Here is a 57,671-nt window from a genome sequence, read left to right as displayed (position 1 = left end):
GTTGCAGGTAACCGGTTTCGATTTGGGTGATTTGCCCGCTGTCGCGCAATGTCTGGATCGCTTGGTTGAGAACAGGTAAGAGGTGCGCATGTTCAGCGCGCAGGCGAATGTGCAAGGTGCCATGTGAGTGCAATTGGTTAAAGTGCAGCGCCACATTGTCCTGAGCAGACCAATATTGGGCAGGCAGATCACCCAGGATGGCGATATCGATCCGTCCTTTGTTTAGCGCTTGTATCAGAGCGCGCTCAGATTCAAAGTCAACTCGGACAAACTCATCGTCGTCATGGTAATAATAACCTCGTACTGTCCCCACCATTCGACCCGACAAATTGCTTAACGAGGGGGCGGGGGCGCGTGTCACCACATATTCACGAATGGGGAGCATGGCGTCAGAAAAGACAAACCGCGGATCAGTGAGCTGTGAGGCTTTCAACCAGGCTGGGCTGATCAGGTCAAAGTCTATTTTGCCTGATTCCAGGTAGCGGTTAGTGCGCTTTGCGGGTAAGACAATATTTTCGCCTTCAATTGCCGACTGTGTGAGGATCCGTGCCACTAAATCAGGCAGTATGCCAGGGTGCTGTGGGTTGTTGGTGAAGTAAGGGTAGAAGGTGCCAGAGCCACTGATACTGTATTTTAAGGTTACAGCTTCGCGCGCGGTGGGGGGGGGAGTGCCCTGGTCAACAGGCGCAGCGATGACGCCCTGGCTAGATAAAAGCCACGAAGTAAGTAAAAGCAGGATGCAAAAAGGCGAAATAAGTGTAAAACTCATAAGACCTATGATAGTAAAAGAGAGGCTGTCCCGGCAACTGCCTGATGCACAGTTTCATGATACCCCAAGTAGTGAGGAAATAGTTTGCTCAGGGGCGTGAGTTTTCATATGCTGGGACAATGGAAGCCTTTAAAGTACAAGAGTTAAGGATGTTAATGAGCGGTCATATTGCCAAGTCAAAAAAAGACGCGGTGCAATATATTGCACGCCAGGCCATTTTCAATCGTGAACAGAGCGTGGCTGCCTATGAATTGTTGTATCGGGACTCACATAATAATGCCTTTCCAATCGGGGTCAGTGATGGCCAGGCGACAGGACGGTTGTTTTTTAACTCTCTGCTTTTCATTGGTGTAGAACGGCTTGCCGCAGGTGTGCCTGCATTTATCAACTTGTCTGATGAAACTTTGCTTCAGGAGCTTCCTAAGTTACTTCGGCCTCAAGGGCTCGTGATTGAAATCGTTGAACGTTCAACCAATCTCGATGAGTTGGTGATGACAGTCACTAAACTGAAAAAGTTAGGATATCGCTTTGCGTTAGATGATTACGACGGTGACGAGCGCTGGGAAGTCTTATTGCCTCTGATGGATTACATCAAAATCGAAGTACTTGAGCCGGTGATTAAAACCACCATGATGCTGAAAAAGCTTAAGCGACGTTTTCCCACCACCAAAGTGATTGTTGAGCGTATTGAAACCCTAGAGCACTACAGCTTTATCAAAAGTGCCGGGGCTGATTACTTTCAGGGCTTCTTCTTTGCTGTGCCTGAAATGCTCAATCATGGTAATGTCGAGCCCTCTAAAATGGTGGTGCTTGATTTATTGCGTTGTACGGCCAAAAAATCCCTGTGCTTCAAAGAAATCCAACAGAGAATTGCCAAAGATCTCAGCCTGACAGCGCGGGTGCTAAAGCTGGCCAATGCCAAAGCCGGAGAAGATAAAATCGAGATCCGCTCAATTGCGCAGGCAGTTGTCTATTTGGGTGAGGATGCGATCCGTCAGTTCGTAAAGGTACTGGCCTTAAGTGAGCTAGGGGCAGATAAGCCCAGTGAACTGACTAAGCTAGGGCTGGCACGGGCGAAGTTTCTTGAACAATTCTTGCTGCCAGGCGGCGATGAAATGGCACAACAAGGCTATCTGATTGGCTTGATGTCAGTGCTCGATGCGGTGCTGGATGTTGAGTTGTCGGTTATTGTCGATGAGTTTTCACTGGATCCAGACCTCAGCAGTGCGTTATTGAGCTACAAAGGCTTGATAGGGGGAGCATTACGCCTGGCGATTGAAGTTGAGCGCAATAATATTCAGGAAGCTGAGCTGATCCTTAATGCGATCCGCCCGGCGTCCAGTCTTGAACTCCTCTTCTCACTGGCGCTGGACAGCCGGGTCTATGCCGATGAAATTTACGCTGTTGTAAAAGAAGACGTCGCCTGAGCCCGCAGAGCGGGCTTAGAGCTGGTTAGCCCACGGAGGGGAACATTAGCGTCATATTGAGGGTTTTCCAATAGGCTTGCTCTTGTTGAAGATCAGCCACAAACAGGGAATGTTGGGCGAGCCAGTCAGGCTCGAATGTAAGTAGTAAGCTGTCGTCCATCGCCTCGAGTGTGAATTTGGCAACCTGATCGATTTGTCGTTTTTGGTGCACCAGGATAGCCAGTCGCAGCAAGGTAAGCAGCCGGGCGAAATGGGTCAGATCGGCCTCGACCATGGCGGACAGTTCAGTGCGTTTAATTTTCTTACGATGAAAACGGATCAGGGTGCCCAGCAGCTGCTGTTGCTCCTGAGTAAAACCGGGTAGTTGTGCGTTGAGCACGATGTAAGCGCTGTGTTTGTGGATCCCCGAAGAGTTAATCGCTAAACCCACTTCGTGTAATCTGGCGGCCCAGCGCAGCACTTGCAGGTCGAATTCACTGAGTGCCCAGCTCTGGCGCACCATGTCGACCATCTGATTAAGTGTCTCGCAGATATGTTCAGCATGTTGCTTATCAACGGCATAATGGTCACCGACTGCACTGATGGTGCGGGTGCGAATATCAAACTCATCATTTTGCGCCATCTCCTGTAACAGACCTTCACGCAATGAGTTATCGCAATAGGTTAGCTCGTCAATATTGAGCTGTCTGAATGCCCCGATCAGAATCGACAAACCGCCGGCAATGCTGGCATAACGCTCCTCGGGTAACGCTTTAAGGTTGAGTGTATGAGGTGAGTCGGCCTCAATCAGGCGTTGTTTTATCTGCTCCAGCACAGCCAGGGTCAGGGTATCCTGCGCAAATAACTCCTGGGCAATGGCACACAAGGTTTTGATTGTGCCGGAGGTGCCAATACAGGTTTGCCAACCGGCTTTACGGTAGCTGGCAGAGATGGCCTCAATGTTTTGTTCAGCTTTAATTTCGGCTTTGGCAAAGCGTTTTGCTGTCATTTTCAGGTCTTGAAAGTACCCGTTACTGAGCGTGACGCAGCCGATATTACGACTGGTGAGTAATTTGTGATCCAGGTGTTTGCCAATGATAAGCTCAGTGCTGCCACCACCAATGTCAATGACCAGGCGGTTATCTTCACTATGAATGTGGTTCGCTACACCCTGATAGATAAGACGGGCCTCTTCCTGACCAGAAATGACGTTGATTTTAAAAGGAAATACTTTTTTTGCTCGGGCCAGAAAATCGCGAATATTGCGACAATTGCGCAGCGTATAGGTCGCGACAACCTGTACGCTGTGCTTATCAAAATCCTGTAAAGTGGCAGCAAATTGTTGCAGTACATGCAGCGCCCGCTCAATGGCTTCTTCGCTTAAGTTGAACTGTTCGTCCAGACCGGCGGCCAGAAACACACGTTGCTTTTCTTTGTGCAACAATTGCAGACGACCATCGACCTCCCGCGCGACGACTAAATGAAAACTGTTCGAGCCTAAATCAACGGCCGCGATGGAAGGGTATGTGGTCATAAAGCTGCCCTTATGTATTGGATTGATTACTTTCCCACTTTTTCAGATGGTCATAGATAGCTATCTGGGAGCGGATCTTCTTCTTATTACCGCGACGAACATAGAGATTCTTCTGTTCGCTGTCAATGATCCGAGCTTTGGCCCTGTCTTTGAATTGCAGCTCGAGAATATCGATGATCAGTTGCTTGAGTGATTCATCATAGATAGGCGCACCGACTTCAACCCGGTGATCCAGATTGCGGGTCATCCAGTCGGCAGAAGAAATGTAGACCTGCGGATCACCTGCATTTTCGAAGACCATCACCCTGGGATGCTCTAAAAAGCGGTCGACAATACTGATCACTTTGATGTTCTCACTAAAGCGGGGTAACCCGGGTACCAGGGCACACATGCCGCGAATGATCATGCGGACTTTTACGCCGGCCATTGACGCATTGTACAAGGCGTCGATGAGCTCTTTGTCTACCAGGTTATTCACCTTGACGGTGATCTTGGCTGTTTTACCTGCCTGAGCGTTTTTGCTTTCCTGATTAATCAAAGTCAGAATTTTCTCTCGCGCGTTGAGCGGAGAAATCATCAGGTGCTTAAAATTAAAGGGTCGGTAGCTGCTCTCGATAAACTTGAACACGTCGTCACACTCATCACAGATCTCCGGGTGTTTTGTGAATAAGCTGAAGTCGGTGTAAATTCGTGCTGTTTTTTCATGGAAGTTACCGGTTCCGATGTGGGCGTATTTAACTATCTGGCCCTTTTCTTTGCGGTGTACCACGCACAGTTTACTGTGTACTTTCAGTGCCGGGATCCCCACCATGACCTTGATGCCATAGTCGCTGAGCATTTTCGCCCATTCAATGTTGTTTTGTTCATCAAAGCGGGCTTTGAGCTCAACCATCACGGTGACTTTTTTTCCGTTTTTGGCTGCATTGATCAGCGAAGACATCAATCTTGAGCGAGACGCGACACGGTAAATATTGACCTTAATCTGAGTCACTTTGGGATCAAAGGCGGCCTGGCGCACATATTCAAGCATGTGATTGAAAGTGTGGTAGGGGTAATAAAGCAAAATATCTTGTTTTGAGATAGCCCGGAAGATGCTTTGGTGTGCGTTGAAGGCTTCACTTTGTAGCGGTGGCAGTGGTTTATTTTCCAGATAGCCACGGCCGACGTTAGGAAAGCCGATGAAATCGCGGAAGTTCCGGTACGGGCCGCCCGGGATCAGGGCGTCCTGACTGGTTACGCCAAGGCGCTTTTTCATCACTTTCAGTATTTCTTCTGGCATCGCTTCGTCATAGGTCAGGCGCACAGGCTCGGCATATAAGCGCTGTTTGAGACCCTTCGACATTTTATCCAGCAGACCTTCTTCAATTTCGTCGTCGAGGTTGTATTCGGCATCCCGGGTCAGTTTTATCTCATAGCCTTCAATGCTGTCAAAACTGAGAAAGTTCCTGAATACTTCGTGGAGGTAGAAGCGTACGACTTCATCAAGCATGACAATGGTTTTGTGGCGACGGGTTTTCTCCGGCGGTAACAGAATAAAGCGTTCCAGACGATCAGTGGGCAGCTCAAGCAGAGCATGATGTTGCTTATCACCGCGCATTTCGACAAACAAATAGGTCAGGGCGTCATTGATGTGATCTGAGTAATCTTTGTTCTCGCTAAGCAAAATAGGGCACATATGCTGTAGCACTTGATCCTGAAAATACTTAGCCAGCCATTGCTGGTGAAAATCCGACAGCTCAGCAGGCTTTTTGATATGAATGTTGTGCTCATTCAGGTCAATCAGGATCTGATCGTAAATGTGTGAGAACTTCTTGCCCAGTTCCAGTACTTTCTTGTTCATCTGGTTAAGTAGCGCTTCGTCTTCGTCAAAGTCCGCTTCGGGCAGGTTACTTAATAAGATACGACGTTTTACATCGGCAACACGGACACGGAAGAATTCATCTAAGTTATTGGAAAATATCCCCAAGAATCTGATCCGTTCAATAATTGGATTGCTTTTGTCTTTGGCTTCTTGAAGCACACGTTCGTTAAAAGAGAGCCAGCTCAGCTCCTTGGCAAAGTAGCTGATGGTAATGGGATCGTTAGATAATGCCTGCATCTTTCTGTCCATGGTAATTTAAAGCTGCGCGTAGAATATGTCGGTAGTGTGACACTTATATGACATGCGCTGTCATGTCACCAAATTATCAACAAAGTGTAGACTACTCTGTCTGGTTTGCTTTGTTTGATATCAAAGTGTCTGTACATTGAAAGAACATAGGTAGAATGACCGGTAAGGCACCGTAACGACCTTACCGGATAACGCTATTAAGGTTGTTCAACATCCACGATCAGATCGCTGGTGATCGCCTCAAGCGCTTCGACAACGTTGTCTTTTAGCATCCCTGCAGGCAGGCTGACGGTGGCAAATGCGCTAAATATCGGTACTCCCCAATTTGGTGCGCTTTGTTGTTTAGAATTAAGGTGGGTAATATTCGCCCCCTTATGACGGATCACCGCTGCCAGCTCCTGTACAATGCCAGGTCTGTCATTACCTGTGATCACCAGGTTGAGTGTTTCCGGCTCTATGCTGTCGGTTTGCTCGCCATTGGCAATCCGCACTTCCAGCTCCGGAATATCAAGTACGGCGTCTTGTAGCTCTTGCAAGTGCTCCTCTGCTACTTCAACCTGTACTATCCCTGCAAACTGTCCGGCGAAGTGGCTTAGGTTACTGGTTAGCCAGTTACCGTGATGGTTAAGAATGGTTGAGGAAACCCTTTCAACGAGACCTGGTTGGTCCTTGCCTATAAGTGTTAGTACTAACTGCTTCATATCACATGTCTCTTATTATTGGTGGCTCGGTATCTAAGCCCTGAATGAAAGCGAATAATCGCTCTATAAGCCTAGTAAATGAAACTTATTTGTCTACTTCCGATAATGGATACAATGTAAAAAATTGCAAAAATCACCGGTGTCACTGTAATCCAGACCTTACTTGGGGTGTTAAGTTCCTTTGACAGCACGCAATATCATTATTTCCCGGCTGTCGGTATGCGGTGTCTTTCTTTGTATGTGGGAGATTTTTTTCGAGGCAATATCGGTACTTTGGTGTAAAGTTGGGAACGGTTTGTCCGTGGTTTGAAGCGGTCAAGCTGAGAAAATACGCCAAGGACAGTACAGAATTACGGCCAGTCTGTAAAAGCGGGCAGACTTGGGTTGAGGTGTAACACAACTGTCATCTTGATGAAATATAATGCGCCGCAGTTTGATTATGAAAGGGTATTTTGATGACTTCCAATCCGCAAAAACCATCCTTTAAAACGGATAGAAGCCGTCTCTTAAAGGACCGCTTTGCCCAGTTTGGCATTACCTCAGGTGGGGTAATGGTATTGGTCGCTTTGCTATTGATATTCTTCTATTTGCTTTATGTTGTTCAGCCTATTTTCGAATCCGCTAAGGTCGAAAAACGGGTTGATATTGCATTGTCTGCCGAGAAGCGCTACTTCGCGCTGGGTGTAGAAGAGCAAACAGAGATTGCGTATCTGCTGGACAACACCGGTCAGGTTGATTTTTATCAGGTAAAGGGCGACAACACGGGCTCGCTGCTGAGCACTTTGCACACACAGCTTGATGGCCAGATCACCAGCTTTGCGAAAAGTGCACCATTTCTAGGTCAGTATGCATACGGCCTGGACAACGGTGAGGTGCAAATCCTTAAGCCCAATTTTGTGGTTACTTTCCCGGGTAATCAGCGTGTGATGAAGCCACGTCTGGGTTATCCGCTGGATGGCCAACAATTGTTGGTTGATGAGCAGCGTCAGGCGCTGAAAAAGTTTGCCTTCAGTCATTACGAAGACAAAACTGCCGTGGTTGCACTGACAGCCGACAAGCGCGTGATCTTCGCGTCGTTTGCGGCTGAAGAAAATATGTTCTCGGGTGAAATGGAATGGCAGGTAACGCGTACTGAATTACCTATTGAAGGTCGCATTGACGACCTGCTTATTTCGCCAGACACAACACGTACTTTTGTACGTTCTGCAAATCAGATTTATATCTTTGACACTCGCTTTGCGGACGATATCAAGCAATTCCAGTTATTGGCAGCTAACGAAGAAAATGCCAACCTGGTCAGCATGGCGTTGCTGGCAGGTGCCAACTCGCTGATGCTGGCAAACGACAATGGCGAAGTGTCGCAATGGTTTGAAGTGAACACGGACGATGGTCGTGAGTTTGCCAAAATTCGTGCTTTTGAAAGCGATAAGAGTAAGCACATGAGAGTACACAGTGAGTTCTATCGCCGTACTTTCTTTACCACCACAGAACAAGGTGAGCTGGGCGTTTACTACACCACCAGTGAAGCCGAGCTGTGGCGCGGTAAGGTGGCTGAGCAGGCCATTGATGCCTTCGCGATTTCACCGCGAGCCAATGCAGCGTTATTGCTGACGGGCAATCGGGTGAGCGTATTTGAGATCCACAATGAGCACCCGGAAGTGACCTGGTCGGCATTGTGGCAGGAAGTTTGGTACGAAGGTTACCCGGAGCCGGCGTATACCTGGCAGTCTACATCTGCCAGTGATGACTTTGAATCCAAATTCTCATTAGTACCAATTTCGTTCGGTACGATTAAGGCAGCGTTCTACGCTATGCTGTTTGCGGTTCCGATTGCCCTGTCTGCGGCGATTTATACTGCTTACTTTATGTCGAGTGAGTTGCGCCGTGTGGTAAAGCCAACGGTTGAAATCATGGAAGCACTGCCTACCGTTATTCTGGGTTTCCTGGCAGGTCTGTGGTTAGCACCGCTGATTGAAAGCCACTTACCAGCGATTGTTGCTCTATTGCTATTACTACCATTGGCCATTCTGGGTACGGCGCTGGGTTGGACTAAGCTGCCGAAAGCCATTCGCCACTTTGTGCCCGATGGCTGGCACTCAATCTTGCTGATCCCGGTCGTTTTGCTGGTTGGCTGGTTATCATTTGCCATGAGCGACGTGATTGAAGGATGGATGTTCGGTGGTAACGTACGTCAGTATCTGACCAACGAACTGGGCCTGACCTTTGACCAGCGTAACTCTCTGGTTGTAGGTATTGCGATGGGCTTTGCGGTTATCCCGACGATTTTCTCAATTGCTGAAGATGCGGTATTTAGCGTGCCTAAACACCTGTCTAATGGTTCACTCGCACTGGGTGCAACTCAATGGCAAACCCTGGTTCGTGTAGTCCTGCTGACAGCCAGCCCAGGCATCTTCTCGGCGGTGATGATGGGACTTGGTCGTGCCGTGGGTGAAACCATGATTGTACTGATGGCGACGGGTAATACACCGATTATGGATTGGAGTATCTTCCAGGGGATGCGTACTTTGGCGGCGAACATTGCGGTAGAAATGCCTGAATCGGAAGTTGGCAGTTCACACTATCGGATCCTGTTCCTGGCAGCCTTTGTATTGTTTATTTTTACTTTCGTATTTAACACGATGGCTGAATTTGTACGTCAGCAGCTGCGTGAAAAATATAGCTCAATGTAACTGGAGTGAGATGACATGGTAAGACAGTGGTTTAAGTCAGGATCTCCGTGGATCTGGATGACAGGTGGTGCGGTCAGCATCAGTTTGATCTCGGTACTGGGTCTGCTTGCAATGATTGCGTGGAAAGGTTTGAGCTTTTTCTGGCCTTCCGAAGTAGTGGAAATGCACCTGCAAGGCTCGGTTCAGAAACAAACCGTCATTGGTGAAATCTACGACAGAGAGTTAGTGCCTAAATCTCGACTGGAAGCAACTGGCCTGGATTTTTCTAATCACCCAGGAGAGTACATCGAGCGTTTATTGGTAAAAACGGGTAACCGTGAGTACGTTGAGTTGGATTTCCGTTGGATCTTGTCCACCGATATCCAAAGCCAGTCTAAGCCGGCGCAGATAGCAGTCTTTGAGCGTACTAAAAATGGTAACTTCTACGGCTACGTTGAGCGTGTTATTCGCGACGGTCAGGTTGTCACTGATAACCCGGTAGAAGCGCTGGAAGAGATGGTTGAACGTGCTGTTGATCTGAACGATGAAGCACTTGACCTGCAAAACGGCGAGATTGGTCACATTAACTATGAACTGGAGCGTTTACGTCTTAAAGAGCGTGCTTATCAGTTGGATAATGAACTGACGCCTGAAATCATCGCTGATCTGGAAGCACAACGTGCAGCCTTACGTGATGAATATAAAGTACTGGAAAAAACGTTATTTGAACTGCGTAACGGTGCAAAGCGTGACGAAGTGGTTGTCCGTGACATGCGTGGTGAGGAAGTGACACTACCTTTATATCAGGTATTAGACTTCTGGTTCCCGAATGACATGGGCTTCTTTGCAAAAGTAGGCCATTATATGTCGCAGATTGGTAAATTCATCAGCGATGACCCACGCGAAGCGAATACTGAAGGCGGGGTATTCCCGGCCATCTTTGGTACTGTGTTTATGGTTATGCTGATGGCGGTAATTGTGACCCCATTTGGTGTTGTTGCTGCGATTTACCTACACGAATATGCTGCGAAAAATGCTGTGACTAAAATGATCCGCATTGCGGTGATCAACCTGGCAGGTGTTCCGTCTATCGTATACGGTGTATTCGGTTTAGGTTTCTTCGTTTATATGCTGGGTGGCTCACTTGATGCTCTGTTTTACCCAGAAGCCGCACCGAGTCCGGTATTTGGTACGCCAGGCGTGATTTGGTCAGCACTGACACTGGCAATCCTGACGCTGCCTGTGGTGATTGTATCGACCGAAGAAGGCTTGTCCCGTATTCCAAGCACAGTGCGTCATGGTTCGCTGGCACTGGGCGCGACCAAAGCCGAGACCTTATGGCGTATTATTATTCCTATGGCCAGCCCGGCAATTATGACCGGTCTGATCCTGGCGGTTGCCCGAGCAGCCGGTGAGGTTGCACCGCTGATGCTGGTGGGTGTGGTGAAAATGGCACCGACCTTGCCGCTGGATGGTAACTTCCCGTATATTCACCTTGACCGGAAGTTTATGCACCTGGGTTTCCATATTTATGATGTGGGCTTCCAGAGCCCGAACGTAGAAGCGGCACGTCCTTTGGTTTATGCGACCGCCTTCTTACTGGTAACCGTGATCATTGCACTGAACATCACTGCAATTGGGATCCGTAACCACCTACGTGAAAAATTCAGAGCTTTAGAGCACTAATAGTAAAGTATTTAAATAGGTAAACATTTATGATTACAGTAGCGCCACAGGTAAATAATGCAGATACCAGCAAAAAGTTGGATCTGGAAAACTTGAGCCCGGAACTAACCGCGTTAGAGATCAAAAACCTTGACCTTTACTATGGTGACAAACAGGCTCTGAGCAATATCAACATGTTGATCCCACGCGGTCAGGTAACAGCGTTTATCGGCCCGTCGGGTTGTGGTAAATCGACGCTATTGCGTTGTATTAACCGCATGAATGACCTGGTCGACACGTGTCGTATTGAGGGAGAAATTAATCTCAACGGCACCAACATTTATGACAAAAGTGTTGATGTAGCGGCTCTGCGTCGTAATGTTGGTATGGTATTCCAGCGTCCAAACCCATTCCCTAAGTCTATTTACGAGAACGTGGTTTACGGTCTACGCTTACAGGGTGTAAAAGACAAACGTAAGCTAGATGAAGTGGTGGAGCGCTCACTGCGTGGTGCTGCTTTATGGGATGAAGTAAAAGATCGTTTGCACGACAGTGCATTTGGTTTGTCGGGTGGTCAGCAGCAGCGTCTGGTTATTGCACGCTCAATTGCGATTGAGCCAGAGGTATTATTGCTGGATGAGCCAACCTCGGCACTAGACCCTATCTCAACTTTGGTTATTGAAGAGCTGATCAACGACCTGAAAGAAAAGTACACCGTGGTGATCGTTACTCACAACATGCAGCAGGCAGCGCGGGTATCCGATCAAACAGCCTTTATGTACATGGGTGAACTGATCGAATATTCAGATACTAATACTCTGTTTACAACACCGACCAAGAAGAAAACCGAAGACTATATTACCGGTCGTTATGGTTAATTCATCGGGCTCAGCAAAGCGCTGAGTCAGCGCCTCCACAAGGAGGCGCCTATGCCGTGTTGAAACAAATTAGGAACTGACTATGGAACATAATATTAATAAGCATATCTCTGGCCGCTTTAACGAAGAGCTGGAGAACGTTCGTAACCATGTACTGAGTATGGGCGGACTGGTTGAACAACAGCTAAATTTGGCCCTCGATGCAGTGAGCCATTGTGATGAAAATAAGGCCCGCAAAGTCAGCGAAAACGACTATCAGGTGAATGCCATGGAAGTGAGCATTGACGAAGAATGTACTCGCATTATTGCTAAGCGTCAGCCGGCGGCCAGTGACTTACGATTGGTTGTTGCCATTGCAAAAACCATTGCTGATCTGGAGCGTATTGGTGATGAAGCAGAACGCATTGCGAAAGTAGCACTGGACTCTTTCACGAAAGATCAGCAGGACTTGCTGGTGAATGTTGAAAACATGGGTCGTTTGGTTTCTCAGATGCTACATGATGTGCTGGATGCATTTGCCAGAATGGATGCGCAGCGGGCATTTGAGGTACATAAAGAAGACGCTAAAGTTGACCGTGAATATGAAGCACTTACGCGTCAGATCATGACCTATATGATGGAAGACCCGCGTTCAATTCCAAAAATTATGGACCTGATCTGGTCAGTTCGCTCACTCGAGCGCATCGGTGATCGTTGTCAGAATATTGCAGAATATGTAATTTATTTCGTTAATGGCAAAGATATTCGCCATACTTCTCAGGAAGACATTGAAAAGTCACTGTAGTACTAAAAATAAGCAAGTACCAATAGTCGACACTGTGTTGTTTTTTATTTATAACTGTTTGTGAGCAAAAAGTGATCAATAGAAGGAATGAACTATGAAACTAGCTCTGAACAAAAAAAGTATGAAACAACTTGCGATGAAAAGTAAGTCACTCAATGACAAAATGACGCCCCAGATTGCAGGGGGAGTCGGGCCCATGCATACGGAGTTAACTTGCTATCAGGATTGTTTTGTAAAGGAAGTATGATCTGGTGCGGGCATGAACATGAGCGAGCTATATGCTCGCTTTGTTCGAGTTAATTCCGCCCAGGCTTGCTCATACGTTACAAAATTATCCTATCTCGTTAGGGGATTTATCTGACTATTTTTTCTATGTTTATTGTAGAGTTAAGCAAACAGAAGGTTGCTGTCTTCGCGTGACAACCTTACAGTTTGTTAAACGTGATTGTGCCGTTAATCAGAACTTCACACGAAAAAGCGTTCACAATTTGGCTTAATACTGTAAAATTGCGCCCTGCACATGCATATTAATATGATTTAAGGGTCAGTTATGCCTAGTAATGCATTTTTAGGAGTGTTCGCAAAGTCTCCTATTAAGCCGATTGAAGAGCACATAAAGATCGTCCATCAAGCCAGTGAAACCTTGATCCCGTTCTTTAATCATGCCTTCAAAGGGGAATGGACCGAGGCCGATGCGCTTCGTGTGCAGATCCGTAACCTGGAAAGAGAAGCAGATACATTAAAACGTGAAGTGCGCCTGCACTTGCCACGTGGTCTGTTTATGCCAGTAGAACGTACAGATTTACTGGAACTCATTACCCACCAAGACAAGATCGCCAACAAAGCCAAAGACATCGCTGGACGTGTAATTGGTCGTGAACTGGAGATCCCTGAATCAATTCAAGCCGATTTTTTGGCGTATCTGACACGCTGTGTTGATGCGACAAAACAAGCCTCAGAAGCCATTAACGAATTCGATGAACTACTGGAAACCGGTTTCCGTGGTCGCGAAGTTGCACTGGTCGAAAAAATGCTCGTTGAACTGGATGCCATCGAGGAAGATACCGATGAGATGCAGATCCGTATTCGTATGGGATTACGCAGCATTGAAAGTGAACTCAATCCAATTGATGTGATGTTCTTATACAAGATCATCGAGTGGGTTGGTGAGCTGGCAGACATTGCTGAGCGCGTAGGTTCACGACTGGAGCTGATGCTGGCGCGTTAAGCGTGCACCATCTGCCCTCACACAATTAGTTAAGAATTAAAGGTTTTACAATGGATATCATTGCATCCTATGGCACGCTATTGATTATTATAGCGGCCGCAGTTGGTTTCTTTATGGCCTATGGTATTGGTGCGAACGACGTAGCCAATGCAATGGGTACATCGGTTGGTTCTAAAGCACTGACCATCAAGCAGGCGATCATCATCGCGATGATTTTTGAATTTGCCGGTGCCTACCTGGCCGGTGGTGAGGTAACGTCAACGATCCGTAAGGGGATCATCGATTCAACCCCATTTATGGACGTACCTGAACTGATGGTACTGGGCATGATTTCGGCCCTGTTTGCCGCTGGTACCTGGTTATTATTGGCTTCAATGCTAGGCTGGCCGGTCTCGACCACGCACTCTATCATTGGTGCCATCATAGGTTTTGCGCTCGTCGCTGTGGGCAGCGAAGCCATTCAGTGGGGTAAAGTCGCAGGTATCGTGGGCAGCTGGATTGTCACCCCGGCCATTTCTGGCTTTATTGCGTACCTTATCTTTATGAGTGCGCAGAAGCTGATTTTCGATACAGATAAACCGCTTGAGAACGCGAAGCGCTTTGTGCCTGTGTATATGGGTCTGGCTGGTTTCGTGATGTCACTGGTGACGATTAAAAAAGGCCTGAAGCACATCGGTGTTGATCTGGGTGCTGTAGAAGGGTATGCGCTGGCTATCGGTATTGCAGTGATTGTTGGCTTGATTGGTAAAATGGCCATCAACCGTCTGAAAATCGACCCGAATGCGGATAAACAAATGCACTTCAACAACGTTGAAAAAGTGTTTGCTATCCTGATGGTATTAACGGCATGTTGTATGGCGTTTGCGCATGGTTCGAATGATGTTGCCAACGCGATTGGTCCTTTGGCTGCGGTGGTAAACATCGTGGAGCACAATGGTGAAATTGCCAAGAAGGCTGCATTGGCGTGGTGGATCTTGCCTCTGGGTGGTCTCGGCATCGTAGTCGGTCTGGCTGTATTGGGTAAAAAAGTAATTAAAACCATTGGTGAAGGCATCACGCACCTGACGCCAAGCCGAGGTTTCGCTGCTGAACTTGCTGCTGCGTCGACCGTAGTGATTGCATCGGGCACGGGCCTGCCAATCTCAACCACGCAAACGCTGGTTGGTGCGGTACTGGGTGTTGGTATGGCACGCGGTATTGCCGCGCTAAACATGGGTGTGATCAGAAACATTGTGGTTTCGTGGGTTATCACATTGCCAGTTGGCGCTGCCCTTGCTATTGTTATATTCTACATTCTGAGAAGCGCGTTCGGCGTTTAACAGAAAGGACAGACTTTTAGCTTGAAAAGATCTCAATGCCTTTGGTGTTGGGGTCTTTTTATTTGTGGGTATAAAAAGTGAATAACTTACCAAGCATTAAACAGTTACAGTATCTAATTGCCGTACATCAGCACCAGCATTTTGGTCGTGCTGCGGAAGCTTGTTTTATTGGCCAGTCAACCCTGAGCAGTGCCATTCAGAATCTGGAAGAAACCCTGGGATGCCAACTGATAGAGCGTGAAAACCGCAGCCTGATGTTTACGGATGTGGGCGAAGAGGTCGTTGAGCGTGCTAAGCGCATCATTGGTGACACCATCAGTGTGGTGGAATTGACCAAGAGCTTTAAACACCCGCTATCGGGCAAACTGGTTTTAGGGATTATTCCTACCATTGCTAGTTTTATTGCCGCGCCCTTATATCGCTTTTGTAAAGATGCTTTCCCTGAATTGCAACTGGTTTTGGTAGAGGATACCAGTGACCGCTTACTCGACAAGTTGGAGCAGGGGCATATCGATATGGGCATGCTGGCACTGCCCTACCGGACAGAGAAATTTCATACTCAAGTGATAGCCCGGGACCATTTCTCTTTGGTACGTCACCTGGACTACCAGGTACCTGAGCAGCTGGATGATTTTAATGTGTTGCCTGAGCAAAGTGTCTTTTTGCTGGAGCGGGAACACTGCATGACCGATCATGCGCTCAGTGCGTGTCACCTTAATCGTAGTGCGTGTATCAACCCGTTTGAAGCTGCCAATCTGCATACCTTGTTGAGTATGGTGGAATATCAAAATGGCGTGACCTTTTTGCCACAGATGGCACTCAACGCCGGGATCCTGGATGGTAAGCCAATGGTCGCGACGGCGCCGCAACCAGATGCCTATCGAGAGATTGGCTTGTTATGGCGCAAGACCACCGGACGGATCCGTGATTTTCGATTGTTCAGTGACAAAGCGGGCGAGTTTGTAGCGCAGCATTGCAGTGAGACGAACAACCGATAATATTACCAATTTCACTTAATACCTTGTTCGATTTGAAGGAGCTAATAAGACGGTAACGGCGTTAAAAATTTCTCATTTAGAACCTTATACCTTAGACATAGGTTCACAAATTTTAGCCTCGCCTATATGGACGTAGGTGCCTCAGCGATAGCAGGACGCGGGAGCGGTGTTATCGACCCTATTTTTTCGCCTCAAAATAGAACTCTTAATTAAGCAAATTGGTATAAAATCATGAAGGGCAGTTGCCCTTCATGTGTGATAGTCAGTGCTGAAATGGGCCGTGAAGTGCGGTTACGACTCCAGAGAACCCAACTGGCGGCTTGATTTGAGGTCGGGCAAGAATAATAAGTAAACCCACACCACCAGGTTAAAGTAAGGCACTAAGCCCAGTAAGGTAAAAAACAGTTTAGGGTAGCCTTTGTGGCTTGCGCTTCGGTAACATTGTACGGCGATAACAACGTATATGAGCAACAATATAATAGACAGCTGTACCATTGCGATTCCTCCATTTCCATAGCCAGACGTGTCCAAATCCGTTGAATGTCTTGTAAATACCTGTGTTTCAGCTATTTAAAGTGACACGTCAAAATGTACGCTTAATTATAGATGAGAATTACCCAAGAGGCAGCTATATTTTAGTCGAATTTTGTACAAAAAGACTAGCAGGCTGTTTTCTCAGATAAAATAGTTTGCAGTACTGCGGTAAGCTGTTCAACCGGTAATGGGCGCGAAATATAGTAGCCCTGACCATAATCAATGCCAATCTCTTTGAGTGCGTCAAAAATCTCTTTGCTCTCCACATACTCAGCCACTGAGCGCTTATCCAGCGAGTGACTGATGTCATTCACGGCTTTCACCAGCGCTAAATCTATGGGGTCATTGAGCATGTCACGTACAAACGAGCCGTCAATCTTAACATGTTGAGCTGGAAGCTGTTTTAAGTAGCTGAAGGTACTGAATCCGGTGCCAAAGTCATCGATAGAGAAGTGACAGCCGAGCTCATTGAGTTTGGCAATCATCGCCTGTGTGGCACTGAGGTTATTAATACTGGCCGACTCTGTGATCTCAAAAATAATCGCACTGGCTGCGACCTGGAACTCCGCCAGACAAGACTGAATATGCGGTAACAAGCGTTCATCGAGGAAAGACTGTGCAGATAAATTGACGGAGACCTGATGTAATTCGGGGTGACTTGCGATGGCGCGAATGCACTCGCGGATCACACACTGATCCATCAGATAGGTATCGTTTAGCAACTCCAGCGCCGGGATAAACTGGTTTGGGTAAACCAGGTTGTCATCTATACGTAATCTTAATAAGGCCTCGAAGTAGGCCACCTGATTGCGTTTAAAATCCCAAATTGGCTGGTAGTGCAGTTCAATGTGATTATTTTGCAGAGCCTGACGCACATTGTGCCCCCACTCCAGGCCGGTTTGCAGGGTGCTGTTTTGCGCATCTTCTTTGCTGTAGCAGTGAACCAGATTACGGCCTAAGTTTTTAGCAATATATAGCGCAATATCGGCCTGCTTTAGGCACTCACTGGGATCACTGTTCTGATGTGTGATCTGTGCTAAACCAATAGAACAACTGATAGTATAACTGGCTTCCTCAGAATGAAACTGATGATGCTCAATGGCGCTACAGACACTTTCAGCCAGCATATGTGCATCCAACAGGGGAGTATGTTTCAGTAAAATCGCAAACTCATCACCTCCAATTCGGAAGATCAGGTGTTCATCTGCAATGTGTTCACCAAACAGTTGGGCGACCTCCTTGAGCACAATATCACCTTGCTGGTGACCTTTGCTGTCATTGATGATCTTAAAGTGGTCCAGATCAATATAGATAAGCGCATGTTCAAGGTGTGCGTCTTGTTTTGCCTGTTCACAGAATAGGTTTAATTGCTGATCGAAGTAGTAGCGGTTATGCAGTCCCGTCAGGGTGTCGTGTAAAGCAAGATGGCGTAACTGAAGCTCAGCCTGCTTGCGTTCGTGAATGTTGTCTATGGTCGCCGTTATAGTGGCAGTACTGGTGACGTTTTTTATGAGCTGAAAACGACATTCTACCCAGAGTGAGCATTGGTTACTTTGCATCACTTGTAGCTCAAGTAATGCCGATTGTTGCTCACCCTGCTGGACCTTAGTCAGGACTGTCGCCAGTTTTTCCCGATGCTCTGCCAGTACGTAGTCAAACATACTGGTATGCATGCTGGCCTTGAGTTTGTGGCCTACCAGCTGTTCCCAGGCTGGATTTAAAAAGCGGATCACGCCCGCGGTATCCAGCTCCATCACAACCGTATTGAGGTGCAGCAAAATGCGCTGGTGTGCTGAGAACAAGTCTTTGTAGCGTCGCTCGCTACGACTCAGTTGCTCGACTTTTTCGGCAAATTCCGCATAACTCACCATAAAGTCTTCACGACGGGCCGCGTGGTCGCACACTTTGCTGAGTAAAGACAGATCATAAGGCGCTCGGACAAAATCGGTGACGCCCAGCAAGAGCAGTTGCTCGGCATAGTCTGCATCACGGTTGTCTATGATGGTCACAATGGCCTGACTGGGTTTGTGCTGTAAAATATTGGCGACCAGTTCTTTACCCGAGTCACTGTGTGTTGCGGTGGCATCCAGCAAAACAATTGCAAACTCATTTTGCAAGAATTGCGACAGTGCCCCATTGGTGGTGGTGACATGAGTGGTCGTAAAGTTCAGGGATAAATGCTGACAGATCTCATCCGCACGGGTTTGATCCGGCTCGAGCAACAGCAGGTTTAAGCGACTGCTTTTTTCCAGGTGTGTAGATAACACATTTGCCAGTACCTGAGGCAGTACATCCTGACGCTCCAGAGGCAGCACTGCATCTATGCTATAACTGCGTGCTGTGGTTTCAGCAATACGTTCACAATAAGTGGGGGGCGTCAATACAATTGGGGTATTTTTCGGGGTTTTTAATAGTCCGGAGCGCACCATACGAGAAAATCGCCAGCCATCAATTTTTCCGACATTTAGCCCGGTAATGATTAAATCTACGGCTTGTTGCTTTAATACACCCAATGCCGCTTGCGTATCACTGTGCTCAACGATGCGAAAGACATTCAGCGAGGACAAGGTTTTGACGATCAGCTGGCGCTCTTGTTGATCCGCATTAACCAGCAATAATGTGAGTTGCTTTGCCATGGTGTTACTACCTTAAACCCATGAAATAAGTAAACAAGTTTTTGCCCTTACAGTCTGTGATATGTCTCGCTTTGTGCACTTAGGATGTGCCCGGAACTTTAAGGGGCACGATACGGCGCGTTTTAGCTGCGAATTTTCGTACAATAGCGACTAGATTAAAGCTATTTTTCTATACTGACAAGCGTTACATAGTTTTACCTCAGCACTTGATTTAGCGTAGGTGGATCACTAGACTTGGCGCCTATTTGCATTAATTTGAGGTCTTCTATGCGCGTTGCTGACTTTAGTTTTGAACTCCCTGATGAGCTGATCGCTCGCCACCCTAAAAAAGAACGCTCCAGTAGTCGTTTGTTGACACTGGATGGCAACACTGGTGATCTACAGCACAAAGTGTTCAAGGACATTGTCGATTTGATCAATCCGGAAGATCTCATTATTTTCAATAATACCAAAGTGATCCCGGCGCGGATGTTCGGGCAAAAAGCCACGGGTGGTAAGCTGGAAGTGTTGGTTGAGCGAGTACTGGATGAGCACAGTGTGTTGGCACATGTACGAGCGAGTAAATCGCCAAAAGAAGGCGCAGAGATACTACTTGAAGGTAAAGCCAAAGCGACTATGGTTGCCCGCCACGGGGAGCTATTTGAGCTCAAGTTCCACGGTGACGCTTCGGTGTTATCGATTCTGGACGAAATCGGTCATATGCCGTTGCCGCCTTATATTGATCGTCCTGACGAAGAAGAAGATAAAGAGCGCTACCAGACTGTGTATGGGGAGAAACCGGGCGCCGTTGCAGCGCCTACCGCCGGCCTGCATTTTGACGACGCGCTGATGACCCAATTAAAAGACAAAGGCGTCGAGATGGCGTTTGTGACGCTTCACGTTGGTGCGGGAACCTTCCAGCCTGTGCGTGTGGATGATGTGAATGACCACCAAATGCACTCTGAATATATTGAGGTACCTCAGGAAGTGGTCGAGGCAATTGCCGCTGCGCGTCAGCGTGGTGGTCGGGTTATCGCAGTTGGCACAACCTCTGTGCGTTCACTGGAGTCTGCTGCCAAAGCGCACCCGGATGAGCTGAAGCCGTTTTATGGTGACACCGATATCTTCATTTATCCGGGCTATCAGTTCCAACTGGTTGACGCCATGGTGACCAACTTCCATCTGCCTGAGTCAACATTGATCATGCTGGTGAGTGCCTTTTCGGGACAGTCGCATATTATGCATGCCTATGAAACTGCGATTGCCGAGCAGTATCGCTTCTTCAGCTATGGTGATGCCATGTTCCTGACCAGGCAGGACAAAGCGTAATTGTAAAAACCCAGCATTAAGGCTGGGTTTCTCTATTTTAACCCCTGAATTCTGTGGCTTGGCGCTTTAAAGTGCTAATTTAGCCCCAATATTATTGCCACTATGGTAGAATCGGACGGTTTTCAGTATAGCCAGGTGTCGCATCTGGTTAAGAGTAAGTTGGACTGTTTTTCCGACCAGAGGTAAGTATGAAATTTGAATTAGATTGTACACAGGGTAAAGCGCGTCGTGGCCGCCTGATTTTCGATCGCGGAGTGGTTGAAACACCGGCATTTATGCCTGTGGGTACGTACGGTACCGTAAAAGGTATGACGCCAGATGAACTAAAAGACACTGGTGCACACATCTGTCTGGGTAACACCTTCCATTTGATGTTACGTCCGGGCACCGAGATCATCAAACAACATGGTGATCTGCATGATTTTATGAATTGGGATAAGCCAATCTTAACTGATTCGGGCGGTTTCCAGGTATTCAGCTTAGGGGCTATGCGTAAGATCAGTGAAGAAGGCGTGTTATTTCAGTCTCCGGTCAACGGTGAGCGGATCATGCTTTCACCGGAAAAAGCGATGGAAGTTCAGCGTGATCTGGGCTCGGACATTGTGATGATTTTTGATGAATGTACGCCATACCCTGCCACTGAAAAAGAAGCGCGCGACTCAATGGAGCTGTCATTACGCTGGGCTAAACGCTCGAAAGAAGCACATGGCGACAACCCATCTGCTCTGTTCGGTATTATTCAGGGCGGCATGTACCCGGAGCTACGCGCTGAATCTCAGGCTGGGCTTGAGGACATTGGCTTTGATGGCTATGCGCTGGGCGGTCTGTCTGTGGGTGAGCCAAAAGAAGATATGATCAATATTCTGGATCATTGTGCTTACAAGATGCCAGAACAAAAACCGCGTTACCTGATGGGCGTGGGCAAGCCAGAAGATTTGGTTGAAGCGGTGCGCCGTGGTATCGACATGTTTGACTGTGTGATGCCAACCCGTAACGCTCGAAATGGTCACCTCTTTATCACTGGCGGTGTGATTAAAATCCGTAACGCGGTGCATAAAACAGACACTGGCCCGTTGGATCCTGAGTGTGATTGCCACACTTGTAAAAATTACTCACGTGCTTATTTGCATCATTTGGATAAGTGCAACGAGATCTTAGGTGCGCGTCTTAATACTATCCATAACCTGCGTTATTATCAGCGCCTGATGGAAGGGATGCGTGAGGCCATTGCGGCCGGTACATTTGATCAGTTTGTGGCTGATTTCTATGCCCGACGTGACAGACCGGTTCCGCCGTTGGCCGACACCGAATAACAGTTTGCAATAAAAATTAAATGAGGAAGAGCTATGAGCTTATTTATGTCTAGCGCGCATGCCAGTACGGCAGCCGCAGCACCAGCCGGTGGCGAGTGGAGCATGTTGATCATGCTGGGTATTTTTGGTCTGGTATTCTATTTCCTGATCTACCGCCCACAAGCGAAGCGTGTCAAAGAGCATAAAGATCTGATGAGTGCGCTGACCAAAGGTGATGAAGTACTAACTCAGGGTGGCCTGGTTGGTAAAATCTCTAAGGTTGCAGAAGACAAAGATTTTATCGTTATTGCCCTGAATGATCAGGCAGAAGTAACGGTACAAAAATCAGCGATTTCAGCTGTGCTACCAAAAGGCACAATGAAGTCGCTATAAACTAGCAATAAGGATGATCCAGTGTTAAACAAGTACCCAATGTGGAAATATTTACTTGTGCTCGCTGTATTGGCCGTAGGTATTTTATACGCTACACCTAACCTGTATGGTCGTGATCCGGCCATACAGGTTTCTGGTACTAAAGGTACCAATGCCGATCTCAGTGTGCTCGACCAGGTAAATAAAACACTTAAAGACAATAGCCTCACCGTAAAATCGACTGCCCTTGAAAATGGCCAGGTTTTGATCCGCTTCACGAATGTTGAAGATCAGCTAAAGGCGCAGGATCTGCTGCGTAATACTCTGAGTGACGATTATATCTCTGCCATAAACATGTCACCTGCACAGCCTGACTGGTTAAAGAATTTAGGTGCTAACCCAATGAAACTGGGTCTGGACCTGAGCGGTGGTGTTCATTTTACGATGGAAGTGGACATGGCAACGGCCATGGACAAAGCATTTGAGCAGATGGAGCAGGATTATAAGAGCGATCTAAGAGAAGAAAAACTACGTTATCGCTCGATTCGTCGTGTTGCCAACAGTGACCGTATTCAGGTGGTCATGCGTTCTGATGAAGACCGAGATGCCGCTGAGCGTTTTCTTAAAAAGCGTTACCCGGGTAATCTGTTTATCAATGACAGCAGCAACGGCCTGGCGTTTTTCTCAACGCTGAGCGAGTTGAAAATCAAAGAACTGCGTGACTACGCCATCAAACAAAACGAAACCATCATTCGTAACCGGATCAACCAGCTGGGTGTAGCTGAGCCGAACGTACAGCGCCAGGGTGCGGAACGTATTATCGTTCAGCTGCCAGGTGTACAGGATACCGCGCGTGCGAAAGAGATTTTAGGCGCGACGGCGACGCTGGAATTCCGTGAAGTTGACCAAAATGCTGATGCCCGAGCGGCAGCCCAGGGTCGCGTGCCTCCGGGTTCTGAAGTGATCATGCACCAGGCCGGTTATCCCGTTGTTGTGAAAAAACGTGTGGTACTGGAAGGGTCGCACATCACAGGCGCACAGTCTGGTCTTGATGAGTATCAACGCCCTAAAGTAAGCATCAACCTGGACAGCAAAGGTGGTGCGAAAATGAGTGCCTTTACCAAACGTGCGATTGGCAAACCGATGGCAACTGTTTTCATCGAATACAAGCCGTCAGGTAAAGTCGACAAGAATGGTAAAGCGCTGCCGCCAATCAAAGTGGAAGAAGTCATCAATGTGGCAACTATCCAGGCGCGTTTGAACAGTTCTTTCCAAATCACCGGTATTAACACGCCGGCAGAAGCCCATAACCTGAGCCTGTTGCTGCGAGCAGGGGCACTGGTTGCGCCGATCCAAATTGTTGAAGAGCGTACGGTGGGTCCGAGCCTCGGTCAGGAAAACATCCAGGCAGGTATGACTGCGGTTGTTCTGGGCTTTGCATTCGTACTGGCATTTATGCTGATGTACTACAAAGGCTTTGGTCTGGTTGCGAACCTGGCGTTGGCTGCCAACCTGGTCATGATTGTGGGCGTTATGTCGATGATCCCAGGGGCCACACTGACGTTACCTGGTATTGCTGGTATCGTACTAACCGTCGGTATGGCAGTTGATGCTAATGTACTGATTTTCGAACGTATTCGTGAAGAGTTGGGTGAAGGACGTAGTCCTCAGCAAGCCGTTCATCATGGTTATGACAGTGCCTTTAGCACCATTTTCGACGCCAACATCACCACGCTGATCGCTGCGGTGATCCTGTTCTCAGTGGGGACAGGTCCGATCGCAGGTTTCGCAGTGACACTGGCTATAGGTATCTTAACGTCGATGTTTACGGCTATCGTCGGTACTCGTGCGGTGATCAATGCGGTCATCGGTGGCAAGCGAATTAACTCGCTTTCAATCTAGGAGACGGACATGCAGTTATTAAGAATTAAAGATACCATCCGTTTTATGTCGGCACGTAAAGTGTCAATGGCATTTTCAGCGCTACTGATCCTGGCCTCTATTTTTAGCCTGACGTTCAAAGGCATGAACATGGGTCTGGATTTCACTGGTGGTACGGCAGTAGAGGTGGGTTTTTCGCAGCCTGCGGACTTACCAAAAGTACGTAGTACGCTGGCAGAGAATGGCTTCCCGGATGCATCGGTCACGCTGTTTGGTTCAAGTCAGGACGTGCTGGTACGTCTGGCCCCGCGTGATGATGTGAAAGCTGAAATCCTGGGTAACCAACTGGTTGATGCGCTGAAGCAGGTCGACAGCAACGTTGAAATGCGTCGTATCGAGTTCGTTGGCCCGAGTGTGGGTGAGGACCTCAAAGAGCAGGGCGGTCTGGCAATGCTGACTGCATTGCTGTGTATCCTTATCTATGTTGCGTTTCGATTCGAGTGGCGTTTTGCTGTCGGTGCGGTTGCCGCTTTGTTCCACGATGTGATCCTGACCATGGGTTTATTCTCATTGCTTGGACTGGAGTTCGACCTGACGATTCTGGCCGCGATCCTCGCCGTGATAGGTTACTCACTGAACGATACCATCGTTGTATCTGACCGGATCCGCGAAAACTTCCGTAAAGTTCGTATTGATGACACGTTGGAGATTATTGATATCTCGCTGACACAGACACTGAACCGGACGTTAGTGACATCAATCACAACTATTCTGGTATTGGTTGCCTTGTTTGTCTGGGGTGGCCAGACCATCCATGGGTTTGCAACGGCCTTGTTATTCGGTGTATTCATCGGTACTTACTCATCAGTCTATGTCGCCAGTTCAGTGGCGGTTGCGATGGGCGTGAGTAAGGAAGATCTGATCCCGGTTGAAGTGGAAAAAGAAGGCGCCGATCTGGATGCCATGCCATAATCAACCAACTAGCTAACGGAAGCCGCGATTGTATCGCGGCTTTTTTGTGAGAACGGGGGAAATACAATGCGTAAGGAATGTGCAGCAGCATTCGTTTGTTTTTCGCTATTCGGGTGTTCTGAGCCATCAGGGCCGGCGGCTAATGCCCAGGCTGCGACATCAGCTGTGCAGGGCAGTGGCATTGAACCGTATGCGTTGTTAGCCAGCGAGTTACTGACAGACATTCGTATCCAGCGTGATGCAGGGGTTATCCAGGCTCGTGCGGATGATCTGATACAGCAAAGTGATGTGGTCCTGGATGCCTTTAAACTGGCTTACCCACAGTGCCGGTCTTATCTGGATGCGGTATTGACACTCAGAGCGTCTTTGGCTGAGATGTCTCTTGCAGCACTGGAACAAGACTATCATGGCGATGGTAAGTTGCCTGAGTTACCCGATCCGGTGTGCTATCATAGCAAAGATTTAGTGGTGCATCCTGCGACGGTTTTGGTGATGGCAAAAGGGGGGCTTGCAGGCGACGACGCGTATTTGGAAGCGGAACTGGAAATGGTCGAGGTGATGGCCCATATTGAACAGGTAAAACAAGCATTTAAACGCGTTGAGGTGAGCATAGAGCAACAGGGAGTTGCAAATGATTCAACATCAAATTAGGTACAATCGTCTTTTTGACATATAACTGTCATGTAAAATTGATAATTTGCTCGATTATCAATCAAACCTCATCTTGGTCATCGAGCAGTGGACTCAACGCAGATCCTTTTGGATGAAATCATCGCTAACAAAGCCGTTTATACGGCATTCCAGCCAATCTATGACTTGGCAAAGGAGCAGGTGCTGGGCTTCGAGGCTTTAAGCCGCGGTAAGCGTGGTTCTGTGTTGGAGCAACCAGATAGTTTGTTCGCGGCAGCCAGTCGCTACGATCGTCTGTCGGAGCTGGAATTGTTGTGCCGTCAGAGGGCCATTACTCAGTTTGTGGCGCAACAATTGCCCGGCAAGCTGTTTCTTAATGTCAGCCCAAAAGCACTGCTGGACCCTCGTCATCCGAGGGGGGAAACCTTACACCTGGTTGAACAGGCTGGATTGGCAGCCAGCCGTATAGTGATTGAAGTGACTGAGCAAGATAAGGTCGATGATGGTTTTTTGTTGTTAAAGACCATAGCCCACTACCGTCAGCTGGGTTTCACTATCGCCATTGATGACTTAGGTGCAGGCTATTCCGGGCTAAAGCAGTGGTCAGAACTCTGTCCTGACTTTGTTAAAGTGGATCGTTATTTCATCGACTATTGCGATCAGAGTATCGTTAAACGAGAGTTTCTCAAGTCTATTATTGAACTGGCTAAGGCAACCAATACTGCGGTGATTGCAGAGGGCATTGAGCGGATGGAAGAGCTCGCTTTACTGGAGCAGTTAGGGATTGTGAATGCGCAGGGATATTTGTTGGCTAAACCAAGTGAGCAGCCGGCTCTGGAGATGATCAATCTGGCACAGCATCGTCACAGCAGCAGTAAGGACAATCCATTTGAGCAGTCTATTGCGATTGGCTGGCTGGCGAAGGACGTTGCTGCAATCCACACCTGTACTCAATGTCTTGATGCCCATCGATATTTTGAGCGTGATAAACGACTGATGAGTTTGACTGTAGTGAATGATGCAAGACAGCCTGTTGGCTTGCTGCATCGGGATCAGTTGACGGAAGTGTTTGCTGCACCCTATGGTCATGCCTTATTCGATAAAAAGCCAGTGACTGAGCTAATGGACAAACAACCGCTGATTGTTGATGAGCAAGAGCAACTCGACAGTGTCAGCCAGCTGATCACTGAGCATGAATTCGACATCCGACGTCATATTATTATTACCCGGGAAGGGCGCTATCTGGGATTGGCGCCTTTAAGGGATATCCTGAAACATATTACGGACGAAAAAATCCGCCATGCGCAACACGCCAACCCGCTGACCATGCTGCCGGGTAATGTGGCGATTAATGAGGCCATTGAACAGCGCTTGCGCGCTAAGCATGGATTTTCATTGGCCTATATCGACCTCAATCATTTTAAACAATTCAATGACCTTTATGGTTACGCCAGTGGCGACAGTGTGATTAAACTGCTGGCTGAGGTGACAGTTGCTGTGTGTAAACATAGTCACTGCTTTGTCGGGCACATTGGTGGCGACGATTTTATGGTGGTGTTTGACAACGACGATGCTGAAAACCTGTGCCATGAGATAATTCAGCGGTTTGAAGCTCAGTCTAAGGCTTTCTTTACGCCAGAGCATGTTGCGGCTGGCGGTTACTGGGCCAGTAATCGTGAAGGTCAGAAGCAATTTGTGCCGTTACTGACGTTATCTATCGGGCTGGTATCACCGGATGTGGAATCCTGTAGTAACAGCCATCAGGTCGCTGCATTGGCAACCGACGCGAAAAAAGAGGCCAAGCGCTATCGCAACAGTTATTTGTTTGTCTGTAATCGTCGCAAGCCCAGTGCTCCGGTCGTACGGTTAGAGGCGGTCAGTAGCTTGGCTACTTAATTCAGCGATTTATGACAACACAATCTCGGTTGAGTATTGTTGCAGTTAGGTGTAGTTTGGAGGTCAGGGTGATATGTCCTTGGATTGCACAATACAGGACTGACAATTCAATATGAGCTAGGTGGTGTATGGTAAAACGGGTTATCTATCTGATGCTGTTACTGCTTGGTGCGGCGGTCGAGGCAAAATCCACCATTTATGTTGCAAAAGAAATGCGGCCCCTCTATGACCGGGATTTGTTTCTTTACGAATTGCTCGACTTATCGCTAAAGGCGGCTGAATACCCCGTTGATATTCAACATGTTAAGGTCCACCCACATCAACAAAGAACGTTACTGGCATTGAGCAAAGGTGAGGTTGATCTGCACTGGAGCATGTCGAGTCCGGCGCGAGAAAAGCTGGCCATCGCGGTTAAGTTTCCACTCTTTGATGGCCTGATTGGCAAGCGTGCGCTGCTGGTACATCGCGAGCAACTGACCCGGTTTGAGGCTGTTCAAAGCAAAGCCGGGCTAGCTAAACTGGTTGCTGTGCAGGGGCATGACTGGCCGGATACCAAGATACTGGCTGCTAACGGATTAAAGGTCAGGCCGATAGTGAATTACCAGGCGATGTTTGACTTGGTGATCAATCAAAAAGCAGACTATTTTCCCCGTTCAGTGGTTGAGGTGGATTCTGAGCTCGCAGCTCAATCTGCCGCTGAACTGGTCAAATTGCCCGGTGTTTATTTGTCATACCCGGCACACTTCTACTTTTTTGTGAACAAGCAAAAACCAGAACTGGCAGAAAAGCTGGATCAGGGTTTGAGGCGCCTGAAAGACAGTGGTCAGTATGAGCAGTTACTGGCGCGCTATTTTGATCTCTCCTTCTTAGCGACAGCACAGCCGATATATCTGGATAACCCATTCTTTCACACTGATTGATCTATCTGTCGCTACCTTGCGGGCTCAGACGCTGTTGTTGGTAGGTGATCACGGTGAGCACTAAGAGGGTGCCACACACCGATGAATAAAACAGATAGCCCGTTACCTCAAATGCATAGAAGAAAAGGGTGATGTCATATCCTCTGCCATTACGCAGATAGTTCTCGAATAAGGCTAAAAAGCTAAATATGGCGGTGAGCAAACATAGCCATGGCAGCAGGGTATCCGCAAAAGTATAATAGATATTTCTGTTTGGAAAGAGGCGTTTAGTTATCTCCATCCGGTAGATTAGCAGCACTAGTAAAATCAGCTCTTTGATAAAATGCAGACCAAAAATCAGACTGTTTTGGAACAGACGGTTTTGCGTCTCTGAGGTCAGGCTGATCAGGCCAGTTGAGAATAGCAAGTTTTCATAAATAATGGGAAACAGGGCCAGTCCTGTTAACCCGCACAGGTTTACATCTTTCAGTCGGACACCAATGATAAACAGGCCGCTAAGTAAGAGAGAGTATGCCGAAAAGACGTAGAAAGTTGCATCGCGAAGAATGATCAATATCAGACTGAGTGCGACTATGACCATCAGCAAGGGGCTATTGATATAGCGAAAGTGGACCGCGAAGGCCATGCATCAAATCCCTGGATGTTATTCAGACAAACCTGTCGATGGACTATACAGGTTTGCCTTTCGAATGTTAACTCCGTTTTTTAATGGTCGGAACTTTCAGCTCATAGGCTTCTTTATAAGAGATCACCGTTAGCGCAACCAGCATGGCACATATGGTGGAAAAGATCAGATAGCCTGTAATTTCAAAGGCGTAAAAGAAGAAGGTAATATCGTATCCCTTACCATTACGGAAGTAGTTCTCTATCAGTGCGAAGAAGCTGATGGCTGCGCCTATGAGGTAGAGCCAGGGCATGATGCTGTCAGCAAAGGTGGCACGGATCTGATGCTTAGGAAACAACCATTTGGTGATTTCAACGCGATAGGTGAGGAGCACCAAAATCAGAAGCTCTCTGGCCATGGAAAGGCCGAATATAATGCTGTTTTGTAGCAGGCGATTTTCTTCGTCCGAGTAAAGGCTTATCAGGCCTGTGGAAAACAGCAGATTTTCGATCAGTATGGATGACAAATTCATCATAGCGAGGACGCAAATATTAATGTCTTTGATCCGCAGTCCGATCAGGAAAACCAGAGAGATGATTGCAATACAAGAGAGGATGAACACATAGGTTGCATCCTGCATAATAAAAATGACTACTACCATCACGACGTATGGTAGTAGCAGGTCTTTAATCGATAAATCCTTTGTCATGTCGAAGTACGTTTTGTCTCTAATTTTTGGGAAGTTTGTTGGCCTTTGGGTCTAACAGGGTGTAACACACTGGAACCGGCAGCGACTTTTTGGCAATCAGTGAATGAAAGAGATTTCATATTGATGTTCCTTATGTCATTGTTGTTTGCCTAACCAAAACGACTGCAATAACTGGCTAGTCAGCTTCTAGAGTATAGGCACTGCATCCGCCTTTGCTCATTCATCTGTAAATTACGTGCACGTCACGCAAACGTAATTTAGATGAACTGGGTGTGCTTTAAGACCTATCATATATGATTTATTTCATACAGCACAACATAAGGTCTATTAAGCTCTGGTTAATAAATTTACCACCTAGTCCGGAAAAGTGAAATGAAATTTTTCATATAACTTTAATTAATTGTTAATTATATTGTTCGTTTCACTTTTTCTTCTTGAAAATCTGAATATTAACTACGTTGCTAAACTTTAAATTTTGCCATTTCTTTTTCCAGTTGATGCGTTAATGCCGTGATGCTGTCAGTTGCCTGATGCGCATGGTGTGAGACCTGGGCTGTCTGACTGGCAGTATCTGATATGGTTACCACACGGTGTGCGGTGTCTTCTCCGGCTGCAAGCTGTTCTTTTGCGGCTTGGGCAATCTGGTCACTCATTTGCGATATTGCACTGAGCGATTCAGCCACCCGTTTCAGTGCTTCACTGGCTTCGTTAGACATTGTCACGGTTTTTTCACTGGTGGCAATACTCAGGGTAACTGATGCTTTGGCTTCCTGAGTTGCAGATTGAAGATTACCAATCATGGTATGGATTTCTTCTGTGCTGCTTTGGGTGCGTTGTGCCAGCTGTCTGACTTCGTCGGCAACGACTGCGAACCCGCGACCTTGCTCTCCGGCACGTGCCGCCTCAATCGCAGCGTTCAATGCCAGCAGATTGGTTTGCTCCGCAATACTTTGGATCACACTCAGTACATTGGCGATGTTTTTTACTTCTTCATCAAGCACCTGAATATTATTACCTGCACTGTCGATTTGCTGCTCTAATAGGACAATGGCTTCAGACGCTTTAGTCGTGAGCTTATCGGCACTTTGCCCCTGGCCTTCTGCTTGTTGCACAGAGTCAGCTGCTTGCTCTGCGTGCTCAACCACGGTTTGCGCAGAGGCGGTGAGTTCGGTGATTGCTGATGCCACCATTTGGGTTTCTTCGCTCAGGCTGCGAGTGAGTGACTCCAGCTCATTAGAACGAGCTTCACCATTGTGGCTTTGTTCATTAAGCGAATCGCTGACTGATTTTAGCCCGCCAACCACACCTTTTAGCCCTTCTTGCATGTATTCCATGCCCGCCAGAATACTGTCTGGTTTGGCGTTGTCGTTGTGGATCTGTGAAGTGAGGTTGCCGCGCGAAACTTCCTGAACGATGTCGAGGACGTCATCCAGCTCTGCGCCTAGTTTGTTAGACAGAGACAAGCCAAAGCGAGTTAAAGCAAAGGTCAGTGCGACGGCGATAAGTAATGACAAAGACGCGAGCCAGCTTGCAGTATCCCAATAGCGCTCATCGACTTCCTGATAACTGATACCAGTTCCCACATACCAGCCGAACAGAGGGGTTTTTTGCACGACTGAAGTCATGGCTGCGACGGTGCCATTGCGCTGTGATGTCCAGTTGTAGGTAATGATACGATTTGTTTGCGAGCCGACCAAACGTTCCACCATGCGCCCGATACTATTACCGTTGGCATCTTTAAAGTCGTTGAAGCTGGTGTCGTGTAAATGCGGGTCATGTGGCGCAGCGATGAAGTTGAGTTCACTGTCCACCACGTACACGTACTCAGAGTCGTGATATTTGTTTTCTCGTAAAATCTGCGATGCGAGTGTTTTGGCCTGTTCCTCTGTCAGGGCGCCGCTGCGCACAAACCCTTCAAACTGCTGCACTATATTGGCTGTGCTTTTCATCAGTTGATTGATACGCGCAATATTGTCTGTTTCGCTTGCATGTCTGAGGGATTGCAGCCCCACAATTGCCACCAGAATGAGGGCAACAAAAATAGAAGCTGCAAATAGGATGATTTTTGTTCTTAAAGTAAGTGATGAAAACACGTGATGCCCCTGTAGCAGAATCTGATTTAATGATTTAACACGAATTCCGTATTGTGGAAAGCTGAAAAAGGTCATTATAACAGTAATCTTAGATGATTTTTCCTCACTATAGGGGGTGACAGCGTTTTACCTTGCATTAATTATGTTAACTTCCGTATCGCTGAGTAAGCGGTACTCACCGGCCGCCAGTTGTGTATCCAGCTCAATACCAGCAACATTTTCTCTGTGTAGTTCTACGACCTTATTACCGACCGCTGCTAGCATACGCTTCACCTGATGGTACTTTCCTTCGCAGATAGATAAGCGTAGCGCATACTTATCCAGCTGCTCCGCTATGGCGGGCTGAGTGAGGCTTTTTTCATTGTGCAACGCGACACCCTGACGTAGTTGCTCGAGTGCTTCTTCGGTGAGTGCTTCTTGTGTTTCAACCAGGTAAGTTTTGTACTTTTGTTTCTTTGGTGAGGTGATTTGATGAGACCAGTCGCCATCATTGGTAATTAAAACGAGTCCAGTGGTATCCAGGTCCAGCCGCCCCGCAACATGAAAATCTTTTAAGTTGGGCTCGTCCAAAAGCTCAAAAACGGTGGGGTGCAGGTCGTCCTGATTGGCGCACACATAACCAGTCGGTTTGTTCAGCATATAGTAACGCTTACCGAGATAAACCAGTGGCGTCTGGTCCCATTCGACTAGATCATCCTGCCCAACAGAATAATCTGCTTTGCTGATAGTGACGCCATTGACAACGGCCAGGCCTTTTTTGATCCCTATTTTGACTTTACTGCGAGGCAGCTCCTGAATGTGGCTGACAAACTTATCTAAACGACAGGGGAATTTCATAGTGATTGCTCTGTAAATTGAAAATGACCCGCACGTCAATGCGGGTGAGCTGAGAGCAGCTCTGATTAAGGGCTATTATACGTCAGTTCTTGCGGTAGATCTCTGGCTCTAAGTCATAGGGATGAACACTGAGGTGGAGTTGCTCGCCATCGACTACTGCGTTCAGCGCATGTAGTAGCGTCTCACTCAGCAGTTGCTTTTGTGCTATCGTTCTGCCGGAAATAATGTGGGCTTGCACGTGAATAAAGCCTCTGTGGTCGCTACCCAGATGATAGTCGTGATAAGCAATTGCCCGGGTTTTAATGGACGAAGGATCAAACAGCTGAGTACGTTCAGCACCTTGATGGACGGCCTGGACAAGTTCAGAAACGGAAATATTCAGATGGGCAGAGTGTTCAATGATCAGATGAGGCATGGTATCACAGGGTAATTGTCGCTAATATGGCAATATGATATGAATCTTTTCTTGCAATGCCAAGTGATTAGTGGGCGGTGAGAACGCCCGGAACTGGCATGTTTTGATACAGAAGACAGGATATTATGCTGGCGATATTTAAATCTAAACCACTACTGGAAGACGCTCAGGCTCAGCAGTTAATTCATTTGTTTGGCTGGGCGGTTGAGCATTTTGACGTCGATTTTTTTCTCCGTCACACTCGGATTGTTGAGCCTACCGTGCAGGACTTCCCGGATCAGGTCACTAGTGTTGAGCAAATGGCACAAACTGTGTTTGGCCGGGTGCGCGATTATGCCGGGTTGCAGCACTGGCCTGTTGCTTTATTACCACCGCAGCAAATGCCGTTGCAGCAGACCTTCCCAAATTTTACCCTTAGTGGTGGATTGCGCGGAGAGCAGGTGTCGGTGTCAGAAACGCCAGCTATGCCGATTGCTCTTTCCTATAACCCTAATCAAATCAACCAGCCTCAGGATATGGTTGCAAGTTTAGCTGGCTCTCTGGCGATGATTTTGATTCACCAGGTGGGTAAGTTACCACCAGGCGGTCAGGAACATTTACCCGTTGCCGCAGATGTGCTGGCTGTGTACATGGGGTTTGGTGTGATGTTGAGTAACAGTGCTTACCATTTCAGAGGTGGGTGTGGCTCTTGTTATAATGCCTATGCCAATCGGCAGGCTGCCCTCAGTGAGGCAGAAACGATCTTTGTGCATGCCTTGGTGTGTCATTTCAAGCCACAATATAACGGTGCGAAACACCTTAAACCCCACCTCAAAGGATTGTATAAAAAAGCCTGTAAACAGCTTCAGGGCATTTTAAAAACGTCTCCGGATCCCGTTTTACTGGCACTGGAGGATCGCAGTCGTGTCGCCTTATCTGGATGAGTTTGTTTTGATTGCGCTGGCACATTTTTTTGCGGTTGCCAGCCCCGGGCCTGATTTTGCCGTTGTACTGAAACAAAGCATTAGCTTTGGTCGCCGTAATGCTCTGATGACCAGCGCAGGAGTAGGGTTAGGGATATTGGTACATGTCACTTATTGTCTGCTTGGTGTCGCGTTGTTGTTAGCGCAATCGCCGGAGTTATTTAATGTCTTTAAATACCTAGCTGGCGCTTACCTGGCGTACATGGGTATTCAGGCTTTACGTGCAAGTGCCAATCCGGACTCACAGCAAACAGCTACCCCATCTGCAACCGAGGAAAGTGCCATGCAGGCACTGCGGCGCGGCTTTTTGGTGAACGCATTGAACCCAAAAGCGACATTATTTTTCCTTTCCTTGTTTACCTTGGTGATTGATCCTGGCACCCCTCAGTCCGTACAAATCTTGTACGGATTATATATGGCTGTGGCAACTTGGTTGTGGTTTTCTTCCCTTTCCATGGTGCTGAGCAAAGCCACTGTCCGCAGCTTTTTTCAACGTGCCGGGCATTGGTTTGATCGCGGAATAGGGGTAATTCTACTGCTGCTGGCGCTTAGGGTAATACTTTAATAATGCCAGGAGTCATGATGGCAGACAGAGAAATACTTAACTTTGCTTTTGGATCAAATTTAACCCCCGCGCGCCTGCAGGCGCGTTTACCAGCAGCCCAATTGCTTGGCACCGCCCGCCTGCCAGGCTACACCTTGGGTTTTCGTCATCTTGGTCAGGATGGCTCGGCTAAATGCTCCATTGAACCGGATGATAGCGCTGTGGCATGTGTGCATGGCGTTTTGTATGCCTTAACCGAGCAAGAGATAGCACAGTTAGACCGCATAGAAGGTGAAGGCTATCAGCGACAAGGTGTTGAGGTGATCCGCGCTTGCGGTTCACGGCTCACTGCGCACTGTTATATCACACAACAATTTTACGACGACCTGCTGCCGTTTTCCTGGTATCTGGAGCATGTGCTGCGGGGCGTGCAACATCATCAATTCCCTGCGTCGTATCAGCAGCTGCTCGCTAAGCAGCCATGTACTCTGGACCTGGATTTCCACAGAGCGCGACGGGAATTGTCCATTCATCAATAAGGAATAGCAATACACATGAAGTACCAAATTGGTAAAGGCTTGATCGCCACCGTAATGTTGTCGGTGAGTAGTTTTTCTGCGTTGGCTGAGCAATATACGCCAGGCGTGAATATCGCGGATGTTGAGCAGGCTGTTACTGAGGCAATGGAGAGGTTCCATATACCTGGCATTGCACTCGCTGTGGTAGAGCGCGGTGAAGTTGTATTGAGCAAAGGATATGGGTTACGCCATATTGCTCACCAGGATAAGGTGGATGCGGATACCTTGTTTGGGATCGCTTCAAATAGTAAGGCATTTACGGCTGCGGCTCTGGCAGTATTGGTGGATGAAGGCAAGCTGAGCTGGAGTGATGAGGTCATCAAACACATCCCGGAGTTTCGTTTGTCAGACCCCTATGTAACGCGAGCAATGACGATTGCTGATCTGCTAAGCCATCGTAGTGGACTGGGGAAAGGAGCTGGTGATCTAATGATCTGGCCAGATACCGACAAAACCATGGCTGATCTATTGGAAGGGATAGCACACTTACCAATAGAGAGCAGCTTGCGCAGCACTTATGCCTACAACAATCTGATGTTTGTGGTTGCAGGTGAAGTCGTAAATCGCGTAAGTGGAATGGGGTGGCGAGATTTTGTTGAGCAGCGATTGTTTAAACCAATGGGGATGGATACTTCACGTGCCGGATTTTCACGGATCCCACAGGAGAACCAGAACTGGGCGACCGGGAGTATATTTTGGCAGGGTCAACTCACTCCTTTCTTCGTGGACTACCTGGAGGATTTTCGCGGAGCGGGTGCCATTGCTTCCAGTGCCAACGATATGAGTTTGTGGCTAAAAACTCAGTTAGCTGCAGGCAAAATGCCAAATGGCAACGCGCTGTTTAGCGAAGTTCAACAGGTTTATATGTGGCATCCATACATCATGCGTTGGCCAAATGAAGCGGGCAAAGCATATCAGCGGCAGTTTCGGGGGTATGGTTTAGGTTGGGCGATAGAAGATTATTTCGGTCACAAAAAAGTGTGGCACGGGGGTGGGATCCCTGGCATGGTCTCTCAAGTTGCCATGATACCAGGCAAGCAGCTGGGTGTAGTGGTGCTGTCTAACCAACAGGCTTTTCCAGCTTTGACGGCCATTATAAATGAGGTGTTCGAGGATGCGCTGGGATTGCCTGATAAGGAGTGGGTCAAAGAAGCCGCTGAGAAGTATCAGCTGAAGCGTGAAGAAGCATACCGCTCTGCAGGGGCTGTGAAGTTAGACAAGCGACAACCACAACTGGCAAATCAAGTATACACAGGCACGCTGGTCAGTCCATGGTACGGCAATGTGATTGTGGAAGAGCTCAATGGTGAGTTGTATATTGATTTTACCCATACCGAAATGCTGAAAGGGAAATTGCAACACCATACTGGTAATACATTTATTGTGAAGTGGCAGCATGCTGAGTTAGAAGCGGATGCGTACATTGATTTTACTCTGTCTCCATCACAACAGGTCGAAGCTGCAAGTATGTCCTGGGTGAACCCGGATATTACCGACTTCAGTTTCGATTTTCATAATTTGCAGCTTAAAGCCAAACCGCTTTCGACACAGTAAGTCGACAGGTTACACCAAAGTATCAGGGTTTGCTTCAGGCGGCTCTGATACACTCATATTATGACTCTACGAAGGACTGATTTTGCTATGCGTACTGCATTGATCACTCACCCGCTTTGTCGTAAACATAAAATGATTGCGGATCATCCTGAATGTCCGGAGCGACTGGACGCCATTTCAGATCGAATTCTGGCGTCCGGATTAGATGTGGCCATTGAATATAAAACGGCACCCAAGGCGACACTGAAAGACATTGCACGAGTGCACGACCAGGCGCATATTAGTCGGGTATGTGAGGCATTACCCGAGTCAGGCCTGGCTGAGCTGGACGGTGACACCTGGTTATGTCCCGATTCTATGAAAGCAATTGAGCGTGCGGTCGGGGCTGGTTTATTGGCCGTTGATGAAGTACTTGCAGGCAAGCTTGATGCGGCTTTTTGTGCCGTGCGCCCGCCAGGACATCATGCTAATCAAAATAGTTCTTCCGGATTTTGCGTATTCAATAACCTAGCCATTGCGGTTGCTTATGCCCAGCAGCAGGGCGTGGAGCGAATAGCGGTGCTCGACATTGACGTACATCATGGTAACGGGACGCAGGACATAGTGCGCGATGACCCCCGAGTACTGTTTTGTTCATTATTCCAATACCCTTTTTATCCTAATACAGCGATTGAAAACACGGATTCTATCTTGAATTCCCCGCTACCCGCTGGCAGCGATGGGCGAGATTTTCGTGCGCTGGTGGAACAGCAATGGCTACCCAGGCTGGTGGAATTTTCGCCTCAGCTAATCTTCATCAGTGCCGGGTTTGACGCGCACCTTGAGGATGATATGGGAGGACTGGGCTTTGTGGAGCAAGATTATATCTGGTTTACAGAGCAGGTGATTGCCTTCGCCAGGGCACACTCATGCCTGGGTATCATTTCCTATCTCGAAGGGGGCTATGATCTGTCATCGCTGGGCCGCAGCGTTGAGTGTCATATTCGTGCGCTGGCAGAAGCCTGAACCACCTCAATTAGCTGATACTTTCTAACAATTCGAAGGCCTCTTTGACGCTGCACTGATTGAGTTTTGACACGCAGCATTGGCCTTCCTGTACTAAGGTTTGTTGCACTAATCGGGTGAGTGCATCGGCCGATAGAGAAGGGGCCTGTTGGCCTGAGCGAGTCAAATACTGGCCATCAGGATAGATACAGATCCCCTCGTCAGGGCCCGCATAATGGCACATTTCCGCCAATTCAGTCTCATTACTGACATAAGCTAGACTTTGGTCTAACCATAATAGGAACGGGTACGACTTTATTGTCATTATTTGTTCTTGGTCAAGGTTGTTTAAATTGTCTTCATTATACTCGATTAGATTGGCTGAAAGCGAGGCTGTGCTTATGATGGGCGATACACGTCAACTGCAAATTAAAGATGTTTACTCTAATAACCTGCTGTGTTGTGACTACACAACGCGTTTGTATGATGCGTTGAGTTTGATGCGTGAGCGGCGGGTCAGTTCGATATTTATTGAGCAGGACGGCAAAATCGTCGGGATTTGGACAGAGTCAGACTGTGTCAGTCTGGATTTTGAGCACACTGGTCTGGCACAGACTGCCATTGGTAATATTATGAACTCACCGGTACATGATATTTTGATCAGTCAGACGCTGAGTGAAGCCACTATCAAGTTTCACCAGCTGGGAATCCGTCACCTTTTGGTAAAAGACGCCCATAATCAACCGCTGGGTGTAGTGTCTCTGTCTGATATTGTGCGCAATCAGGGGCTGGACCACTATCTGCACTTTCGCCCCATAGAAGATCATTTCGAGTCACAGATCAGCACCCTGGATGCCCAAGCCTGTATTTCCGAAGCGATTCACGCGATGCGCCGGGACAAGACCACCGCAGTGCTGGTATATAACCAGGCATTGGCTGAGTATGGCATTATCACCCAACGGGATGTGGCCTATGTGATCCTGAATCAGGACTGGCGTATGCCCTGCTGGGAATTGGCCAGCTATCCGATGGAATCCATGACCCCCAAAGACAGCCTGTTCGATGCTTACCGTCTGATGACGGCACGTTCTATTCGTCATCTGGTGATCCGTGAACCTGGCTCTGGTGCTGTAATGGGCTTACTGGCTTTGAAGAATGTGCTGACAGAAATAGAAACCGCTTATTGTAGTGAGCTGGAGAAAGTGCTGGCTCAGCGGGACTTGGCATTACAAAAGTCGGAAAAAAACCTCTATTTGGCTAACCGCATTATCGACGCCTCACTCGATGGCATTATGATCACCCGGGCCAATGGCGAAATCATCCAAATCAACCCTGCGTTCAGCGCGTTGACGGGGTATCAGGACTATGAGGTACTGGGCAAAAACCCCAGCCTGCTGAGTTCGGGTGTCCATGGTCAGGATTATTATGAAAGGATGTGGTCGGAATTGTCGCATAAGGGGGTTTGGCAGGGAGAGATCTGTAATAAGCGTAAAAGTGGCGAAGTGTATGTCGAGTGGCTGACCATCATTGAAATCAATGAACCCTACAGTGATGATGTGCTCTATGCCGCCATTTTCAGTGACATCACCGAACGTAAAAATGCGGAAGAGAAAATTGCCCGACTGGCGTATTTTGATGAACTCACAGGGTTGCCTAATCGCCGGCTATTTTACGACAGGTTGTCTATGGCGCTAGCCTCGGCGCAGCGAGATAAACACAAACTCAGCGTGATGTTCATAGATTTAGATCGCTTTAAGGAGGTCAATGACACCTTAGGTCACAGTGCCGGGGATAAACTGCTCAGCCAGGTTAGTGAGCGGATAAAAGCCATTCTTAAGCCAGGAGACACACTGGCCCGTCTGGGCGGGGATGAGTTTGTTGTGCTGCTTACCGAAGTCGAGCATATGGAAGATGTGGTGGGCTTTGCCGATCAGGTACTCAGTGAGCTCAGTGTGCCCTTTGCGTTGGGTGAGCTAAATGTGGCGGCGACGGCATCACTGGGGGCGGCAATCTACCCTGAGGATGGCCTGGACAGCGAAAGCCTGCTCAAGCATGCTGATGTGGCCATGTACCGCTCTAAAGAATTGGGACGCAATTCTTTCCAGCTGTATAAAGCATCGATGAATGCGCGCTCGCTTGAACGCTTGTCTATGTTGAGTCGCTTTCAAAGCGCCCTCGAAGGCGGCGAGTTTGAACTCCATTATCAGCCATTGCGTTGCCTGACGAGCGGTCGGATCATGAGTGTAGAGTGTTTGCTGCGCTGGCAAGACCCCAATTTGGGCACTATCTCGCCAGCCCAGTTTATTCCCCTTGCAGAGGAATTGGGCTTGATTGTGAAGCTGGATCAGTGGGTGATCAACGAAGCCTGTCGACAAATGGCTCTATGGTTGAGTGAAGGGCTGGATATGCGTCGTATCGCGATTAATATCTCTGCCAGTCACCTCAGTCAGGGAGATCTGGTGATGACCATGGCCAAAGCGCTGGAACAGCATAATCTGGATGGTCATTATGTTGAGCTGGAACTAACCGAGACCAGCTTTGTCAGTAACTTGCATGATGCCAAGGTCATGCTTAACAAGCTGAAAAATCTGGGGGTTTCGATTGCGCTTGATGATTTCGGGACTGGGTATTCGGCGCTGAGTTATCTGGCTAAGCTGCCCATCGACATACTGAAAATCGATGCCAGTTTTATCGCCAAAATACCAGATGAATATGGCAACAGTGAGGTTGTGACAGCGATTGTCGCGATGGCCAAAGCACTGAATTTACATGTAGTGGCGGAAGGGGTTGAAAAATCTGTGCAGCAGAAGTTTTTGCAAAAGCTGGGGTGCCACACGATGCAGGGATATCACTATTGCCGGCCTCTGCCTCAGTCAGACTGGCTGAACTTTTATCGTTCCGAGCGTGGGCTGAGTGAGTTCTCTCCCCCGCAACGGCGGGTAAGCGGCCGCTAACTGGCCGCGCATGCGCTAGTCCAGACTCACCGAAACTTCGTATGAGGTGAACTTGCGGATATTGATCACACCCGTGTCGAAGATCAGATACTGGCCTTTAATACCTTGTAGTATGCCACTGACTACGGGCTCTTTATCAAAGTTAAAAGAGCTGATCTTGCTTGGATAGTCGGTTACCGGGAAGTTCAGGTCTACCACGTCTTCATCGAGTCGTTCAATCGCGGTGGCGCCAAACAGTTCAGCCAGCTCATCCAGCTTAGCCTGGATCTGTGGGATCAGCTCTGCCGCGGATGCTTTAAGGTCCAGTTCTGGATTAATGCCTTTGAGCATATTGCGCCAATTGGTTTTATCAGCAATAAATTCCGCGAGCGCTACTTCTACCAGGCCCGATTGCAACCGGGTCTGCACTTTGAAGATGGGGACTGCCTGCGTGGCGCCCTGATCTATCCAGCGTGTCGGGATTTGGGTATGACGGGTGATCCCCACTTTCAGGCCTGAGGTGTTTGCCAGGTATACGTAGTGCGGGATCATACAATGTGTTTCGCCCCATTCTGGCTCACGGCAGGTGCCTTGATCATAGTGGCAGGTTTCGGGCTTCATGATACACATGTCGCAACTCGCCAGTTTTTTCATACACACAAAACAGTGGCCCTGAGAGTAACTCTTCTTGGTTTTCTTACCACAATTACAGCAGAAAATGTTGCCACTAAATGTGAGTGTCAGACGCTTGCCAATCAGCTCGTTCAATGGCAACAGATCGTCGCCCACAGGCAGCTGATAGTTTATGGTTGGTGCCGATGCACAATTCAATTGTGCCTGCATCTTACGTAGAGTACCTTGCATCTTTACGCCCCTAAAGATGGTTGAAATAGGCGATCCTAGCAAAGCGTGACACAGAGGTGAAGGAAAGAGGGAGAAATAAAAAACCGGGTCACAGACCCGGCTTTGCGTTATGTGCTTTATTGCTCGCGTGCAATGGCACGGTAGGCGATGTCAGTACGGTATTCGACACCGTCCCAGTTAATCTCCTGTACCAGTGCATACGCGCGCTTTTGTGCTTCTGTGACGGTGTGACCCAGCGCAGTAGCACATAGGACACGGCCACCAGCTGTCACGACGGCGTCACCATCTTGCTTAGTGCCTGCATGGAAGACTTTTTCACCTTCCGGATAGGTAACACGTAAACCAGAGATAGCATCGCCTTTCGGATAGCTGGCTGGATAACCCTTGGCTGCCAACACCACACCCACTGCGGCGCGAGGATCAAACTGAATTTCAGTCTGGTCCAGCTCTTGTCGGTTAGCCGCTTCAATCAGGGTCACCAGGTCAGATTGCAGACGTAGCATGATAGGTTGCGTTTCCGGATCGCCAAAGCGACAGTTGTATTCGATCACTTTTGGCGTGCCATCAGCTGCAATCATCAGACCTGCATACAGGAAGCCCGTGTAAGGGTGGCCTTCTGCCGACATGCCTTCAACGGTAGGTGTGATCACCTCATCCATGATGCGCTGGTGGATCTCTGCGGTTACAACCGGAGCTGGCGAGTATGCACCCATGCCGCCCGTATTCGGACCTTCATCGCCATTATAAGCGCGCTTGTGGTCCTGACTGGTGGCGAATGGTAAAACGTTCTTGCCATCAACCATCACGATGAATGAGGCTTCCTCACCTTCGAGGAACTCCTCGATCACAACGCGGCTACCAGCTTCACCAAATGCATTGCCTGCCAGCATATCACGAATGGCGTCTTCAGCTTCGGCTTCAGTCATTGCCACGATCACGCCTTTACCGGCAGCCAGACCATCTGCTTTTACAACGATTGGTGCGCCTTGTGCTTTAACATAAGCCAAAGCAGGCTCAATTTCTTCAAAGGTCTGATAAGCTGCCGTGGGGATCTGATGGCGAGCTAAAAAGTCCTTAGTGAATGACTTAGAGCCTTCTAATTGAGCTGCCCCCTGAGTTGGGCCAAAAATGGCCAGACCGGCTTCACGGAAGCGGTCAACGACGCCGATCACCAGTGGTGCTTCGGGGCCAACAATCGTGAGCTCAACTTTGTTGTCCTGGGCAAAAGCCAGCAGGGCATCGATGTCTTCAACACCAATGGCCACATTTTGCAGTTTTGGCTCAAGGGCCGTGCCTGCGTTGCCTGGAGCAACAAATACAGTTTTTACAGATGGGTTTTGCGCAGCCTTGAACGCCAGTGCATGTTCACGGCCGCCGCTGCCAATGACAAGTATATTCATGGCAATTGATTCCTATTAAAGCTTTTTGAATTTCAGGGTCATTCGATCGCTTTCCCCGATGGCCTTGTACTGCTCGGCCTTTTCATCACCCAAAGCTAAACGTGGTGGTAAAGTCCACACACCTTTCGGGTGGTTGGCGCTGTCCAACGGGTTGGCGTTGATTTCACTGCTTGCAACTAATTCGAATCCAGCTTGTTTAGCCAGGTTGATGACATAGTTTTGCTTCATATAACCAGAACGTTTCTGGTCTTCATCATCACGGTGTTCAGGTAAACGGTGCGCAACAACGCCCAAAGTTCCGCCTGGTTTCAGCGCTTTATTGAAAGCCTGGAAAGCAGCCAGCACACCCTCGTCACCCTGACGCATGTACCAGTTATGAACGCTACGGAAGATCAGTACCATGTCAGCGCTACCTGCAGGGGCAATATCAACGTGTGTGCTTGGTGCAAACTCGGTGATTTTGACTTCACTAAAGCGTGCATCTTCAGCGACTTTTTTCTTGAAGCCGTCCAGAGAGCGCTTGAAGTAACCTTCACTGTTTTCCGGGAAGTGTGCTGCGTAGTAAGTCCCCTGGCCCTTAACAACCGGTGCCAGAATTTCACTGTACCAGCCTCCACCAGGGGCAATTTCAACAACGGTCATGTTTGGCTGAAGGCCAAAAAATGCCAGCGTTTGCTCCGGGTGACGATACTGGTCGCGTGCACGGTTCTCAGCCTTACGTTCAGCGCTTGCCACTGCTGAGCTAAGCTCGCTGGACGCACCGCTTTCAGTGGTGCTGTTACAGCCACTCAGGGCGGTCAAAATGCCTGCTGCGATGATAGATTTAATGGCAAATTTCATAGTCAGTTCCTTCACTGTCATTATTGTGATTGTCTTTTACTCACAATACTGGAAATTAGCGCAAACAAAAAGCGCGAAACGGTGAAGGTTTCGCGCTCATCGATTAGTGACGGAAATGACGCATGCCGGTGAAGACCATGGCCATGCCCGCTTCGTCGGCTGCGGCAATGACTTCTTCATCGCGCATTGAGCCGCCAGGCTGGATCACCGCAGTGATACCAGCTTGTGCTGCGGCATCGATACCGTCGCGGAACGGGAAGAAGGCATCAGAGGCCATAACAGAGCCTTTGACTTCCAGGTTTTCATCGGCGGCTTTGATACCAGCGATCTTCGCAGAGTAAACACGGCTCATCTGGCCAGCACCCACACCTATGGTCATGCCATCGCGTGCATAAACGATTGCATTCGACTTAACGAATTTAGCCACTTTCCAGCAGAACATCAGATCTTTCAGCTCTTGCTCGGTTGGCTGGCGCTTAGACACGACTTTCAAATCGCTCGCCTGAACCATGCCCTGATCGCGATCCTGAATGAGAACACCACCATTGACACGCTTGATGTCAACGCCGGTTGTTGCCGTTTGCCATTCACCACATTCTAGCAAACGTACGTTCTTCTTCGCTGCCACAATTTGTGCCGCAGCGTCAGAGATTTTAGGGGCAATGATCACTTCAACGAACTGGCGTGCAATGATGGCTTCAGCCGTATCGGCGTCCAGCTCGCGGTTGAAAGCAATGATGCCGCCAAATGCAGACGTCGGATCGGTTTTGAAGGCACGGTCATAGGCGCTCAGGATGTCTTTATCTTCCGCAACGCCACATGGGTTCGCATGTTTAACGATCACACAGGCCGGTTCTGAGAAGCTTTTTACACACTCCAGGGCCGCATCGGTATCTGCGATGTTGTTGTACGACAGTGCTTTACCCTGAATTTGTTTCGCTGTTGCCACAGACGCTTCTTCAATGTCATTTTCAACATAGAAGGCTGCGTCCTGATGCGAGTTTTCACCGTAGCGCATATCCTGCTTTTTAGTGAACTGCATATTGATGGTGCGTGGGAACTTAGTGTCTTCGGCTGCTTCTTCGGTATAGTCTGGGACCATTTTACCGAAGTAGTTCGCGATCATGCCATCATACTGAGCTGTGTGCTCATAAGCAGCTATCGCCAGGTCAAAGCGCGTTTTGTACTCAGTTGAGCCATTATTCGCTTTCATCTCGTTAATAACGCGGTCGTAGTCAGCTGCATTCACAACAATGGTCACATCTTTGTGGTTCTTCGCAGCAGCGCGAACCATAGTTGGACCGCCGATGTCGATGTTCTCAATGGCATCTTCCAGTGAGCAGTCAGCTTTTGCAACGGTTTGTGCAAAGGGGTATAAGTTGACTACGACCATATCAATGGCTGAGATATTGTTGTCTGCCATCACGCCTTCGTCCTGGCCGCGACGTGCAAGAATACCACCGTGGATTTTCGGGTGTAGGGTTTTGACCCGGCCGTCCATGATTTCCGGGTGACCGGTATGGTCAGATACTTCAGTAACAGGAATGCCGTTCTCGGCGATGAGTTTACAGGTGCCGCCAGTTGACAGGAGTTCAACGCCTTGCTCACTCAGAGCGCGGGCAAATTCAACGATACCGGTTTTGTCTGATACGCTTAGCAGCGCGCGACGAATTGGACGATGTATATCCATGATGGTTCAGGTTTCCTCAATGATAAGTTAAGGGCTAGCTTAGAAGTGCTGTATTTTAGCCTAACTTGGCTCAGAAAACGATTGAAAATGCGTGAGTGAGATTGAGAAAAACGGGGTTGCTTTTGGCTGGGTGTCTTTTATTACTAACAATAACTAATTTGGTTCAGCTATCTGATGGCAGTGTAGAGTTCACTTTGGTTAGTGATGAAGGACAGTCTTTACGCTTCAGCAGCAATGATTATTGTGATGAATTAGGTAACTTATATCTTGCTCACGCTTATGCAGTCACAATATATTCAAGTCAGGGCATTACAGTGGATGGCGACTCATTTGTTTTATATAACTCAGGTATGGATCGCTAATACGCATATGTAGCAGGATCACGACATAAAGATAATTGTCGTTGGTTCATCAACAAAAGCAATATTGAAGAAAGCTTTAATGATGGCAAGCCTTTGACAAACCATCAGGTTTTAGGCTACGTGGCACACGCAATGAGCCGAGATAACTATAAGTCTTTAGCTATTGAGTACTTTTTAGAATCCCCACACAGACTTCCTGAAATATCGCAAAAGGAGCCAGAAGAGTTAATCATATAAACATAGAGACCAAGGGCTTTGCCCTTGAAATTATCGAGTTTTCCATTAGCGCTCCGCTAATCTATCGCCTTCTTCCCCTCCTCTAATGTGACTTATAGTCCGTGTACTTATAGTCATCATCATAACAATATCTATATTCAACACTTTGAATTTAAATCGGTATGTCAAAAAAATTAATTGTAGGGGTTGCCTCAACTATTCGACGCCTAAGAAAAGCGAAAGGGCTAAGTCAAGAAGAGCTAGCTGAAAGGGCTAACCTGGATCGCACTTACATTTCAGGAATAGAGAGAGGTGTTCGGAACATTACCTTGGAATCCTTGGAGTTAATCATCTTCGGTTTGGATATGGACATTCACCATTTTCTCAAAGAGTTAGAACAAAATTTTCTTGATAATAGGGATTGACTAAATGGCTAGGTTACCTGCATTACCTCAACTGTTAAACCGTAAAATTTATAAAACTGGTCAAACTCGTGGTGCTGATGATGATGTCATCTACCAGAATCGCGTATCTCGGAACAGCACAGTACTTATACCCTATGAGCTATGGGATCAAGTGGCGTTTGTACCAGAAGGTGAGGAAGGATTTGAGAGAGGCTATATAGCACTGATAAAACCTACAGACTACTTTCAAAACCCCAATATTCAGCAAGAGTTAATCTCAAGGAACTTAGTGCTTGGTCAGAATGCTTTGATTTTCTACCAGCTAAGAAGCGATTGGGATAATTATAATCCAGAACGACTTGGGTGGGTTGCTGCTAATAGCAGAGAATCTCCACTTGGAGGGAGCTATGTTGCAAGGGTCGCAGGAACAACAGCACAAGGTGGCAATGGAGATAAAATATCCAGAGGATTTAACACCACTGGAATGAAAGGAGCAGGTATTCGGTTATTTGAGTATGCACCACAGTCAAAGATTGAAGCCTGTCGTATACAGTTGGAAGCGGTTTTTTGGATGTGCCAAGACTCAATAGAGGCAGCAACGGAGTTTGGAATGTCGTTAGAAAATGCTAATGCTAGAAAACTTGGCATTTTACACACTGCTGGTGTTACAGGCTTGCTCGATATGGATAGACTCTACCGAGCAAGAATGATAGATCGCCATGGAGTAACTGTCTGTCCTCTATGTTTAGAGCGCTTATCAGGATATGGCTTTTTCAATCGGATGTCACAAGCAATGGGTCGGCAAGTACATGATTTAACTATTACGGAAGTGAATCTTTTCCATATAGATGAACTAAGATACGGAGTGTACAACCATAAGCCTTACAATTTAGGTTGGGGACATCACCACTGTAATGTAGTCGTTAAAGACTCAGGAATTGAAGATACTTTAACATGGATGGAAAATGTCTTAAAAAACAATAGTTTACTTGCAAGTGGTTAGTTTGCGCATAGGTGAAGGCAGGTATTGGCCACCTTCACATATTTTTGTTTAGTAAGTGCTTAAAATAGAGCTTCTTGCTTAAGCTCTATTGTTTCTAGGCTGTCTTCACTTGATACGGTGCCCTCAGCACTGTCTAACGCACATAGTCTTGTTACGATAGACTCTACCCACTCGGGTTCAATTTCAATCGTGATACTCTTTCTGTTTAGGGCGTGAGCTGCAACCGCAGTACTCCCTGAACCGCCAAAACAGTCAAGTACAATATCGTCAGCATAACTGGTTGCCTCTATGGCATGTTTTAACATGTCAATAGGTTTTTCTGCTGGGTGTTTTCCCTTATAAGGGCGGACTGATTCGAAATTCCAAACGTCAGTAAACTCTTTACTTCCATCCATAATAAAAGGTCTTATTACATCTTCATATGGAAGCATTGAGTCAACTTTGCCTGTTCCGATAATAGCAGAGCAAATCTTGTCATATTGTTCTCTACTTGGCGTGTTTCTTCCTGCTTCCCAGTTTGATACAGCCCCACCATGATTAACCTTGCCATATGCACCTGTAAGTTCGGTTAATTGGTGTCCTGATAGACCCGACTTTTTCCTCATCTCTCTCAGGTATTGACCAAAAGGTGAACGATGCAAATTGCCTTCTATAGCAGGTTCTGCGAAGATGATACGCTCAGAGTGACCGTACCACTGTCTCAGGTTCTCTTTCTTCATTTTACCTTTCCAGCCATCGAAGCCTGGAGCGTTGGGCTTTGTCCAAACAACATGTGAAAGTATATTAAACTCTTCTGAAAACAGCACTTCTAGCCTAGCTGACATAGATGAGTCACAGTAACAAAACAAAGAACCATTTGGCTTTAAAATACGCCTCCACTCTTTAGCGTATTCTGCCATCCAATCTAGATACTCTTTGTCTTTGGCAAACAGCGTATCACCATAAATATTTTTCTTTTTTGTTGCGTGATAAGGAGGGTCAGTAAGTATAAGAGATATAGAGTTGTCTGGAATTTTCTTGATCACTTCCAGAGAATCGCCTTTTGCTAAAAGGTGACTTTGTTTTTTCAAACACAAGTGCTCTTTTAATGCAGCTCCAATGCCACGAAAATCTAACTCTCTTGATTTCATTTTATACTCTGAAAATTAAAATATTGACCTATAGTCTACATTTGACTGTACTTCAGTCAAGTTTTACTCGCTCGAGCATGCACACTTAAATTGAGGGGGTTATTGAGGGTGTTAAAAAGGCGTTACGTGATAAAAGTCGAGGTAACGCCTTGAATTTCATAATTCAAACTGTATTGAATTAGTTCATACCGTACTTTTTCAGTTTCTTACGCAGAGTACCACGGTTGATACCCAGTAAGATTGCAGCACGAGTCTGGTTACCACGTGTGTAAGTCATTACTTCTTCAAGTAGTGGTGCTTCAAGCTCAGAAAGAACCAACTCATAAACGTCTTGTACGTCCTGACCGTTAAGCTGTTTCAGGTAGTGGTGTACAGCTTTTTTCACTGCATCGCGAAGTGGTTGCGGTTTCTCTTGTGACTGAACATGAGCGTTAGTGATAAATGGAGAAGTCACATTTTGTTCGAACATCTTTATGTCTCTTTCTTAGTTAGCTGCTAGTGTTTCAAAATAGTGTTCTAATGTCTCGACTTGCGCATTGGCATCATCCAGAGCATTGAATACTCGCCTAAATTGACCTTCTTGGTCATGGGCCTGCAAATACCAGGACACATGTTTGCGTGCGATGCGTACACCCATTGGCATACCGTAGAACTGATGGAGGTTTGTCAAATGCTCCATCAAAATGCTTCGCACCTCGGATAATTCCGGCGCTGCAAGCGTTTCTCCAGTACGCAAATAATGGTCAATCTCCCGGAAAATCCAGGGGCGACCTTGGGCTGCTCGACCAATCATGATGGCATCTGCGCCCGTATATTCCAGAACCTGCTTGGCCTTTTGCGGAGAGTCAATATCTCCATTAGCCACCACAGGAATGCCAACCGCTGCCTTAATCGCCTTGATCGTGGCATATTCAGCATCGCCTTTATACATACATGCACGGGTGCGCCCATGTACGGCCAAAGACGCAATGCCATTGCGCTCAGCAATGCGGGCAATCTCAATACCATTGCGATTTTCCGGGTCCCATCCTGTACGGATTTTAAGAGTGACAGGGACGTCGACTGCGTTGACCACCGCCTGAACTATCTCTTCCACTAGTTCCGGATATTGCAATAGTGCTGAGCCTGCCAGCTTTTTATTCACTTTCTTAGCGGGGCAGCCCATATTGATATCTATGATCTGCGCGCCATTACTGACATTGAACTGAGCGGCTTGTGCCATCAATTCAGGATCGGCTCCGGCAATTTGCACGGAACGAATACCCGATTCACCGCTGTGATCCATGCGGTTCATTGATTTATCGGTTTTCCATACCTTCGGATTTGAAGACAACATTTCTGACACCGCCAGTCCGGCACCTAAACGCCGACACAATTGTCTGAAAGGCCTGTCGGTGATCCCCGCCATTGGCGCGACCATTAAGTTGTTTTCAAGTTGGTAAGGACCAATACGCACTGCTGTTCAATCCGCCTCTTTTCAAGGGGCGCTAAGTTTACGGTTTTTTTTGCAAAAATCAAAGGCTATAAATTGAACATAAGTGCTTTTTTTTTGAGCTTGATGGGTTGACTTTTTATAACAAACTGACTGAAGGCCATAATTGTTTTAAAATTAACCGTTTTACATTTCAATGAGGTGGGTATAACGCTGTAAAAAATGCGTAAAGCCTGTTAACTGAGGGCTTTACGCGTGATAAGGCACTAACCTTTTTTTCCGCTCACTCGGGTCCATTCACCTTCCTGCGCAATGGCATCAAGTGCAAGGAAAGGGGCATAGACATCGGCAACAGATTGCGCCTGCTCATCCAGGATCCCTGACATGGCAATTTCACCGCCTGGTTTAAGAAAACCGAGGATCACTTCGTGAAGCTCTCTGAGGGGCTGAGCGAGGATATTTGCAACTACGATATCTGCAGAAAACTCAGGTTGGTTCTCTGGCAGATAGACTTCCAGCTGCTCGGCTACGCCATTACGAGTGGCATTATCACGACTGGCAACCAGTGCCTGTGGATCGATATCGATGCCGATCACGCGCTCTGCACCCAATTTGATTGCCGCGATCCCAAGGATCCCGGAGCCACAGCCGAAATCGACGACAGTTTTGCCGCTCAGGTCTTGCTGCTCCAGCCATTTCAGGCACAGCGCAGTGGTTGCATGGGTGCCTGTACCAAATGCTAGTCCAGGATCAAGTAAGACATTCACTGCGTTCGGATCGGGTACATCACGCCAACTGGGGCAGATCCATAAACGCTCGCCGAATTTGATCGGGTGGAAGTTGTCCATCCACTCTCGTTCCCAGTCTTTGTCTTCCAGCTGTTCCAGTTTGTACTTAAGCGGCACATCACTGGCCGTCTTTAAATAGTCCACAACCGCTTGCATGTCGTGATTTGCTTCAAATAAACCAATTACTATGGTTTGTGGCCATAACAATACTTCGCCGGGCTTAGGCTCATATATGGGATTGTTTTGTCCGTCTATATACGTCACGGACGGACAGCCGATTTCCATGAGCAAATCGCTGTAATGGTCGGCGCTGGTTTTGTCGGCATCAATGCGGATCTGGATCCAAGCCATAGTTGTTACCTATTTATAAATCGGGTCTTGAGACCTGTGAGTAAACTAAAAAGGCCGCAAATGCGGCCTTTAATGATTTTGAATGGGCGCTTAGCCTTTGACATCCAGGAAGCTCTTCAGCAAATCAGAGCGCGATGGATGGCGCAGCTTCCGGAGCGCTTTGGCTTCAATCTGACGAATACGCTCACGTGTAACGTCAAACTGTTTACCAACTTCTTCCAGCGTATGGTCGGTATTCATATCGATACCAAAACGCATGCGCAGTACTTTTGCTTCACGAGCCGTCAGGCCAGCAAGCACCTCATTGGTGGCGCCGCGTAGGCTTTCCATTGTGGCTGAATCCACCGGCGACTCAATCGTGGTGTCTTCGATGAAATCACCCAGATGCGAATCTTCATCATCACCGATAGGGGTTTCCATGGAGATTGGCTCTTTGGCAATTTTCAGCACTTTGCGGATCTTGTCTTCTGGCATCATCATGCGCTCTGCCAGCTCTTCCGGACTCGGCTCACGCCCCATTTCCTGTAGCATCTGACGCGAAATACGATTCAACTTGTTGATAGTTTCAATCATATGTACCGGAATACGGATTGTACGTGCCTGGTCCGCAATAGAGCGAGTGATTGCCTGACGGATCCACCACGTCGCATAAGTAGAGAACTTATAACCACGACGGTATTCAAACTTATCAACGGCTTTCATCAGACCAATGTTACCTTCCTGGATCAGATCCAAAAATTGCAGACCACGGTTGGTGTATTTCTTGGCAATTGAAATAACCAGACGTAAGTTGGCTTCAACCATTTCTTTTTTCGCACGACGGGCTTTCGCCTCACCAATGCTCATACGACGGTTGATGTCTTTGATACGTTCAATGCTCAGGCCTGTGCTTTCTTCAATGGCCGTCAGCTTGTTCACACAGCGCTCGATCTCTGGCTTAACTTGTGCCAGCTTAGCTGAGTGTTTGTCACCTGCGGCAATTTCTGCATCGACCCAGGCCATATCGGTTTCATTGTTGGCGAAGTGTTTGATGAAGGTTTTCTTCGGCAGTTTCGCTATCTGGCAAGCTTGTTTCATGATGATACGTTCTTGTACGCGAACGCGATCCATCATGTCACGCATGTTATTTACCATGCGGTCAAATTGCTTTGGTACCAGCTTGAACTTACGGAATAACTCGCCAATTTCGGCGATCGCAGCTTGTGAATCCGGATGCGCACGGCCTTTTACTTCAAAACACTTACGTGCATTGTTGTACAGGGTTCTTAATTCTTCGAAGTGCTCGCGCGCAATTTCAGGATCTGGGCCAGTATCAGCGTCTTCCGAATCGTCGTCGTCTTCATCGCCATCATCATCTTCATCGTCGAGATCTTCTTCGCTCAGCTCTGAACCGATGTGCGTTGCTGAAATAGGGGCTTCGTCGTCTTCCAACGAATCAAAGAAACCAGTTACGATGTCGCTCAGGCGCATCTCCTCGGCTTCGTATTTGTCCCACTGCTCCAGTAAGTAAGTAATGGCTTCAGGATACTCGGCAACCGAGATCTGAACCTGATTAATCCCTTCTTCTATACGTTTAGCGATTAGAATTTCGCCTTCACGCGTCAGCAGTTCAACCGTGCCCATTTCTCGCATATACATACGTACTGGATCTGTGGTCCTGCCGATTTCTTTTTCTACCGTTGCCAGTGCGGCAGCCGCTGCTTCGGCTGCATCCTCGTCGGTCGTGGTTTCCTGCATCATCAGTTCGTCGACATCCGGTGCAGACTCTGCTACCTGGATACCCATATCATTGATCATGCTAATGATATCTTCTACTTGATCCGAATCTATGATGTCTTGTGGAAGGTGATCGTTAACTTCTGCAAAAGTTAAGTAACCTTGCTCTTTACCTTTCTGAATCAGAAGTTTGAGTTGTGACTGAGGAGATTGATCCATAGAGATTATTGCTTCCACTCTGATAAAGTTGTTACAACGGGCGTCAGCTAAAAACCACACTATTTTGGTTGACGCAGTGAATAGAACATTATAACAGCAAAAATTAATTTTGACCAGTTCTTCGCGCACCTAACGCTTGAGTCAGGAGCGCGCATTCCAGTCGTTCATCGCTGTTTAAACCTTCTGTTTTGTCTTTTATTAATAAGGTCTCAAGGCGCAAATTTAAACACTGATCTTCAATAAACTGAAAAGTGTTTTTAAATTCATCAATAAGCTTTTCTTCATCAATGTTATGTTGCCAGGTTGCCAGTTTATTGAGTGCCGAATATTCAGGCGTGTCCCTAAAAGCTTCAAGGATATGTGCCGTTGTATAATCAGGTCGTGATAAACAGGTGGCCTGTAAAGTCAGGAACAAGCGCATACCGGGTAAAGGGAGTTCTGCCAGATCCGGTAAGTGTTCGACAACTGACGCCAGACCTGGATGCTGTAGCAACAGACCAATCGCCCTGCGCATTGGCGTGACTTTAAATTTACGTTCAATGGCATGCTGTTTTCGCGGTGTCGCCAGCTTGGCACTCAGTTGCTCGCGGGTACGACCGATCAGGCGCGCTAGAGTCGTCAGTAAAGACTCCTGATAATACTCGCTGGGTACTTTTTCTATTAGTGGCAGAGCTTCACTGAGTAACTTGGCTTTACCGGCATCTGTGGTTAAATCACATTGTTCTGACAGCCGGGCAAAGAGCACTTTGCCGTAGTCTTGTGCGTCAGACAGGCGCTGTTCAAAGGCTTCTTTACCTTCCTTTTGCACCAAGGAATCGGGGTCTTCACCATCCGGCAGAAAGACAAAGCGCAATGACTTGCCATCCTTTAAGTTGGGCAGTGCATGCTCCAGCGCACGCCAGGCAGCATCTTTACCAGCCCTGTCACCATCATAGCAACAAATGACCTGATCCGTGTTACGAAATAAAGTCTGCATATGTTCCGCTGTGGTTGCTGTGCCCAATGCTGCTACGGCATAGTCGATGCCATATTCAGAGAGGGCGACGACGTCCATATAGCCTTCAACTATCAGTACCTGTGCGAGCTGACGATGTGCTTGTTTGGCTTCATAAAAACCATATAACTCAAAGCTCTTATGAAAGATCCGCGTTTCCGGTGAGTTAAGGTATTTAGGGCCCTGATCTTGTCCCATAATACGACCACCGAAGGCGATCACCCTGCCGCGCTTATCACGAATAGGGAACATCAGCCGGTCGCGGAAAAAGTCGAATTGGCGGCCAGGTGATTTCTCTGTTGCGAGTTTTAACTCAACCAGTTGCTGGCGTTGTGCCGGGTTGCGCGCTAGGGTGCGAATGAGCTGATCCCACTCAGGCGGTGCAAAGCCAATCTGAAATTTATCAATGGTTTGCTGTGACAGGCCACGCCCGGTGACGTAGGCTTTAACCTCCGCTGATTTCTGATGTTGATTAAGCTGCTGCTGATAGTAACGCGCAGTTTGCTGCATCAGATCGTAATCGGACTTTTTCTCTTCAAAGCTTCTTTGTGGTCCGCCCAGGCCTTGTTCTCTGGGGATTTCCAGGCTGAACTGACCCGCTAATTCTTCAATGGCATCGACGAATTCGAGCTTGTCGTATTCCATTAAAAATGAAATGGCATTGCCATTCGCACCACAGCCAAAACAGTGATAGAACTGCTTATCACGAGAGACGGTGAAAGAGGGGGTTTTCTCGTTATGAAAAGGGCAACAGGCCTGATAATCTTTGCCGGCTTTTTTCAGACCGATACGGTTATCGATTAATTCAACGATGTCGGTTCTGGCCAACAGGTCGTCGATAAATTGTCTTGGGATTTTTCCTGCCATTTTTACCCTATCGCTTAGACGAAGAAACCGAGCGCGAGGCTCGGTTTACTTATAATCATACTTGATGCGGGGCTTATGCGCTAAGTTTCTGTTTAATTAAACCTGAAACTTTACCCATATCGGCACGACCTTCAGCTTTTGCTTTGATCACGCCCATTACTTTGCCCATATCCTGCATACCAGCGGCGCCGGTATCGGCGATTGCAGACTCGATCAAGCTTGCTATCTCTTCTTCGCTCAAAGGTTGAGGTAAGAAGGACTCAAGCACAATGATCTCACCCGCTTCTACGTCCGCTAAATCTTCGCGACCAGCGTCTTTATACTGAGTATAAGAATCGCGGCGTTGCTTTACCAGCTTCACTAAAACGGAGGTAATACCTGCGTCGTCCAGTGTGGTCTGGTTGTCGATTTCTCGTTGCTTAACTTCAGCAAGGGCAGCACGAATAGCAGTAAGACGAGGTTTGTCTTTGGCTTTCATTGCCGCTTTTTGCGCGTCTTTTAACGTAGCTAACAGGCTCATATGCAAGACTCGCAGCGATTAGTATAATTTAACGCGACGTGCGTTTTCGCGAGAAAGCTTTTTCATGTGACGCTTAACAGCAGCCGCTTTCTTACGCTTACGCTCAGCTGTTGGCTTTTCATAGTGCTCGCGACGACGAACTTCTGAAAGGATACCTGCTTTTTCACATGAACGCTTGAAACGACGAAGTGCTACGTCAAACGGTTCGTTCTCTCTTACTTTAATTACTGGCATTAAAAATTCACCTACCTAATTAGTGAGCTTTGCTCTAACCGACCAAAAAACGGTCAATTGGTTCAAAAATGGTGCGGTATTGTAAGCTGAAGCATCACCGCATGTAAAGACCAAATTATAGTTAAAATTGCACCAACTGTCATGCCACAGCCCCGAAGTCGCGGTCAACATGAGCATTTATACTAAACTGTCTATTAATTCAGCAAGTTAGTGTAAATGCAGAATTGATTAAGTGCGTTGGTAGAGACGACAACAAACCTGTCCGGCTTGTTTTTCTTTCAAAATGGCCCAGTTCTCGGGAAATGTGGGCGTACTCTCACGCTCAAACTCGACATAAATGAGGGCATTTTCACTTAGCCACTGATTGGCTTCCAGCAAAGCACAGCAGGATTGCACCATGTCACGTCTGAACGGTGGGTCAACAAATACCAGATCAAACGGTTGTGCCGCTGGGGTAGCCAGTTTAATCAGGGTATCGCCCTGTTCGACCCGGGCATTGTCAACCTTGAGGGTATCGGCGTTGTGTTGCAGCTGTTGTGCAACCTGCTTATCAAATTCGAAGAAGGTGGCGCTGTGAGCAAACCGTGACAATGCCTCAAAGCCCAAGCTGCCAGAGCCCGCAAAGCAGTCTAGGACCTTGGCGTCTCTGACCTCCTGCATCAGCCAGTTAAATACGGTTTCTTTGACTCGGTCGGTGGTTGGTCTGAGCCCTTCAACGTTTTTTACGGGCAATTTGCGGCCTCGGAATCGCCCACTGATCAATCGGATATGCCCTGACACCGGCTTTTTAGACTGCTGCTTTCTCATTTTTTATCAACTAAGCACAAAAGATAGCGTTCAGTATACCGCATCGGGTGAGGTGCATAGCAAGGTTTATTGCGATGCCATGCTTTTATCAGGCAGATATCACGAAGCTGTGATTTTTCATCCTATTGGAACATGTTACACTGTCGCCCCAGTAATGATAGAGCTTGTTATCAGCCATTTACCTGGCCTGTCAGGTTTTCCTACAGAGCGCGGCCAGTGCATTTGGAGTATCTGCGCAAACAAGTTCTCACTAATTTGATTGCACACTAAAACGGTATTTAGCGAGTTATGGGTAAAAAGAGCAAAATTCTATCCTGGTTAGGATTTGGAAAATCAGATAAAAAGCAGCAAGAAGCTGAACGAGAAGCCGCTCGCTTGGCCGAAGAGCAGGCTCAGCGAGAAGAAGCCGAGCGTTTAGCTAAAGAGCAGGCAGAGCGTGAAGAAGCCGAGCGATTAACTAAAGAGCAGGCAGAGCGTGAAGAAGCCGAGCGCTTAGCTAAAGAGCAGGCAGAGCGTGAAGAAGCCGAGCGTTTAGCTAAAGAGCAGGCAGAGCGTGAAGAAGCAGAGCGTTTAGCTAAAGAGCAGGCAGAACGTGAAGAAGCTGCGCGTTTAGCTAAAGAGCAGGCAGAACGTGAAGAAGCCGAGCGTTTAGCTAAAGAACAGGCAGAGCGAGACGAAACTGCGCGTTTAGCTAAAGAGCAGGCAGAGCGTGCAGAAGCTGAGCGTTTAGCTAAAGAGCAGGCAGAGTATGAAGAAACTGAGCGTTTAGCTAAAGAACAAGCAGAGAATGAAGAAACTGAGCGTTTAGCTAAAGAACAAGCAGAGAATGAAGAAGCTGAGCGTCTTGCCAAAGAACAGGCTGAGCGTGCAGAAGCTGAGCGTCTTGCTAAAGAACAGGCAGAGCGTGAAGAAGCCGAGCGTCTTGCTAAAGAGCGGGCAGAGCGTGAAGAATCTGCGCGTTTAGCCAAAGAGCAAGCGGAACGTGAAGAAGCCGAGCGTTTAGCTAAAGAGCAGGCAGAGCGTGAAGAAGCTGAGCGTTTAGCCAAAGAAAAGGCAGAGCGTGAAGAAGCTGAGCGTTTAGCCAAAGAACAGGCAGAACGTGAAGAAGCTGAGCGTTTA

The 57,671-nt window shown here is 47.7% G+C and carries 50 protein-coding genes and 1 pseudogene (1 of these 51 running past the window's edge); 26 read left to right on the top strand and 25 right to left on the bottom strand.

The window, feature by feature from the left end:
* Nucleotides 1–769, bottom strand: partial view of a transporter substrate-binding domain-containing protein gene (locus MHN31_RS10055; protein WP_239444209.1) — the 5' portion only. The gene continues 35 nt to the left of window position 1, outside the view; 769 of the gene's 804 nt are visible here — the first part of the coding sequence; the start codon lies at nt 767–769; the stop codon falls past the left edge of the window.
* 149 nt (nt 770–918) lie between these two features.
* Here MHN31_RS10055 and MHN31_RS10050 point away from each other — a divergent pair, with 149 nt between their 5' ends.
* Complete coding sequence (locus MHN31_RS10050; protein ID WP_125558350.1) at nt 919–2,196, top strand: HDOD domain-containing protein; 1,278 nt, start codon at nt 919–921, stop codon at nt 2,194–2,196.
* A gap of 25 nt (nt 2,197–2,221) precedes the next feature.
* Here MHN31_RS10050 and MHN31_RS10045 read toward each other — a convergent pair whose 3' ends face one another.
* The 3 genes from MHN31_RS10045 to MHN31_RS10035 form a co-directional block, all read right to left on the bottom strand.
* Nucleotides 2,222–3,709: an exopolyphosphatase gene (locus MHN31_RS10045; RefSeq protein WP_239444208.1), complete on the bottom strand. Its 1,488-nt coding sequence runs from the start codon at nt 3,707–3,709 to the stop codon at nt 2,222–2,224.
* A 10-nt stretch (nt 3,710–3,719) separates the two neighbouring features.
* The gene (gene ppk1, locus MHN31_RS10040; RefSeq protein WP_125558346.1) at nt 3,720–5,807 is read right to left on the bottom strand and encodes a polyphosphate kinase 1; all 2,088 of its coding nucleotides are present in this window, start codon (nt 5,805–5,807) and stop codon (nt 3,720–3,722) included.
* Nucleotides 5,808–6,016: 209 nt separating this feature from the next.
* A complete protein-coding gene (locus tag MHN31_RS10035; protein WP_239444207.1) occupies nt 6,017–6,520 on the bottom strand; it encodes an ACT domain-containing protein in 504 nt (167 codons plus the stop codon).
* A gap of 455 nt (nt 6,521–6,975) precedes the next feature.
* Between MHN31_RS10035 and MHN31_RS10030 the strand changes: the two genes are divergently transcribed.
* The 8 genes from MHN31_RS10030 to MHN31_RS09995 all read left to right on the top strand — a co-directional run bounded on the left by MHN31_RS10030 (nt 6,976) and on the right by MHN31_RS09995 (nt 16,061).
* Complete coding sequence (locus MHN31_RS10030) at nt 6,976–9,210, top strand: ABC transporter permease subunit (RefSeq protein ID WP_239444206.1); 2,235 nt, start codon at nt 6,976–6,978, stop codon at nt 9,208–9,210.
* Nucleotides 9,211–9,225: 15 nt separating this feature from the next.
* A complete protein-coding gene (pstA, locus tag MHN31_RS10025; RefSeq protein WP_125558341.1) occupies nt 9,226–10,875 on the top strand; it encodes a phosphate ABC transporter permease PstA in 1,650 nt (549 codons plus the stop codon).
* Between the two features lie 29 nt (nt 10,876–10,904).
* Nucleotides 10,905–11,732: a phosphate ABC transporter ATP-binding protein PstB gene (pstB, locus tag MHN31_RS10020; protein WP_010383287.1), complete on the top strand. Its 828-nt coding sequence runs from the start codon at nt 10,905–10,907 to the stop codon at nt 11,730–11,732.
* 82 nt (nt 11,733–11,814) lie between these two features.
* The gene (gene phoU / locus MHN31_RS10015; protein ID WP_125558340.1) at nt 11,815–12,516 is read left to right on the top strand and encodes a phosphate signaling complex protein PhoU; all 702 of its coding nucleotides are present in this window, start codon (nt 11,815–11,817) and stop codon (nt 12,514–12,516) included.
* 94 nt (nt 12,517–12,610) lie between these two features.
* On the top strand, nt 12,611–12,763 hold the full coding sequence (locus MHN31_RS10010) for a hypothetical protein (RefSeq protein WP_164517484.1): 153 nt from the start codon (nt 12,611–12,613) through the stop codon (nt 12,761–12,763).
* A gap of 303 nt (nt 12,764–13,066) precedes the next feature.
* A complete protein-coding gene (locus MHN31_RS10005; RefSeq protein WP_010383283.1) occupies nt 13,067–13,744 on the top strand; it encodes a TIGR00153 family protein in 678 nt (225 codons plus the stop codon).
* A 50-nt stretch (nt 13,745–13,794) separates the two neighbouring features.
* Entirely contained in the window at nt 13,795–15,063 is a 1,269-nt protein-coding gene (locus tag MHN31_RS10000) for an inorganic phosphate transporter (RefSeq protein ID WP_125558338.1), read from the top strand.
* Between the two features lie 77 nt (nt 15,064–15,140).
* A complete protein-coding gene (locus tag MHN31_RS09995) occupies nt 15,141–16,061 on the top strand; it encodes a hydrogen peroxide-inducible genes activator (protein WP_125558336.1) in 921 nt (306 codons plus the stop codon).
* 291 nt (nt 16,062–16,352) lie between these two features.
* Here MHN31_RS09995 and MHN31_RS09990 read toward each other — a convergent pair whose 3' ends face one another.
* Together MHN31_RS09990 and MHN31_RS09985 are read right to left on the bottom strand one after the other, a co-directional pair.
* Nucleotides 16,353–16,556, bottom strand: coding sequence for a hypothetical protein (locus MHN31_RS09990; RefSeq protein WP_010383280.1), 204 nt, complete (start codon nt 16,554–16,556; stop codon nt 16,353–16,355).
* Between the two features lie 164 nt (nt 16,557–16,720).
* The gene (locus MHN31_RS09985; protein ID WP_138536795.1) at nt 16,721–19,231 is read right to left on the bottom strand and encodes an EAL domain-containing protein; all 2,511 of its coding nucleotides are present in this window, start codon (nt 19,229–19,231) and stop codon (nt 16,721–16,723) included.
* Nucleotides 19,232–19,498: 267 nt separating this feature from the next.
* On the opposite strand from MHN31_RS09985, the gene queA reads away from it, so the two are divergent.
* From queA to MHN31_RS09945, 8 genes are all read left to right on the top strand, one after another.
* Complete coding sequence (gene queA / locus MHN31_RS09980; protein ID WP_125558332.1) at nt 19,499–20,539, top strand: tRNA preQ1(34) S-adenosylmethionine ribosyltransferase-isomerase QueA; 1,041 nt, start codon at nt 19,499–19,501, stop codon at nt 20,537–20,539.
* Nucleotides 20,540–20,727: 188 nt separating this feature from the next.
* Entirely contained in the window at nt 20,728–21,852 is a 1,125-nt protein-coding gene (gene tgt / locus MHN31_RS09975; RefSeq protein ID WP_010383277.1) for a tRNA guanosine(34) transglycosylase Tgt, read from the top strand.
* Between the two features lie 33 nt (nt 21,853–21,885).
* Nucleotides 21,886–22,224: a preprotein translocase subunit YajC gene (gene yajC / locus MHN31_RS09970; RefSeq protein ID WP_125558330.1), complete on the top strand. Its 339-nt coding sequence runs from the start codon at nt 21,886–21,888 to the stop codon at nt 22,222–22,224.
* A gap of 21 nt (nt 22,225–22,245) precedes the next feature.
* Entirely contained in the window at nt 22,246–24,105 is a 1,860-nt protein-coding gene (gene secD / locus MHN31_RS09965; protein ID WP_010383274.1) for a protein translocase subunit SecD, read from the top strand.
* Between the two features lie 9 nt (nt 24,106–24,114).
* Complete coding sequence (secF, locus tag MHN31_RS09960; protein ID WP_058797149.1) at nt 24,115–25,056, top strand: protein translocase subunit SecF; 942 nt, start codon at nt 24,115–24,117, stop codon at nt 25,054–25,056.
* A gap of 66 nt (nt 25,057–25,122) precedes the next feature.
* Nucleotides 25,123–25,707, top strand: a complete 585-nt coding sequence (locus MHN31_RS09955) for a hypothetical protein (RefSeq protein WP_239444205.1) — start codon at nt 25,123–25,125, stop codon at nt 25,705–25,707.
* A gap of 87 nt (nt 25,708–25,794) precedes the next feature.
* On the top strand, nt 25,795–27,582 hold the full coding sequence (locus MHN31_RS09950) for a bifunctional diguanylate cyclase/phosphodiesterase (RefSeq protein ID WP_239444204.1): 1,788 nt from the start codon (nt 25,795–25,797) through the stop codon (nt 27,580–27,582).
* A gap of 128 nt (nt 27,583–27,710) precedes the next feature.
* Nucleotides 27,711–28,502, top strand: a complete 792-nt coding sequence (locus MHN31_RS09945) for a transporter substrate-binding domain-containing protein (protein WP_125558324.1) — start codon at nt 27,711–27,713, stop codon at nt 28,500–28,502.
* Nucleotide 28,503: 1 nt separating this feature from the next.
* Here MHN31_RS09945 and MHN31_RS09940 read toward each other — a convergent pair whose 3' ends face one another.
* The 5 genes from MHN31_RS09940 to MHN31_RS09920 all read right to left on the bottom strand — a co-directional run bounded on the left by MHN31_RS09940 (nt 28,504) and on the right by MHN31_RS09920 (nt 33,160).
* Nucleotides 28,504–29,127 (bottom strand): hypothetical protein, encoded by a 624-nt coding sequence (locus tag MHN31_RS09940; RefSeq protein WP_239444203.1) that lies wholly within the window; start codon nt 29,125–29,127, stop codon nt 28,504–28,506.
* A gap of 67 nt (nt 29,128–29,194) precedes the next feature.
* A complete protein-coding gene (locus MHN31_RS09935; protein ID WP_010383265.1) occupies nt 29,195–29,815 on the bottom strand; it encodes a hypothetical protein in 621 nt (206 codons plus the stop codon).
* A gap of 461 nt (nt 29,816–30,276) precedes the next feature.
* Nucleotides 30,277–31,908 (bottom strand): methyl-accepting chemotaxis protein, encoded by a 1,632-nt coding sequence (locus tag MHN31_RS09930; protein ID WP_021032737.1) that lies wholly within the window; start codon nt 31,906–31,908, stop codon nt 30,277–30,279.
* 126 nt (nt 31,909–32,034) lie between these two features.
* Nucleotides 32,035–32,745, bottom strand: a complete 711-nt coding sequence (locus tag MHN31_RS09925; protein WP_239444202.1) for a pseudouridine synthase — start codon at nt 32,743–32,745, stop codon at nt 32,035–32,037.
* An 82-nt stretch (nt 32,746–32,827) separates the two neighbouring features.
* Nucleotides 32,828–33,160, bottom strand: a complete 333-nt coding sequence (locus MHN31_RS09920) for a 5-carboxymethyl-2-hydroxymuconate Delta-isomerase (RefSeq protein WP_125558315.1) — start codon at nt 33,158–33,160, stop codon at nt 32,828–32,830.
* A gap of 125 nt (nt 33,161–33,285) precedes the next feature.
* Between MHN31_RS09920 and MHN31_RS09915 the strand changes: the two genes are divergently transcribed.
* From MHN31_RS09915 to MHN31_RS09895, 5 genes are all read left to right on the top strand, one after another.
* Nucleotides 33,286–34,083, top strand: a complete 798-nt coding sequence (locus MHN31_RS09915) for a hypothetical protein (protein ID WP_239444201.1) — start codon at nt 33,286–33,288, stop codon at nt 34,081–34,083.
* The gene (locus MHN31_RS09910; RefSeq protein WP_239444200.1) at nt 34,064–34,687 is read left to right on the top strand and encodes a LysE family transporter; all 624 of its coding nucleotides are present in this window, start codon (nt 34,064–34,066) and stop codon (nt 34,685–34,687) included. The genes MHN31_RS09915 and MHN31_RS09910 overlap by 20 nt, the downstream gene beginning before the upstream one ends.
* Before the next feature lie 17 nt (nt 34,688–34,704).
* Nucleotides 34,705–35,205 carry a gamma-glutamylcyclotransferase family protein gene (locus MHN31_RS09905; protein ID WP_239444199.1) on the top strand — a complete coding sequence of 167 codons (501 nt, stop codon included), beginning with the start codon at nt 34,705–34,707 and terminating at the stop codon, nt 35,203–35,205.
* Between the two features lie 15 nt (nt 35,206–35,220).
* The gene (locus MHN31_RS09900; protein WP_239444198.1) at nt 35,221–36,798 is read left to right on the top strand and encodes a serine hydrolase; all 1,578 of its coding nucleotides are present in this window, start codon (nt 35,221–35,223) and stop codon (nt 36,796–36,798) included.
* Between the two features lie 87 nt (nt 36,799–36,885).
* Nucleotides 36,886–37,803 carry a histone deacetylase family protein gene (locus MHN31_RS09895; protein WP_239444197.1) on the top strand — a complete coding sequence of 306 codons (918 nt, stop codon included), beginning with the start codon at nt 36,886–36,888 and terminating at the stop codon, nt 37,801–37,803.
* A gap of 10 nt (nt 37,804–37,813) precedes the next feature.
* Here MHN31_RS09895 and MHN31_RS09890 read toward each other — a convergent pair whose 3' ends face one another.
* Nucleotides 37,814–38,107: a DUF4144 family protein gene (locus MHN31_RS09890; RefSeq protein ID WP_138536816.1), complete on the bottom strand. Its 294-nt coding sequence runs from the start codon at nt 38,105–38,107 to the stop codon at nt 37,814–37,816.
* A gap of 76 nt (nt 38,108–38,183) precedes the next feature.
* On the opposite strand from MHN31_RS09890, the gene MHN31_RS09885 reads away from it, so the two are divergent.
* Nucleotides 38,184–40,736, top strand: coding sequence for an EAL domain-containing protein (locus tag MHN31_RS09885; protein WP_239444196.1), 2,553 nt, complete (start codon nt 38,184–38,186; stop codon nt 40,734–40,736).
* A gap of 15 nt (nt 40,737–40,751) precedes the next feature.
* Here the strand turns inward: MHN31_RS09885 and MHN31_RS09880 are convergent, their stop codons facing one another.
* The 4 genes from MHN31_RS09880 to purH form a co-directional block, all read right to left on the bottom strand.
* Nucleotides 40,752–41,579 (bottom strand): DUF2797 domain-containing protein, encoded by an 828-nt coding sequence (locus MHN31_RS09880; protein WP_010383251.1) that lies wholly within the window; start codon nt 41,577–41,579, stop codon nt 40,752–40,754.
* A gap of 116 nt (nt 41,580–41,695) precedes the next feature.
* Nucleotides 41,696–42,979 carry a phosphoribosylamine--glycine ligase gene (gene purD, locus MHN31_RS09875; RefSeq protein WP_239444195.1) on the bottom strand — a complete coding sequence of 428 codons (1,284 nt, stop codon included), beginning with the start codon at nt 42,977–42,979 and terminating at the stop codon, nt 41,696–41,698.
* A gap of 15 nt (nt 42,980–42,994) precedes the next feature.
* A complete protein-coding gene (locus MHN31_RS09870; protein ID WP_239444194.1) occupies nt 42,995–43,819 on the bottom strand; it encodes a methyltransferase in 825 nt (274 codons plus the stop codon).
* A gap of 103 nt (nt 43,820–43,922) precedes the next feature.
* The gene (gene purH, locus MHN31_RS09865) at nt 43,923–45,509 is read right to left on the bottom strand and encodes a bifunctional phosphoribosylaminoimidazolecarboxamide formyltransferase/IMP cyclohydrolase (RefSeq protein ID WP_239444193.1); all 1,587 of its coding nucleotides are present in this window, start codon (nt 45,507–45,509) and stop codon (nt 43,923–43,925) included.
* A gap of 760 nt (nt 45,510–46,269) precedes the next feature.
* On the opposite strand from purH, the gene MHN31_RS09860 reads away from it, so the two are divergent.
* Together MHN31_RS09860 and MHN31_RS09855 are read left to right on the top strand one after the other, a co-directional pair.
* On the top strand, nt 46,270–46,512 hold the full coding sequence (locus MHN31_RS09860) for a helix-turn-helix transcriptional regulator (RefSeq protein WP_239444192.1): 243 nt from the start codon (nt 46,270–46,272) through the stop codon (nt 46,510–46,512).
* Nucleotides 46,513–46,516: 4 nt separating this feature from the next.
* Nucleotides 46,517–47,494, top strand: a complete 978-nt coding sequence (locus MHN31_RS09855) for a BstXI family restriction endonuclease (protein ID WP_239444191.1) — start codon at nt 46,517–46,519, stop codon at nt 47,492–47,494.
* A gap of 59 nt (nt 47,495–47,553) precedes the next feature.
* Here the strand turns inward: MHN31_RS09855 and MHN31_RS09850 are convergent, their stop codons facing one another.
* From MHN31_RS09850 to rsmD, 9 genes are all read right to left on the bottom strand, one after another.
* A complete protein-coding gene (locus MHN31_RS09850; RefSeq protein WP_239444190.1) occupies nt 47,554–48,624 on the bottom strand; it encodes a site-specific DNA-methyltransferase in 1,071 nt (356 codons plus the stop codon).
* A gap of 178 nt (nt 48,625–48,802) precedes the next feature.
* Complete coding sequence (gene fis, locus MHN31_RS09845) at nt 48,803–49,093, bottom strand: DNA-binding transcriptional regulator Fis (protein ID WP_010374122.1); 291 nt, start codon at nt 49,091–49,093, stop codon at nt 48,803–48,805.
* A gap of 15 nt (nt 49,094–49,108) precedes the next feature.
* Nucleotides 49,109–50,080: a tRNA dihydrouridine synthase DusB gene (gene dusB, locus MHN31_RS09840; protein WP_125558292.1), complete on the bottom strand. Its 972-nt coding sequence runs from the start codon at nt 50,078–50,080 to the stop codon at nt 49,109–49,111.
* 242 nt (nt 50,081–50,322) lie between these two features.
* The gene (gene prmA, locus MHN31_RS09835; protein WP_125558290.1) at nt 50,323–51,195 is read right to left on the bottom strand and encodes a 50S ribosomal protein L11 methyltransferase; all 873 of its coding nucleotides are present in this window, start codon (nt 51,193–51,195) and stop codon (nt 50,323–50,325) included.
* Between the two features lie 90 nt (nt 51,196–51,285).
* Nucleotides 51,286–53,130, bottom strand: coding sequence for an RNA polymerase sigma factor RpoD (gene rpoD / locus MHN31_RS09830; protein ID WP_010383245.1), 1,845 nt, complete (start codon nt 53,128–53,130; stop codon nt 51,286–51,288).
* Between the two features lie 103 nt (nt 53,131–53,233).
* Nucleotides 53,234–54,991, bottom strand: coding sequence for a DNA primase (gene dnaG, locus MHN31_RS09825; protein WP_239444189.1), 1,758 nt, complete (start codon nt 54,989–54,991; stop codon nt 53,234–53,236).
* A gap of 73 nt (nt 54,992–55,064) precedes the next feature.
* Nucleotides 55,065–55,511, bottom strand: coding sequence for a GatB/YqeY domain-containing protein (locus tag MHN31_RS09820; protein ID WP_010383241.1), 447 nt, complete (start codon nt 55,509–55,511; stop codon nt 55,065–55,067).
* A gap of 18 nt (nt 55,512–55,529) precedes the next feature.
* The gene (gene rpsU / locus MHN31_RS09815) at nt 55,530–55,745 is read right to left on the bottom strand and encodes a 30S ribosomal protein S21 (protein ID WP_010362466.1); all 216 of its coding nucleotides are present in this window, start codon (nt 55,743–55,745) and stop codon (nt 55,530–55,532) included.
* A gap of 228 nt (nt 55,746–55,973) precedes the next feature.
* Nucleotides 55,974–56,552 (bottom strand): 16S rRNA (guanine(966)-N(2))-methyltransferase RsmD, encoded by a 579-nt coding sequence (gene rsmD, locus MHN31_RS09810; RefSeq protein WP_239444188.1) that lies wholly within the window; start codon nt 56,550–56,552, stop codon nt 55,974–55,976.
* 288 nt (nt 56,553–56,840) lie between these two features.
* Between rsmD and MHN31_RS09805 the strand changes: the two are divergent.
* Nucleotides 56,841–57,671 (top strand): annotated as a pseudogene (locus MHN31_RS09805) (signal recognition particle-docking protein FtsY); the annotation flags it as partial.

It is taken from the genome of Pseudoalteromonas sp. McH1-42 (assembly GCF_022347845.1).
GTDB lineage: Bacteria > Pseudomonadota > Gammaproteobacteria > Enterobacterales > Alteromonadaceae > Pseudoalteromonas > Pseudoalteromonas rubra_D.
The sequence above is the reverse complement of the archived record's forward strand: the minus strand, read 5'-3'. Positions and strand labels throughout refer to the sequence as shown.

Bases quoted from the DNA above. Each gene is read 5' to 3' on its own strand.
- MHN31_RS10050 (WP_125558350.1), top strand. From the start codon at position 919: ATGTTAATGAGCGGTCATATTGCCAAGTCAAAAAAAGACGCGGTGCAA.
- MHN31_RS10045 (WP_239444208.1), bottom strand. From the start codon at position 3,709: ATGACCACATACCCTTCCATCGCGGCCGTTGATTTAGGCTCGAACAGT.
- ppk1 (WP_125558346.1), bottom strand. From the start codon at position 5,807: ATGCAGGCATTATCTAACGATCCCATTACCATCAGCTACTTTGCCAAG.
- MHN31_RS10035 (WP_239444207.1), bottom strand. From the start codon at position 6,520: ATGAAGCAGTTAGTACTAACACTTATAGGCAAGGACCAACCAGGTCTC.
- MHN31_RS10030 (WP_239444206.1), top strand. From the start codon at position 6,976: ATGACTTCCAATCCGCAAAAACCATCCTTTAAAACGGATAGAAGCCGT.
- pstA (WP_125558341.1), top strand. From the start codon at position 9,226: ATGGTAAGACAGTGGTTTAAGTCAGGATCTCCGTGGATCTGGATGACA.
- pstB (WP_010383287.1), top strand. From the start codon at position 10,905: ATGATTACAGTAGCGCCACAGGTAAATAATGCAGATACCAGCAAAAAG.
- phoU (WP_125558340.1), top strand. From the start codon at position 11,815: ATGGAACATAATATTAATAAGCATATCTCTGGCCGCTTTAACGAAGAG.
- MHN31_RS10010 (WP_164517484.1), top strand. From the start codon at position 12,611: ATGAAACTAGCTCTGAACAAAAAAAGTATGAAACAACTTGCGATGAAA.
- MHN31_RS10005 (WP_010383283.1), top strand. From the start codon at position 13,067: ATGCCTAGTAATGCATTTTTAGGAGTGTTCGCAAAGTCTCCTATTAAG.
- MHN31_RS10000 (WP_125558338.1), top strand. From the start codon at position 13,795: ATGGATATCATTGCATCCTATGGCACGCTATTGATTATTATAGCGGCC.
- MHN31_RS09990 (WP_010383280.1), bottom strand. From the start codon at position 16,556: ATGGTACAGCTGTCTATTATATTGTTGCTCATATACGTTGTTATCGCC.
- MHN31_RS09985 (WP_138536795.1), bottom strand. From the start codon at position 19,231: ATGGCAAAGCAACTCACATTATTGCTGGTTAATGCGGATCAACAAGAG.
- queA (WP_125558332.1), top strand. From the start codon at position 19,499: ATGCGCGTTGCTGACTTTAGTTTTGAACTCCCTGATGAGCTGATCGCT.
- tgt (WP_010383277.1), top strand. From the start codon at position 20,728: ATGAAATTTGAATTAGATTGTACACAGGGTAAAGCGCGTCGTGGCCGC.
- yajC (WP_125558330.1), top strand. From the start codon at position 21,886: ATGAGCTTATTTATGTCTAGCGCGCATGCCAGTACGGCAGCCGCAGCA.
- secF (WP_058797149.1), top strand. From the start codon at position 24,115: ATGCAGTTATTAAGAATTAAAGATACCATCCGTTTTATGTCGGCACGT.
- MHN31_RS09955 (WP_239444205.1), top strand. From the start codon at position 25,123: ATGCGTAAGGAATGTGCAGCAGCATTCGTTTGTTTTTCGCTATTCGGG.
- MHN31_RS09945 (WP_125558324.1), top strand. From the start codon at position 27,711: ATGGTAAAACGGGTTATCTATCTGATGCTGTTACTGCTTGGTGCGGCG.
- MHN31_RS09940 (WP_239444203.1), bottom strand. From the start codon at position 29,127: ATGGCCTTCGCGGTCCACTTTCGCTATATCAATAGCCCCTTGCTGATG.
- MHN31_RS09935 (WP_010383265.1), bottom strand. From the start codon at position 29,815: ATGACAAAGGATTTATCGATTAAAGACCTGCTACTACCATACGTCGTG.
- MHN31_RS09925 (WP_239444202.1), bottom strand. From the start codon at position 32,745: ATGAAATTCCCCTGTCGTTTAGATAAGTTTGTCAGCCACATTCAGGAG.
- MHN31_RS09920 (WP_125558315.1), bottom strand. From the start codon at position 33,160: ATGCCTCATCTGATCATTGAACACTCTGCCCATCTGAATATTTCCGTT.
- MHN31_RS09915 (WP_239444201.1), top strand. From the start codon at position 33,286: ATGCTGGCGATATTTAAATCTAAACCACTACTGGAAGACGCTCAGGCT.
- MHN31_RS09905 (WP_239444199.1), top strand. From the start codon at position 34,705: ATGGCAGACAGAGAAATACTTAACTTTGCTTTTGGATCAAATTTAACC.
- MHN31_RS09900 (WP_239444198.1), top strand. From the start codon at position 35,221: ATGAAGTACCAAATTGGTAAAGGCTTGATCGCCACCGTAATGTTGTCG.
- MHN31_RS09895 (WP_239444197.1), top strand. From the start codon at position 36,886: ATGCGTACTGCATTGATCACTCACCCGCTTTGTCGTAAACATAAAATG.
- MHN31_RS09890 (WP_138536816.1), bottom strand. From the start codon at position 38,107: ATGACAATAAAGTCGTACCCGTTCCTATTATGGTTAGACCAAAGTCTA.
- MHN31_RS09885 (WP_239444196.1), top strand. From the start codon at position 38,184: ATGATGGGCGATACACGTCAACTGCAAATTAAAGATGTTTACTCTAAT.
- MHN31_RS09880 (WP_010383251.1), bottom strand. From the start codon at position 41,579: ATGCAAGGTACTCTACGTAAGATGCAGGCACAATTGAATTGTGCATCG.
- purD (WP_239444195.1), bottom strand. From the start codon at position 42,979: ATGAATATACTTGTCATTGGCAGCGGCGGCCGTGAACATGCACTGGCG.
- MHN31_RS09870 (WP_239444194.1), bottom strand. From the start codon at position 43,819: ATGAAATTTGCCATTAAATCTATCATCGCAGCAGGCATTTTGACCGCC.
- purH (WP_239444193.1), bottom strand. From the start codon at position 45,509: ATGGATATACATCGTCCAATTCGTCGCGCGCTGCTAAGCGTATCAGAC.
- MHN31_RS09860 (WP_239444192.1), top strand. From the start codon at position 46,270: ATGTCAAAAAAATTAATTGTAGGGGTTGCCTCAACTATTCGACGCCTA.
- MHN31_RS09855 (WP_239444191.1), top strand. From the start codon at position 46,517: ATGGCTAGGTTACCTGCATTACCTCAACTGTTAAACCGTAAAATTTAT.
- MHN31_RS09850 (WP_239444190.1), bottom strand. From the start codon at position 48,624: ATGAAATCAAGAGAGTTAGATTTTCGTGGCATTGGAGCTGCATTAAAA.
- fis (WP_010374122.1), bottom strand. From the start codon at position 49,093: ATGTTCGAACAAAATGTGACTTCTCCATTTATCACTAACGCTCATGTT.
- prmA (WP_125558290.1), bottom strand. From the start codon at position 51,195: ATGGCTTGGATCCAGATCCGCATTGATGCCGACAAAACCAGCGCCGAC.
- rpoD (WP_010383245.1), bottom strand. From the start codon at position 53,130: ATGGATCAATCTCCTCAGTCACAACTCAAACTTCTGATTCAGAAAGGT.
- dnaG (WP_239444189.1), bottom strand. From the start codon at position 54,991: ATGGCAGGAAAAATCCCAAGACAATTTATCGACGACCTGTTGGCCAGA.
- MHN31_RS09820 (WP_010383241.1), bottom strand. From the start codon at position 55,511: ATGAGCCTGTTAGCTACGTTAAAAGACGCGCAAAAAGCGGCAATGAAA.
- rpsU (WP_010362466.1), bottom strand. From the start codon at position 55,745: ATGCCAGTAATTAAAGTAAGAGAGAACGAACCGTTTGACGTAGCACTT.
- rsmD (WP_239444188.1), bottom strand. From the start codon at position 56,552: ATGAGAAAGCAGCAGTCTAAAAAGCCGGTGTCAGGGCATATCCGATTG.